The 47,611-nt window shown below is 66.6% G+C and carries 51 protein-coding genes and 1 tRNA gene; 23 read left to right on the plus strand and 29 right to left on the minus strand.

Annotated elements, in window-relative coordinates; translation table 11 throughout:
* Positions 1-782, minus strand: a 782-nt coding sequence (locus QZZ29_RS02310; protein ID WP_291381055.1) for a GDP-mannose 4,6-dehydratase, incomplete at its 3' end; no start/stop codon positions are given.
* Positions 783-824: 42 nt separating this feature from the next.
* Positions 825-1,454, minus strand: coding sequence for a dTDP-4-dehydrorhamnose 3,5-epimerase (gene rfbC / locus QZZ29_RS02315; protein ID WP_291381056.1), 630 nt, complete (start codon positions 1,452-1,454; stop codon positions 825-827).
* 49 nt (positions 1,455-1,503) lie between these two features.
* Between rfbC and rfbD the strand changes: the two genes are divergently transcribed.
* Positions 1,504-2,364 carry a dTDP-4-dehydrorhamnose reductase gene (gene rfbD / locus QZZ29_RS02320; protein ID WP_291381057.1) on the plus strand — a complete coding sequence of 287 codons (861 nt, stop codon included), beginning with the start codon at positions 1,504-1,506 and terminating at the stop codon, positions 2,362-2,364.
* A gap of 19 nt (positions 2,365-2,383) precedes the next feature.
* Here rfbD and rfbA read toward each other — a convergent pair whose 3' ends face one another.
* The 3 genes from rfbA to QZZ29_RS02335 are packed head-to-tail and all read right to left on the minus strand — an operon-like array spanning position 2,384 to position 4,541.
* Positions 2,384-3,253, minus strand: a complete 870-nt coding sequence (gene rfbA / locus QZZ29_RS02325; RefSeq protein ID WP_291381058.1) for a glucose-1-phosphate thymidylyltransferase RfbA — start codon at positions 3,251-3,253, stop codon at positions 2,384-2,386.
* A gap of 4 nt (positions 3,254-3,257) precedes the next feature.
* Positions 3,258-4,127: a glycosyltransferase family 2 protein gene (locus QZZ29_RS02330; protein WP_291381060.1), complete on the minus strand. Its 870-nt coding sequence runs from the start codon at positions 4,125-4,127 to the stop codon at positions 3,258-3,260.
* A 39-nt stretch (positions 4,128-4,166) separates the two neighbouring features.
* Positions 4,167-4,541 (minus strand): RNA-binding S4 domain-containing protein, encoded by a 375-nt coding sequence (locus QZZ29_RS02335; protein ID WP_291381061.1) that lies wholly within the window; start codon positions 4,539-4,541, stop codon positions 4,167-4,169.
* 35 nt (positions 4,542-4,576) lie between these two features.
* Between QZZ29_RS02335 and QZZ29_RS02340 the strand changes: the two genes are divergently transcribed.
* Entirely contained in the window at positions 4,577-5,212 is a 636-nt protein-coding gene (locus QZZ29_RS02340; RefSeq protein WP_291381063.1) for a hypothetical protein, read from the plus strand.
* A 106-nt stretch (positions 5,213-5,318) separates the two neighbouring features.
* On the opposite strand, the gene QZZ29_RS02345 is transcribed toward QZZ29_RS02340, so the two are convergent.
* Together QZZ29_RS02345 and QZZ29_RS02350 are read right to left on the minus strand one after the other, a co-directional pair.
* Positions 5,319-5,404, minus strand: a tRNA-Leu gene (locus tag QZZ29_RS02345).
* A 55-nt stretch (positions 5,405-5,459) separates the two neighbouring features.
* On the minus strand, positions 5,460-6,299 hold the full coding sequence (locus QZZ29_RS02350; RefSeq protein ID WP_291381065.1) for a sigma-70 family RNA polymerase sigma factor: 840 nt from the start codon (positions 6,297-6,299) through the stop codon (positions 5,460-5,462).
* Positions 6,300-6,512: 213 nt separating this feature from the next.
* On the opposite strand from QZZ29_RS02350, the gene QZZ29_RS02355 reads away from it, so the two are divergent.
* The 15 genes from QZZ29_RS02355 to QZZ29_RS02425 all read left to right on the plus strand — a co-directional run bounded on the left by QZZ29_RS02355 (position 6,513) and on the right by QZZ29_RS02425 (position 21,104).
* Entirely contained in the window at positions 6,513-7,019 is a 507-nt protein-coding gene (locus tag QZZ29_RS02355; protein WP_291381067.1) for a flagellar protein FlgN, read from the plus strand.
* A 58-nt stretch (positions 7,020-7,077) separates the two neighbouring features.
* The gene (locus QZZ29_RS02360) at positions 7,078-7,218 is read left to right on the plus strand and encodes a hypothetical protein (RefSeq protein ID WP_291381068.1); all 141 of its coding nucleotides are present in this window, start codon (positions 7,078-7,080) and stop codon (positions 7,216-7,218) included.
* A gap of 224 nt (positions 7,219-7,442) precedes the next feature.
* The gene (locus QZZ29_RS02365) at positions 7,443-8,150 is read left to right on the plus strand and encodes a DUF3662 and FHA domain-containing protein (protein WP_291381070.1); all 708 of its coding nucleotides are present in this window, start codon (positions 7,443-7,445) and stop codon (positions 8,148-8,150) included.
* On the plus strand, positions 8,150-8,671 hold the full coding sequence (locus QZZ29_RS02370; RefSeq protein WP_291381072.1) for an FHA domain-containing protein: 522 nt from the start codon (positions 8,150-8,152) through the stop codon (positions 8,669-8,671). Before QZZ29_RS02365 ends, QZZ29_RS02370 begins: the two co-directional genes overlap by 1 nt.
* A gap of 1 nt (position 8,672) precedes the next feature.
* On the plus strand, positions 8,673-9,866 hold the full coding sequence (locus QZZ29_RS02375) for a protein phosphatase 2C domain-containing protein (protein WP_291381073.1): 1,194 nt from the start codon (positions 8,673-8,675) through the stop codon (positions 9,864-9,866).
* Between the two features lie 53 nt (positions 9,867-9,919).
* Positions 9,920-11,230, plus strand: a complete 1,311-nt coding sequence (locus tag QZZ29_RS02380; protein WP_291381075.1) for an FtsW/RodA/SpoVE family cell cycle protein — start codon at positions 9,920-9,922, stop codon at positions 11,228-11,230.
* The gene (locus QZZ29_RS02385; protein ID WP_291381077.1) at positions 11,227-12,690 is read left to right on the plus strand and encodes a penicillin-binding transpeptidase domain-containing protein; all 1,464 of its coding nucleotides are present in this window, start codon (positions 11,227-11,229) and stop codon (positions 12,688-12,690) included. The genes QZZ29_RS02380 and QZZ29_RS02385 overlap by 4 nt, the downstream gene beginning before the upstream one ends.
* A 3-nt stretch (positions 12,691-12,693) precedes the next feature.
* Positions 12,694-13,662, plus strand: a complete 969-nt coding sequence (locus tag QZZ29_RS02390) for a serine/threonine-protein kinase (protein ID WP_291381079.1) — start codon at positions 12,694-12,696, stop codon at positions 13,660-13,662.
* 58 nt (positions 13,663-13,720) lie between these two features.
* Positions 13,721-15,814, plus strand: coding sequence for a Stk1 family PASTA domain-containing Ser/Thr kinase (gene pknB, locus QZZ29_RS02395; RefSeq protein WP_291381082.1), 2,094 nt, complete (start codon positions 13,721-13,723; stop codon positions 15,812-15,814).
* Positions 15,815-15,994: 180 nt separating this feature from the next.
* Positions 15,995-17,077, plus strand: a complete 1,083-nt coding sequence (locus QZZ29_RS02400) for a polyprenyl synthetase family protein (RefSeq protein ID WP_291381084.1) — start codon at positions 15,995-15,997, stop codon at positions 17,075-17,077.
* The gene (locus QZZ29_RS02405; protein ID WP_291381086.1) at positions 17,074-17,982 is read left to right on the plus strand and encodes a phytoene/squalene synthase family protein; all 909 of its coding nucleotides are present in this window, start codon (positions 17,074-17,076) and stop codon (positions 17,980-17,982) included. The genes QZZ29_RS02400 and QZZ29_RS02405 overlap by 4 nt, the downstream gene beginning before the upstream one ends.
* A complete protein-coding gene (gene crtI / locus QZZ29_RS02410) occupies positions 17,979-19,619 on the plus strand; it encodes a phytoene desaturase family protein (protein ID WP_291381088.1) in 1,641 nt (546 codons plus the stop codon). Before QZZ29_RS02405 ends, crtI begins: the two co-directional genes overlap by 4 nt.
* Positions 19,616-19,927 carry a lycopene cyclase domain-containing protein gene (locus QZZ29_RS02415; protein ID WP_291381090.1) on the plus strand — a complete coding sequence of 104 codons (312 nt, stop codon included), beginning with the start codon at positions 19,616-19,618 and terminating at the stop codon, positions 19,925-19,927. The genes crtI and QZZ29_RS02415 overlap by 4 nt, the downstream gene beginning before the upstream one ends.
* Entirely contained in the window at positions 19,894-20,229 is a 336-nt protein-coding gene (locus tag QZZ29_RS02420; RefSeq protein ID WP_291381091.1) for a lycopene cyclase domain-containing protein, read from the plus strand. The genes QZZ29_RS02415 and QZZ29_RS02420 overlap by 34 nt, the downstream gene beginning before the upstream one ends.
* Positions 20,226-21,104, plus strand: coding sequence for a prenyltransferase (locus QZZ29_RS02425; protein WP_366478892.1), 879 nt, complete (start codon positions 20,226-20,228; stop codon positions 21,102-21,104). Before QZZ29_RS02420 ends, QZZ29_RS02425 begins: the two co-directional genes overlap by 4 nt.
* 38 nt (positions 21,105-21,142) lie before the next feature.
* On the opposite strand, the gene QZZ29_RS02430 is transcribed toward QZZ29_RS02425, so the two are convergent.
* The 3 genes from QZZ29_RS02430 to QZZ29_RS02440 are packed head-to-tail and all read right to left on the minus strand — an operon-like array spanning position 21,143 to position 22,748.
* Complete coding sequence (locus QZZ29_RS02430; RefSeq protein WP_291381092.1) at positions 21,143-21,766, minus strand: aminodeoxychorismate/anthranilate synthase component II; 624 nt, start codon at positions 21,764-21,766, stop codon at positions 21,143-21,145.
* Positions 21,763-21,924 (minus strand): hypothetical protein, encoded by a 162-nt coding sequence (locus QZZ29_RS02435; protein WP_291381093.1) that lies wholly within the window; start codon positions 21,922-21,924, stop codon positions 21,763-21,765. Before QZZ29_RS02435 ends, QZZ29_RS02430 begins: the two co-directional genes overlap by 4 nt.
* Positions 21,924-22,748 (minus strand): class E sortase, encoded by an 825-nt coding sequence (locus QZZ29_RS02440; protein WP_291381094.1) that lies wholly within the window; start codon positions 22,746-22,748, stop codon positions 21,924-21,926. Before QZZ29_RS02440 ends, QZZ29_RS02435 begins: the two co-directional genes overlap by 1 nt.
* A 145-nt stretch (positions 22,749-22,893) precedes the next feature.
* Between QZZ29_RS02440 and QZZ29_RS02445 the strand changes: the two genes are divergently transcribed.
* Entirely contained in the window at positions 22,894-23,142 is a 249-nt protein-coding gene (locus QZZ29_RS02445) for a cell division protein CrgA (RefSeq protein WP_291381096.1), read from the plus strand.
* A gap of 77 nt (positions 23,143-23,219) precedes the next feature.
* Here QZZ29_RS02445 and QZZ29_RS02450 read toward each other — a convergent pair whose 3' ends face one another.
* Together QZZ29_RS02450 and QZZ29_RS02455 are read right to left on the minus strand one after the other, a co-directional pair.
* Positions 23,220-23,876: a rhomboid family intramembrane serine protease gene (locus QZZ29_RS02450; RefSeq protein ID WP_291381097.1), complete on the minus strand. Its 657-nt coding sequence runs from the start codon at positions 23,874-23,876 to the stop codon at positions 23,220-23,222.
* A 139-nt stretch (positions 23,877-24,015) separates the two neighbouring features.
* Complete coding sequence (locus QZZ29_RS02455; protein WP_291381099.1) at positions 24,016-24,555, minus strand: peptidylprolyl isomerase; 540 nt, start codon at positions 24,553-24,555, stop codon at positions 24,016-24,018.
* 141 nt (positions 24,556-24,696) lie between these two features.
* Here QZZ29_RS02455 and QZZ29_RS02460 point away from each other — a divergent pair, with 141 nt between their 5' ends.
* Positions 24,697-25,812 carry a hypothetical protein gene (locus tag QZZ29_RS02460; protein WP_291381100.1) on the plus strand — a complete coding sequence of 372 codons (1,116 nt, stop codon included), beginning with the start codon at positions 24,697-24,699 and terminating at the stop codon, positions 25,810-25,812.
* Positions 25,813-25,877: 65 nt separating this feature from the next.
* Here the strand turns inward: QZZ29_RS02460 and glpK are convergent, their stop codons facing one another.
* Positions 25,878-27,377 (minus strand): glycerol kinase GlpK, encoded by a 1,500-nt coding sequence (gene glpK, locus QZZ29_RS02465; protein WP_291381101.1) that lies wholly within the window; start codon positions 27,375-27,377, stop codon positions 25,878-25,880.
* Between the two features lie 81 nt (positions 27,378-27,458).
* Positions 27,459-28,448: a sugar-binding domain-containing protein gene (locus QZZ29_RS02470; RefSeq protein WP_291381102.1), complete on the minus strand. Its 990-nt coding sequence runs from the start codon at positions 28,446-28,448 to the stop codon at positions 27,459-27,461.
* Between the two features lie 131 nt (positions 28,449-28,579).
* Between QZZ29_RS02470 and QZZ29_RS02475 the strand changes: the two genes are divergently transcribed.
* Positions 28,580-30,271, plus strand: a complete 1,692-nt coding sequence (locus QZZ29_RS02475; RefSeq protein ID WP_291381140.1) for a glycerol-3-phosphate dehydrogenase/oxidase — start codon at positions 28,580-28,582, stop codon at positions 30,269-30,271.
* Here QZZ29_RS02475 and QZZ29_RS02480 read toward each other — a convergent pair.
* A complete protein-coding gene (locus tag QZZ29_RS02480; protein WP_291381104.1) occupies positions 30,256-31,188 on the minus strand; it encodes an aldo/keto reductase in 933 nt (310 codons plus the stop codon). The two genes, QZZ29_RS02475 and QZZ29_RS02480, sit on opposite strands and share 16 nt — an antisense overlap.
* 4 nt (positions 31,189-31,192) lie before the next feature.
* Positions 31,193-32,062 carry an aldo/keto reductase gene (locus tag QZZ29_RS02485; RefSeq protein ID WP_291381106.1) on the minus strand — a complete coding sequence of 290 codons (870 nt, stop codon included), beginning with the start codon at positions 32,060-32,062 and terminating at the stop codon, positions 31,193-31,195.
* 102 nt (positions 32,063-32,164) lie between these two features.
* Between QZZ29_RS02485 and QZZ29_RS02490 the strand changes: the two genes are divergently transcribed.
* A complete protein-coding gene (locus QZZ29_RS02490) occupies positions 32,165-33,100 on the plus strand; it encodes a LysR family transcriptional regulator (RefSeq protein WP_291381108.1) in 936 nt (311 codons plus the stop codon).
* A 13-nt stretch (positions 33,101-33,113) separates the two neighbouring features.
* Here QZZ29_RS02490 and QZZ29_RS02495 read toward each other — a convergent pair whose 3' ends face one another.
* The 9 genes from QZZ29_RS02495 to QZZ29_RS02535 form a co-directional block, all read right to left on the minus strand.
* The gene (locus QZZ29_RS02495) at positions 33,114-34,226 is read right to left on the minus strand and encodes an aminopeptidase (protein ID WP_291381110.1); all 1,113 of its coding nucleotides are present in this window, start codon (positions 34,224-34,226) and stop codon (positions 33,114-33,116) included.
* A 12-nt stretch (positions 34,227-34,238) separates the two neighbouring features.
* Positions 34,239-35,735: an FGGY family carbohydrate kinase gene (locus QZZ29_RS02500; RefSeq protein WP_291381112.1), complete on the minus strand. Its 1,497-nt coding sequence runs from the start codon at positions 35,733-35,735 to the stop codon at positions 34,239-34,241.
* Complete coding sequence (locus tag QZZ29_RS02505) at positions 35,735-36,541, minus strand: BtpA/SgcQ family protein (RefSeq protein ID WP_291381114.1); 807 nt, start codon at positions 36,539-36,541, stop codon at positions 35,735-35,737. The genes QZZ29_RS02500 and QZZ29_RS02505 overlap by 1 nt, the downstream gene beginning before the upstream one ends.
* A 34-nt stretch (positions 36,542-36,575) precedes the next feature.
* Positions 36,576-37,199, minus strand: coding sequence for a dihydroxyacetone kinase subunit L (locus tag QZZ29_RS02510; RefSeq protein WP_291381115.1), 624 nt, complete (start codon positions 37,197-37,199; stop codon positions 36,576-36,578).
* Positions 37,200-37,205: 6 nt separating this feature from the next.
* A complete protein-coding gene (locus QZZ29_RS02515) occupies positions 37,206-38,207 on the minus strand; it encodes a dihydroxyacetone kinase subunit DhaK (protein WP_291381117.1) in 1,002 nt (333 codons plus the stop codon).
* A gap of 12 nt (positions 38,208-38,219) precedes the next feature.
* Positions 38,220-39,317, minus strand: a complete 1,098-nt coding sequence (locus QZZ29_RS02520; RefSeq protein ID WP_291381119.1) for an ABC transporter permease — start codon at positions 39,315-39,317, stop codon at positions 38,220-38,222.
* On the minus strand, positions 39,314-40,333 hold the full coding sequence (locus tag QZZ29_RS02525; RefSeq protein ID WP_291381121.1) for an ABC transporter permease: 1,020 nt from the start codon (positions 40,331-40,333) through the stop codon (positions 39,314-39,316). The genes QZZ29_RS02520 and QZZ29_RS02525 overlap by 4 nt, the downstream gene beginning before the upstream one ends.
* Positions 40,330-41,829 carry a sugar ABC transporter ATP-binding protein gene (locus tag QZZ29_RS02530; protein ID WP_291381123.1) on the minus strand — a complete coding sequence of 500 codons (1,500 nt, stop codon included), beginning with the start codon at positions 41,827-41,829 and terminating at the stop codon, positions 40,330-40,332. The genes QZZ29_RS02525 and QZZ29_RS02530 overlap by 4 nt, the downstream gene beginning before the upstream one ends.
* Positions 41,830-41,925: 96 nt before the next feature.
* Complete coding sequence (locus QZZ29_RS02535) at positions 41,926-42,969, minus strand: substrate-binding domain-containing protein (RefSeq protein ID WP_291381125.1); 1,044 nt, start codon at positions 42,967-42,969, stop codon at positions 41,926-41,928.
* 198 nt (positions 42,970-43,167) lie between these two features.
* On the opposite strand from QZZ29_RS02535, the gene QZZ29_RS02540 reads away from it, so the two are divergent.
* A complete protein-coding gene (locus QZZ29_RS02540; protein ID WP_291381127.1) occupies positions 43,168-43,938 on the plus strand; it encodes a DeoR/GlpR family DNA-binding transcription regulator in 771 nt (256 codons plus the stop codon).
* Here the strand turns inward: QZZ29_RS02540 and QZZ29_RS02545 are convergent.
* The 4 genes from QZZ29_RS02545 to QZZ29_RS02560 form a co-directional block, all read right to left on the minus strand.
* Entirely contained in the window at positions 43,922-44,947 is a 1,026-nt protein-coding gene (locus QZZ29_RS02545; protein WP_291381129.1) for an alcohol dehydrogenase catalytic domain-containing protein, read from the minus strand. The genes QZZ29_RS02540 and QZZ29_RS02545 overlap by 17 nt on opposite strands.
* Positions 44,948-45,032: 85 nt before the next feature.
* A complete protein-coding gene (locus tag QZZ29_RS02550) occupies positions 45,033-45,974 on the minus strand; it encodes a LysR family transcriptional regulator (RefSeq protein WP_291381131.1) in 942 nt (313 codons plus the stop codon).
* Positions 45,975-46,118: 144 nt separating this feature from the next.
* On the minus strand, positions 46,119-46,385 hold the full coding sequence (locus QZZ29_RS02555; protein WP_291381132.1) for a DUF6458 family protein: 267 nt from the start codon (positions 46,383-46,385) through the stop codon (positions 46,119-46,121).
* A 96-nt stretch (positions 46,386-46,481) separates the two neighbouring features.
* Positions 46,482-46,637 carry a hypothetical protein gene (locus QZZ29_RS02560; protein ID WP_291381134.1) on the minus strand — a complete coding sequence of 52 codons (156 nt, stop codon included), beginning with the start codon at positions 46,635-46,637 and terminating at the stop codon, positions 46,482-46,484.
* A 192-nt stretch (positions 46,638-46,829) separates the two neighbouring features.
* Between QZZ29_RS02560 and QZZ29_RS02565 the strand changes: the two genes are divergently transcribed.
* Positions 46,830-47,519: a TetR/AcrR family transcriptional regulator C-terminal domain-containing protein gene (locus QZZ29_RS02565; RefSeq protein WP_291381136.1), complete on the plus strand. Its 690-nt coding sequence runs from the start codon at positions 46,830-46,832 to the stop codon at positions 47,517-47,519.
* The last annotated feature ends 92 nt before the right edge of the window (positions 47,520-47,611 follow it).

A 47,611-nucleotide genomic window follows, 5' to 3' on the forward strand; every position in this document is an offset into this window, starting at 1 on the left:
TCGGCGGGCTGGCCCATCTGCTCGAGGATCATCTCGATCACGGACTTGTTGTCCATTTCGCCGTCGGCGCCAATGAGGTACGTCTCGCCCGCGCGCCCCTTGTCCACGATGGTCCACACGGCGCGGTTGTGGTCGTCCACGTGAATCCAGTCGCGCACGTTCTCGCCCTTGCCGTACAGCTTGGGGCGGATGCCGTCGAGCACGTTGGTGATCTGACGGGGGATGAACTTCTCGACATGCTGGGCCGGACCGTAGTTGTTGGAGCAGTTGGAGATGGTGGCCTCGACCTGGAACGACCGCACCCACGCGCGCACCAGCAGGTCCGATGCCGCCTTGGAGGACGAGTAAGGGGACGACGGGTTGTACGGCGTCTCTGCCGTGAACTTGGCGGGGTCATCGAGTTCGAGGTCGCCGTAGACCTCGTCGGTGGAGATGTGGTGGAGCTTCCTGCCGTGACGGCGGACCGCCTCGAGCAGCTGGTACGTGCCGATGATGTTGGTCTGCACGAACGGCCATGGGTTGTCGAGGGAATTGTCGTTGTGGCTCTCCGCAGCAAAGTGGATGACCAGATCATGGTCCCTCACCAGGTCGTCCACCAGGTCCGGCTCCGCAACATCGCCCTTGACCAGGGTGACCCGATCGTCGTCCGGTAAGGATGCCGCATTGCCCGCGTACGTGAGGGCGTCGAGGACGGTCATCTCCACGTCGGGACGCTCGTCGAGCGTCAGTCTCACAAAGTTGGAGCCGATAAAGCCGGCGCCGCCAGTGACCAGAGCCTTCATGACAACCTTCCTCGACCTCGCGTTCGCGGGGCCCCAAGAATCCTATGCGGTGGTGCCGTCCGCGAGCCCGTCGACGTAGGCGGCCACGGCGTCGGCCGCGGGAAGCAGGCCCGCCGCGCGAGCCTCAGCGAGCGTGGGGGCGGCTCCGTCCTTGGGCGACAGTCGCGGCGTGAGCGGTTCGCCACCGCGCCCCACGCTGGGCCACTCGATCCCGATGGCCCGGTCCAGGGGGTGCACCTCGTGCTCCCGGCCCGGGGCGTAGGGCGTGGAGCACAGGTACATCACGGTCGAGCCGTCTTCGAGCGACATGAACGCGTGCCCCAGACCTTCGGCAATGTAGATGCCGCGGCGGTCCGCGTCGTCGAGGAGTACCGAGTCCCACTGGCCGAACGTAGGGGAGCCGACGCGAATATCGACCACCACGTCGACGACGGCGCCCTTGACGCACGTCACGTACTTGGCCTGGCCCGGCGGGACGTCCGCAAAGTGGATGCCGCGCAGCACGCCGGCGGCCGACACGGAGCAGTTGACCTGCGCGAGCGAGAAGTCGTGACCCACGGCTTGGGCAAACGGAATGCCCTTGAAGACCTCGAGGAAGAGTCCCCGATCGTCGCCAAAGTGCCGCGTCGTGATCTCCCACGCGCCTGAAATCGCCAGTTCTCGGTACTCCACGGGGCCTCCTTTGCCTCACCTAGCCTAGTAGCGCCGTTAGCCTTGCCGGGTGAACCCCTCCCACGCCCGCATTCTGCTCACCGGCGCGCGCGGCATGCTTGCCGCCGACGTCGCTGACGCCCTCCGCGCCGCCGCCGCGACCGACATGGTCCTCACGGATCGCGACGATCTGGACATCCTCGACGCCGACGCCGTGGCGATCGCCGTCGCCGGGCGGGATCTGGTGATCAACTGCGCGGCGTTCACGGCCGTCGATGCCGCCGAGGACGAGGAGGACGTGGCGTACGCGGTCAACGCCATCGGGCCCAGGAATCTCGCGCGTGCCGCGGCGGCGGCGGGTGCTCGCATGGTGCACATCAGCACCGACTACGTCTTCGCGGGAGACGCTACCGAGCCGTACGCGGAAGATGCGCCGATGAACCCCGTCGGCGCGTATGGGCGCACCAAGGCGGCAGGAGAGGCCGCGGTGCGAGAGTCTGGCGCGGACGCCCTGATCCTGCGCACCGCCTACCTCTACGGGCGGGGCGGGCCGTGCTTCCCCAAGACCATCGCCAAGGCAGGCCGTGAACGGGGGGCCCTGAGCGTGGTTGACGACCAGATCGGCCAGCCGACGTGGACTCGCGACGTGGCGGACTTCATGCTGCGGTTGCTGGCGGCCGATGCGCCCGCCGGCACCTATCACGCGACGTCTGCCGGGCAGTGTTCCTGGTACGACTTCGCCAAGGAAGTCGTCGCGTCGGCCGGGTTAAGGGACATCGTCTCGCCCACCGACTCGAGTGGCTCTGCGCGCAAGGCGCCACGACCCGCGTGGTCGGTCCTTGGCCACACCGCGCATGAGGCACTCGGCATCGAGGGAATTGGCGATTGGCGCGAACGCTGGGCGGTCGCGGCCCAGGAAGTGCTTGCCTGAGCCTTGGTGGGCCCGGCGCCTACTTGCCCTCGTCCAAGACCTTCAGCAGGTACTGCCCGTAGCCGGACTTGGTGAGCTTGTCCGCCCGCTCGCGCAGCTCGTCGTCGCTGAGGAAGCCCTGCCGCCACGCGACCTCTTCGGGGGCGCCGATGCTCATCCCCTGGCGGTGGACGACCGTCTGGACAAACTGGCTGGCGTCGAGCAGCGAGTCGAAGGTTCCGGTGTCCAGCCAGGCGGTGCCGCGCGGCAAGACGCCCACCTGGAGTGTGCCCGCCTCGAGGTAGTGGCGGTTGATGTCGGTGATCTCATACTCGCCGCGCGCGCTCGGCTTGAGGTTGCGGGCAATCTCGATCACGTCGTTGTCGTAAAAGTACAGGCCAGGCACCGCGAAGTGTGACTTGGGGTGGGTGGGCTTCTCTTCGAGTGAGATCGCCGTGCCGGACGCATCGAATTCGACCACCCCGTACGCCGTCGGATCCGCCACCCGGTACGCGAACACGGCCGCACCGTCAACGTCGGCGAATTTCTGCAGCTGCGAGCCCAGCCCGTGGCCGTAGAAGATGTTGTCGCCCAGCACGAGCGCGGCCTTCTCGGAGCCGATGTGGTCGGCGCCAATCGTGAAGGCCTGCGCCAGGCCGTTGGGCTCGGGCTGCTGCGCATACGTGATGGCGATGCCGAATTGGGAACCATCGCCGAGGAGCCGCTCGAATTGCTCGGCGTCGTGAGGGGTGGTGATGATGAGCACGTCTCGAATCCCCGCCAAGATGAGCGTCGACAGGGGGTAATAGATCATCGGCTTGTCGTAGACGGGGACGAGCTGCTTGCTCACGCCCACGGTGATCGGGTGCAGTCGGGTGCCGGAACCGCCGGCCAGGATGATGCCACGCATGGGCCTAGTCTGCCGGAGTTGAGAGCCTTCTGCGCGCGGCGGCCACCTCGGCCCTTTCCCGGGCGGTGAGTCCTGCCGCGACAACGGCCCGCACCGGAGCCTGCCACCAGCGCGGGTAGGCGCTCGCGACATACAGCCGGGCAGAATCGTGGTGCGCCTTGAGCATGGGCGCCGGATCCGAGCGATAGCTGTGCCCGCCCAGGTGGGTCACGACCGCGCGCGGCGTCCACACCTGCCGGAACCCCGCCGCACCAAGGCGCCTGCCCAGGTCCACATCCTCGAAGAACATGAAGTACCGCTCGTCGAAGCCGCCGAGTTTCTCCCACGCCGACCGGCGCACCAGGAAGCACGACCCGGACAGCCAACCGGCGTCGACCTCTCCGCCCAGGGGGTGGAGGTTGAGTCGGTAGCGACGCGTCCAGGGATTGCGCGGCCAGGCCCGCCCCAAGAGTGCGTGTCCCGCACCCAGCATCAGCGTCGGCAACGGGCGTGCGGACGGGTAGGTGGTGCCGTCGATTTCTTGGACCCGCGGGCCCACCGCGCCGATCGTCTCGTCCGATTCGGCGACGGCCAACAGCGCTGCGACCGCGCCCGGCTCGAGCACGATGTCCGCGTTGGACACCAGGATCCACGCGGCGGACCCCTGCAGCGCGCCGATGTTGGCGCCGCCGCCATATCCAGCGTTGCGTCCCGTCTGCACAAACGACACGTCGGCCCAAGCGGCGGCTCGCTGGGCGACGTCGTCACTCGAGGCGTTGTCCACCACTGTCACGCTCGCGACTCCTTCCGCGCCCACCGCGGACTGCAAGAAGGAGGTGATCGTGTCACCGGGGTTATAGGTGACAACCACGACGTCGACGGAGGGACCGGGCATGGAAGTGAGCCTAATCCCGTAGGGGTCTGGGGACCGACGTCAGCCGCGGCCGCGCAGGCGGTCAAGCTGGCGGCGCTCCTTCTTGGTGGGTCGGCCGGCACCTCGGTCGCGCACGGCCGGTGGGGCGACAAACTCGGACGGAGGCGGTGGCGCGGGCGTGTGGTCCGCGTAGGCGGCCGCGGCGGGTTCCGCTCCCACGCGCTTGAGGAGCAACTGGCGGACCTCGACGATCCGGTCGAGCCCGCCCGCACGCACCACCACGCGGTCACCGATCTTGACACGAGTGGCGGGCTTGGCTCGCTCGCCGTTGACGCGCACGTGACCCGCGCGACACGCAGCGGTTGCTTGCGTCCGGCTCTTGTACAACCGGACGGCCCACACCCACGCGTCGACGCGCACGGTACCGGTGGTCATCTCACGAGACTAGGCCCGCCGCGTAGGCTGGGCCGGTGAACACACTCTTGGAAGCCATCGGGTGGATCGGCTCGGCCCTCATCGTGATCTCGCTCATGCAGGCGCGGGTGCTCCGATTCCGCTGGATCAACATGATCGGCTCGATCATCGCGACGTTCTACAACGCGGTGCTCGGCATCTGGCCGTTCGTGGCGATGAACGCCGTGATCGCCGTGATCAGCGCGTATTGGTTGCGACGCCTGTACCGCGAGGCGCAGGAGCCCGGCGGGTACCAAGCGCTTCAGGTGCCGCCCGACGACCCGTTCCTGCAGCACCTTCTCGCCGTGCATGCTGAGGACATCGCCTCGCACCAGCCGGACTTCGTCGCGCAGCCCGGCGACCCCGCCCGATCCACGTTGCTGGTGGTGCGCGGGGACGAGGCGGTGGGCGTGGTGGCCTTGCACGATGCTGGCGGCGGCCAGGGCGTGGTGGAACTCGACTGGGTCAAGCCGCGGTTCCGCGACTTCACGGCGGGCCAGTTTGTCTACCGCGACTCAGGCGCGCTGCCCGAGGCTGGCTTCTCTCGCGTCACCGTCACGCCGCACGGGGCGACCGATACCGAGTACCTCCGCAAGACGGGATTCCGCCTTGAGGGCGACCAGTGGGTGCGGGACCTTAACGCCGCTGCATGACCCGTCTGCCGCGTCCGTGCGGTGCCGGACTCGGTGGACGTGGACAGGAGTGATCGCACCGCGACCGTGGAACGAGAAAGGCCCCCGATCTCTCGGGGGCCCTCTGTGGTGCGCGAGGGGGGATTTGAACCCCCACGCCCTTTCGGACACTGGCACCTGAAGCCAGCGCGTCTGCCGTTCCGCCACTCGCGCGCGCCGGGAAAGCGTAACACGCAGCGTGATCGCCCCACGAATGGTGGTGGGGGGCCTAGCCGACGAGGGCCAGCACCTTGACGGAAGGCGCGAGCGCCGCGCCTGCGCGCGCCTGGGCGGTCCGGGCGGCGATGGCCGCGGAGTACGCCTGGCGGCGGCGTTCAACCACGCTTTCCTTGGGGTCGACCGCCGGGACCGCGTCGGCCTCGAGGTTTGCCTCAAGGCCTTCCTTGAGCAGCCCGAGCGCCTCGCTGCGAATTTGGCTGATGCGAGAGCGGGTCAGGCCCATCTCCTCCGCGAGCTCCACAACGGGGCGGTCGTGAAAGAACAGCTGGTCCACGACATATGCGAGCTTGTCGGGCAGGCAGGCAATGCCGGCCCGAAGGTATTCGATGCGCTCCGCGCTCACCATGGCATCGAGCGGCGCCACCGTCGAGTCGACGATCGCGGCGCCCACGGCACCTTCGAACGCGTCCAACGACAGGACGCGAGTCTCGGCGTCTGCTTGGGCGGTGTGGACCTCATGAACGCTGACGCCCATCGCCTGCGCGATCTCGTCCTTGGTGGGCGTGCGACCGAGGCGGCCGGCGAGCGCGTCCGTCGCCGCTGAAGCGGCACGAGCGCGGCGGCGCACACCCCGTGAGAGCCAATCCATCGACCGAAGCTCGTCGACGAGGGCCCCGCGAACACGCACGGACGCGTATCGGGCAAAGGGGACGCCTTTGGTGTCGTCGAAGGATCGTGCTGCCTTCACCAGCGCCATCGCCCCGGCAGACATCAGGTCAGCACGCGACACGTGCGACGGCACGCGAGCGAGAACCTCGTTCACGCTGTATCCCACCAACGCGAGGTGGGATTCCACCAAGGCGTTCGATCGGTTCATCGCTTCGTTCATGGGGCCAATGTGACTGACGTTTCACCAGCGGACCAGGTGAAAAGTCACACGTGACGCTCGTCACCCACACGAGCGGGAAATATCACACGACACGCGCGTGGGCGCTTTGTCCGTTTTGCGACACGCTGGGTGTGAGGTAGTCCATTCCGTACGCACAGTGCCCTCCACGCGGGTGGCAGGGCACAAAAGTGCGTGCAGGGGGAAAGTTTCTCAGTGAGACTTGTCACATTGTGGTTGTGGCGGCCGATGAGAGTGGTGCTACCGGCCACCTTCGGGCGCAGCGGACACATGGGAGTTGCCTTGGGACTCAATGAACTTTCGACCGTGCTGTGGCGAGAGCGAGAGCTTCTCGAGTCGCTGCTGTTCAAGTTGGAAGAAGAGGAGTTCGTGCTCGCCAGCGGGCGTGCGCGCTGGGTGGGGCGCGCCACGCGTGAGGTCGAAGCGGTCCTCGATCAGGTTCGCGGAATCGAATTGGAACGCGCTGTCGAGGCCGACGACGCCGCTCGGGAAGTGGGCCTCACCCCCGGGGCCTCACTGCAGGAGTTGGCCAGGGCCGCGCCGACGCCATGGAACGACCTGCTGCGCAGCCACCACGTGGCGCTGACGGACATCACGTCACAGATTGACGCGCTTGCCCACTCCAACCGGGATGCGCTGGTGCAGTCGATGCGCGCCACGCAGGATGCGCTCTTGGGGTTCCACAGTGACGCCTCGATGTAATCCGCCGCTCGCGCAGAACACTCACCGTTCGCGCGCGAAGGTCGATAGAAACTGCACGATGAACAATTCGGACGGTGTGGACGACATCGGCCTCGCGGAGACCCTCGTGGAACTCAAGACGCAAGAGGTCGCGTACCAAGGCGCGTTGAGCGCCACCGCACGTGTCATCCAGACGACGCTGCGGGAGTTTCTGCGCTAGACGGGTCGGGGCGTCACACGGTCGTGGCGTCACACCCGCATTCGCCCATCTCAGTCAGGGCATACATGGGCCGACGGCCATCATGACCACCCGCGCGCGGCGGGTCTGAAGTGCCCGCGCCCGCCGAAGAGTCGCTTGAGTTCCGACGTCTGTCCGCGATGTCGCCGGGCCCACTCACGCGGGGCGCTCGGGCCGTGCGTACCTCGCAGGTTACGATTCCACGTATGGGAGTGCTCGATCGCTTCGAAAAAGGCGTCGAGAACGTGATGCAGTCCGCGTTCGCCAAGACGTTCCGTTCCGGCGTGAAGCCGGTGGAACTATCGAGCGCGCTCAAACGCGAATGCGACGCCCGTGCGGCCGTCGTGGACCGGCAACGCACGGTGGTCCCCAATGAATACGTGCTCGCGCTCAGCTCCGTAGATATGGAGTCGTTGCGCGAGTGGGGTGACGCGGCGCTGGCACACGAGTTCGAGGACGCGCTTCACGACCACGCCGACCGCCAGCGCTACAGCTTTGTGGGTCAGGTGGCCGTGCGGTTCGAGGAGGATCCGGACCTTGCGACCGGTCGCTACGCCGTGCGTTCGCGCTCCACCCGCGGGCCCGTGGCCCCCGCAGGCAACCGCGCCCCCAACTCCCGCTACCCGCTGCTCGACATCGATGGCAAGCGCTACCACCTGACGGGCGAGTCCACCGTGCTCGGCCGCGGCACCGAGGCGGACATCGTGGTGGATGACACCGGCGTGAGCCGCCAACACATCCGCCTGGAACGCACCGACTACGGCACCATCGTCACGGACTTGGGATCCACCAATGGCACCTTCGTGGAGGACCAACGCATCCGCGAGGCGACCCTGCTGGACGGCAACGCCATCACGATCGGCCGCACCACCATCCTGTATTGGGACGGCCTGCCGACGGACGAGGAAGCCTGATGAGTCAACTGTCCGTCTCCCTGCTTCGGCTGGGTTTCCTGGTCCTGCTGTGGGCGATGGTGTTGGTCGCCATCGGCGTCTTGCGCTCCGACCTGTATGGCACACGCGTGACGTCGCGCGGCAAGGGCAGGAAGCGCCGCGCCCGCACCGACGGCCGGGCAAACAAGCGGGCCGCGCCGTCTCGGGCGAGCACCGGCGTAAGAACCGGCGCGGTCTCGACCCAGGCGCCAGCAGCCGCTCACCTTGCCATCGTCTCTGGCACGCTCAAGGGCACCACCGTGCCACTGGGTGCCTCTCCCATCCTCATCGGTCGCGCGGCCACCTGCACCGTGGTCATTGAGGACGACTTCCTCTCGGCACGGCACTGCCGCATCTTCCCCGAGGATGGGCGTTGGTTGGTCGAGGATCTCGGCTCCACCAATGGCACTTTCCTGGGAAATCAGAAGGTTGAAGACCCGGTTCCGTTCTCGATCGGCGAGCGCGTGCGTATCGGCGCCACCACACTGGAATTGAGGGCCTGACATGTACCTGACGCTGCGCTTTGCGGCGCGCTCCGATGTGGGGTTGGTGCGTGCCGACAACCAAGACTCTGCATTCGCCGGACCTCATCTGCTGGTGGTCGCCGACGGCATGGGCGGCGCAGCGGGAGGCGACATCGCATCGTCCCTGGCGGTGGGCCGACTGGCCGCCCTCGAGGGTGAGGCCCTTGGACCTGACGAGTCGCTCGACCACCTGAAGGGCGCGATCGCCGACGCCCACGCCGACATCGTGGAACGCGCCCACAACGACCCCGAACTGTCCGGCCTCGGCACCACCGTCACCGCAATCCTGCGCTCCGGCACGACGCTGGCCATGGCGCACATCGGCGACTCCCGCTGCTACCTGCTACGCGACGGCGACCTCGACCAGGTCACCTCCGATCACACCTTTGTGCAGCACCTGGTGGACACCGGCCGCCTGTCCATGGCCGACGCGGAAAACCATCCCAAACGCAACCTGGTGCTACGCGTCCTGGGCGACATCGACGCGGACGTCCCCGTGGATATCTCCGTGCGCGAGGCCAGGCTGGGGGACCGGTGGCTGCTGTGCTCCGACGGGCTGTCCGGGGTGGTGTCCCGCGACACCATTCACCAAACCATGCTTGAGGTCGAGGACGCCGCCGACTGCGCCGACGCCCTGGTGTCGCTCGCGCTCGCGGCCGGCGCGCCGGACAACGTCACGTGCGTGATCGGCGACATCGTCGACATCGACTCCGCCAGCAAGGCCAAGCCCGCGCCCAACCAAATCGTCGGCTCCGCCGCCCGCGACCGCAAGCGCCCTTCCCAGGGCTCTGAATCGTCGGCCGGACGCGCCGCCAAGCTCTCATCGGCCGCCGCCGATGACGACGAGGAGGAGGATCAAGCGGGTCGTTGGTCGCGACTGAAGCCATGGCTGCTGCCCCTGGTCGCCCTGGTCGCCGTCATGGCGGCCCTGTGGGGCTCCTACGCGTGGTCGCAGACCCAGTACTACGTGGGCACTGATGGCGACTCGGTCGCCATCTACCGAGGCATCCCCCAGTCACTCGGCCCCATCAGCCTTCACCACGTGATCGAGTCGACCAGCATCTCCGTCGACTCCCTGGCGCCTTTCCAACGCGAGCGCGTCGACGCGTCGATCCGGACGGGCAAGCTCTCCGAGGCCCGCGCCATCGTCACCTCACTCGAGGGCACCGGCTAGTGGCCACCGTCCTCGAGGTCTCTGTACGCGTCGGGAGACGGTCGGAGGCCGTCTTGTTGGCAATCGCCTGCGCGATCGCCATCGCGGCGCGGGCCTTCGTGGACGCGCATGCGGGCCCAGGCGTCGGCGCCTCGCTGGCCGTGTACGCGATGGCCGTGGTCGCCCTCGCCGCCGCTGCGCACGTGGTGATCCGCCTCAAGGCGCCCGATGCGGATCCGGTGCTGCTGCCCGCCGTCTTCGCCTTGAACGGCCTGGGTCTGGCCATGATCCACCGCATCGACTTCGCGTACCTCGCCCGCGGCCGGGAGACTCACTTTGCGCAGACCCAGACGCTGTGGGCGATCTTGGGGATCGTGGGCGCACTCATCGTGGTGGCCGTGCTTCCTGACCACCGCTTGCTGCGCCGCTATACGTACACCGCGGGCGTGATCGGCCTGGTGGGGCTGCTGCTGCCGCTCGCCCCAGGGATCGGCCGCGAAGTCAACGGCGCGCGCATCTGGGTGGGGCTGTTCGGCCGTTCGCTCCAGCCCGGCGAGTTCGCCAAGATCGCCTTCGTGATCTTCTTTGCCGGCTACCTGGTGTCTCACCGCGACACCCTCGCCCTCGCTGGGCCCAAGGTGCTCGGCATTCGGCTGCCGCGTCCCCGCGACCTCGGCCCGATCCTCGTGGTGTGGGCGGCGGCGCTGCTGGTGCAGATCGCCGAACGCGACCTAGGCGCCTCGCTGCTGTTCTTCGGCCTGTTCGTGGCGATGCTCTACGTGGCGACGCAGCGAATCTCGTGGGTCATCGTCGGCATGGGCCTGTTCTCCGTGGGCGCCGTCATGGCGGGCACCCTGTTCTCTCACGTGGGCGCCCGGTACGACGCCTGGCTGCACGCGCTGGACTCGGACGTGTACGACTCGGGCCGGTCCTATCAACTGGTGCAGGGCCTGTTCGGCATGGCCTCCGGAGGGCTGTTCGGCACCGGTCTGGGTGACGGTTCACCCGCGCTCGTGCCGTACGCGGAGTCCGACTTCATCATGGCGTCGCTCGGCGAGGAGCTTGGCCTGACCGGCTTCATGGCGATCCTCGCCCTCTACCTGGTGGTGGTGCAGCGGGCCCTTCGCGCCGCGATCGGCGTGCGGGACGGCTTTGGAAAGCTGATGGCGGCAGGGCTCGGCTTCGCGATGGCGCTCCAACTCTTTGTGGTGGTGGGGGGAGTGACCCGGGTGATCCCGTTGACCGGTCTCACCACCCCCTTCCTCGCATACGGCGGGTCCTCCATGATCGCGAACTGGCTGGCGATCGCGCTGCTGCTGCGGGTGTCCGACGCGGCGCGCGCGGGCGCGGCAGACGGCGCGCGAGCGACACAGGCGACGCGATGAACGAGCCGATCCGCCGCCTGTCCGTGGTGGTACTCCTGCTGTTCCTGACGCTCATGGTGTCGGCCTCGTGGCTGCAGTTCGCCAAGGCGAGCCAACTGGGAGATGATCCGCGCAACGTCCGCACCCTGTACCGCCAGTTCGGCTCGTTCCGCGGCCCGATCATCGTGGATGGTCAGGCCGTCGTCAGGTCTGTGCCCGTGGACGACCCCTTCAACTACCAGCGCACCTACACGGATGGCCCGCTGTACGCACCCGTGACCGGGTACTACTCGATCGGTCCGGGACGCTCCGGCCTCGAAGCCACCGAGAACAGCCTCCTTAACGGCAGCGCGGACGCCCTGTTCTGGACCCGACTGGGCAACCTCTTCGCCGGCCAGGAGCAGGAAGGCGCGTCGGTCGAACTCACCATTGATGCCACGGTGCAGCGCGCCGCCTACGACGCGATGGGAGGAAACCGCGGGTCAGTGGTGGCGATCGACCCGCGCACCGGCGCGATCCTGGCGATGGTGTCCACGCCCAGCTACGACCCCTCGACGTTGGCGGTCCACTCCTCGTCCGAGGCGAACCGCATCTACTCCTCGCTCGTGGCCGACCAGACCGACCCCCTCATCAACCGCGCCATCGGCGGGGACACGTATGCGCCGGGGTCCACGTTCAAGCTGATCGTCGCCGCGGCGGCCCTCGACTCCGGGTACACCCCGGACACCCTCGTCTACGCCCCTCAAGAACTCGCGTTGCCCGGCACCACCGCCACCATCAAGAACTACGGCGGCGAACGGTGCGGGGCCAGCGACAACATCCCGCTCATCGACGCGCTTCGGGTGTCGTGCAACACCGCCTTCGCGGACCTCGCCATGCGTCTGGGGTGGGGCGTCATCGAACGCACCGCCGCCAAGTTCGGCTGGGAACAATCGCTGAACATTCCCCTCAACGTGACCCCTTCGCGCCTTCCCGATGACCCCAACAACCCCCAGATCGCGCAATCCGGCATCGGCCAATTCGATGTGCGCACCACTCCACTGCAGATGGCGATGGTGGCCGCAGCGATCGCCAACGACGGCGTCCTCATGAAGCCGTACCTGGTTGCGACCGTGCGGGATCCGGACCTCCGGGTCATCGAGCACACGTCGCCCGAGGTGTTCTCCTCCTCGCTCGGCCGCGACACTGCGGGCGCGCTCAACGCGATGATGCAGGCGGTGGTGTCGGACGGCACGGGGCGGAACGCGCAGATCGCGGGCATCACCATTGCGGGCAAGACCGGCACGTCAGAGACCGGCACCGACGCCGCCCCCCACGCCTGGTTCGTCGCGTTTGCCCCCGCCAACGATCCGGTGGTGGCGGTGGCCGTTCTCGTTGAGAATGGTGGAGACCTTGGCAGCGAGGCCACGGGCGGCAAGGTCGCCGCTCCGATTGCCAGAGCCGTCATCCAGGCGGCGATCGACAGCGCGGCGGGGGGGTAGCACATGCAGATGCAGTCGGGGACGACGCTGGGAGGCCGCTATGTGCTGCGGTCCCTGCTCGCGGTGGGCGGCATGGGTGAAGTGTGGCGCGGCGTCGACAGCGAACTCGATCGGCCGGTGGCCGTCAAGGTGCTGAAGGAAGAGGCACAGAACAACGAGACGTTTCTGAAGCGCTTCCGCAACGAGGCCAAGAACGCCGCGGGCCTGATGCACCCCAACATCGCCCAGGTGTTCGACTACGGCGACCAGGCTGGCGCCGCCTACCTGGTGATGGAGTTGGTCGACGGCGAGCCGCTGTCCACCGTGCTCGAGCGCGAACTCACGGTGGACGAACATCGGCTGGTCCGCATGATGATCGGCACCTGCCAAGGCCTTCACGTGGCCCACCAGGCCAAGGTCATGCACCGCGACATCAAGCCCGGCAACCTGCTGATCGAGGGTGAAGACCACGTCAAGATCACCGACTTTGGGGTCTCCCGCAGCCACGACCAAACCACGCTGACCGCCACCGGCATGGTGATGGGCACCGCCCAATACCTCGCCCCCGAACTCGCGCTTGGCAAGCCCGCAACCCCGGCATCGGACCTGTACGCGCTGGGGATCATCGCGTACGAAGCCGTGGTGGGAAAGCGGCCGTTCACGGCGGCGTCGCCGGTGGATATCGCGATCGCACAAGTCAACGAACCCGTCCCTCCGCTGCCCTCGGGCGTGTCGCCCGCGCTGGCGGCGCTCATCATGGACCTGTTGGAGAAGAACCCCAAGCGCAGGCCGAACACCGCCCTGGAACTCGAGGCGATTCTCAGGAAGTTGCGGCTGCCGACCGAGGCGGAACGCTCCGCTCGCGAGCGCGACGTCCCTGGCACCATTCCACCCAAGAGAGGCGGCCAGGCGCCCGGGCGCGCCATGCCGCCGTCGATTGCCCCCGCACGATATCGGCCGCGCCCCGACGCGCCGCCGATTCGCCACACGTAGCGGGGATGCCACAATAAGCGCTAGATAACGTGCCCTCGGGCTACAGGCAAGGAAGATGATGAACGACGAACCACAGCTACTAGCTGGCCGGTATGAGGTTGGCGACCTGATCGGTCGCGGCGGGATGGCCGAGGTCCATATCGGCTACGACACGCGCCTTGGCCGCAACGTCGCCATCAAGATCCTGCGCGCCGACCTGGCGCGTGACCCCTCCTTCCAGACTCGATTCCGCCGTGAGGCTCAGGCCGCGGCTGGCCTCAACCACCCGTCCATCGTCGCGGTCTACGACACCGGCGAGGACCACCGTCGCAACGAGAACGGCGCCGTCCAGGCGGTCCCCTTCATCGTCATGGAGTACGTCGAGGGCCACACGGTCCGCGACATCCTCAAGGGCGACGTGGCCGCGCCCATCGAGGAGGCCGTGGAGATCACCCAGGGCGTGCTGGCCGGCCTCGAATACGCTCACCACGCGGGTCTGGTGCACCGCGACATCAAGCCCGCCAACGTCATGCTCACGCCCACGGGTGCCGTCAAGGTCATGGACTTCGGGATCGCCCGCGCCCTGGCCGACATAGGCCAGACGATGACGCAGACGCAGGCCGTGGTCGGCACCGCCCAGTACCTGTCGCCCGAACAGGCGCGCGGCGAGAATGTCGACGCCCGATCCGACCTGTACTCGACCGGTTGTCTGCTGTTCGAACTGCTGACGGGGCGCCCGCCGTTCATGGGTGACTCTCCCGTCTCGGTCGCGTACCAGCACGTGCGTGAAGAGGCGCCGCGACCCTCCCAGTTCGCGTCGGACGTTCCCCCCGAACTCGACGCGATCGTCGGCAAGGCGCTCCAGAAGGATCGCAATGCGCGGTACTCGTCCGCTCAGGAGTTTTCCGCCGACCTGGAGCGCGCCATGGGTGGCACCCCGTTGCCCACCACCGGCGCCACGCCGGTCGGTTCCGCCGCATGGGGCGGTGGCGCTGCGGGAGTCGCTGCGGCTGGCGCGGCCGCCGGGACGGCCGCCGCCCAGAACGAGGCTTCGCCCGAACGGCCGGGAGGTCCGGACACGGCGGCGACCGCCGTCATGCCGGCGTCATCCGGCTGGGGTTCGGTCATGGGCGGCCCCCCCGGGCCGCCTCCCTCCGTGCGCCCGCCCAGCACCGGCACGATCGTCGCCGATGACGACATGGTGGAGGACAACCCGCGCCGTCGGCTCATGATCCAGATGGGGATCGCCGCCGCCGCCCTGATCGGGCTCATCCTCGTCATCTTCGCCCTGTTCTCGATGTTCAACAACAGCGGCGGTACCCCTGAACCGACGGCCACGCTGGTCACGGTGCCCATTCTCGAGGGCGTCGATCAGGCGACCGCGGAAACGCGCCTGACAGCGCTCGAGCTGCAGCCCGACTTCCAGGAAGAAACCTCCGCCGATATCGCCGCGGGCCTCGTGATTCGCACCGACCCCCCGGCGGGCGAACGGGTGGATCCGGTGACGGATCCCGTGGTGACCGTGTACGTCTCGACCGGACCGCTCGAGGTCACCGTGCCTGTGGTGCGCGGCCTCACCCGCGAAGCCGCGATCACGGAGCTCGAGGACGCGGGCCTGGTGATTAGCACCTTCGAGACCGACCACGATCCCGACATCCAGGCGGACCGTGCCACCAAGACGGAGCCCGCTGCGGGTCAAGTGGTCACGCCCGACGCCGCCATCACCTTGTTCATCTCGGACGGCAAGGTTGAGCTGCCCGAACTGCGCAACGGCACCGAGTCTGCCGCCCAACAGACGCTGGTGGCGCTTGGCCTCATCGTGAATCTGCAGGACGTCGAAACCACCGAGGCCAACCCCGGCACCGTGGTGGAACAGGACCCGCTGCCGGGCCTGGTCGATCAGGGCTCCACCGTCACCATCAAGGTGGCCAAGGCTCCCTCCACCGTCGCGGTTCCCGACGTCGTGGGCAAGACTCAGGCGGAGGCGCAGACTTTGTTGTCCAACGCGGGGCTCAACGTCAAGGTCACGGAAGAGCCCTCCGCCGTGCCGTCGGGCCAGGTGATCTCGCAGAACCCGTCGGCCGGGATCAAGGTCGCCATCGGCACCACCGTGACGATCACGGTGTCGTCCGGCCCGCTCCCGGACAAGACGCCGCCGTCGCCAACCCCCTAGGGGCCGCTGGCCTCGTCTCCGCTGGGAACGGCAGGGACGATGCCCGCGTAGCATGGGTAGCGGAGCGAAGGAGCCGCCCATGCCGTGTTGTGAGCGAGCGTCGCCGGAGGGGGCGGGTGCCAGAGACTTGTCGGCCGCCGCGGGAATGACTACGCCTCCGCGAGCGTCTTATGAGGCACCATGACCGGACTGCTGACTACGGACGCCCTGCAGGAGTTTGTCGCCTCACGCCTCAGCGCGGTGCAGGCCACGCTCGATGACCACGTCATCGCGGCCACCGCCGAGTTGCCCCACGCGGGCCCCGACTACCGCAATCTGTGGCAGACGCTTGGCAACCAGTTCGGCGGAGGCAAGAACCTGCGCCCCTCCTTCACGCTCGCCGCCTACGCGGGATTGGGCGGCGAGGACGACGACGCGATCCTGCCCGTGGCCGCGGCCATGGAGATGCTTCACATTGCGATGCTGGTTCACGACGACGTGCTCGACCACGACGAGGTGCGCCGCGGACGGCCGAATGTCGCCGGCACCCGCCGAGCGGAGCTCGTGGGCTCGCGACTGAGTCCCACCCAAGTGGACGACCACGTGATGGCGGCCGCACTGCTGGGCGGCGACCTCGCGTTGGCCTCCGCATACGACCTGATCTCTCGGGCGCCCCTGCCCGCGCACCATCGGCTTGCATGCCTCGATCTCATCACTCGCGCGATCCGCACCACGATCGCGGGCGAACTGCTCGACATGTACGGCGACCTGATCGACCCGGCCAACGCTAACTCGCTGCTGGTGGCGGAACTCAAGACCGCGACCTACTCGTGCGTGGTGCCGTTGCGCGCGGGAGCCCAACTCGCAGGCGCGGACCCCACGATGGTCAGCCACATGGAGCGACTGGGGGCGTCCCTCGGCCTGTCATTCCAGTTAGTGGATGATGACCTGGGCGTCTTCGGTGACCCTGAGGTGACCGGCAAGTCGGTGCTTTCCGACTTGCGCGCCGGCAAGCGCACCGAGTTGATGCGCCTGGGGTTCCACACCACGGACGACGCTGGGCGAGAACTCTTGAACTCGGCGATCGGCAATCCGGATCTCGACGAGGACGGTGCGGCAGCGGTGCGACAGGTGCTCATCGATTCGGGGGCACGCGCCCGCGCGCTCAAGGTCGCGCGTCAGCACGCCCGCACCGCACGACGCATCGCGTCCGAGCGGATCTCCGCACCGCTGTCCGGCTACCTCATCGGCTTGATCGACTCGCTCGAAGAGCGTTCCTCATGAAACGCCCGACCGCAGGTGCCGGAGGCCGCGTCCACCACGACAACCAGACCTCACTGAGCCTCTATGACGAAACTGCTCAAGCGGCGGCGGCGGCGGTGTTGGACAAGTACTCGACCTCTTTCGGAGCGGGGACCCGGCTGCTCGGCCGCCACATGCGCACCCACATTCGCTCGATCTATGCGATGGTGCGGGTCGCGGACGAGATCGTGGACACCTACCGGGGGGAGGATGCCCGCGCCATGCTCGACGGCTTCGAGCACGAGGTTCACGCCGCGCTCGACAGCGCGTTCAGCGCCAACCTGGTGGCCCACGCCTTCGCACTGAGCGCCCGTCAGGTGGGCATCGGCCGGGATCTCACCGAACCGTTCTTCGCCTCGATGCGCAGGGACCTGGACACCACCAAGCACACGCAAGCCAGCTTCGACCGCTACGTGTACGGCTCCGCCGAGGTGATCGGGGAGATGTGCCTCGCCGTGTTCCTCAACACGCAGACCGGGCCCCGCGAGCTGCCCGCACAGGTGCGCGAGGGCGCTCGCCGCCTCGGCGCCGCGTATCAGAAGGTCAATTTTCTGCGTGACCTCGCCATGGATGACGGCGAGCTGGGCCGCTCGTACTTTCCGGGCGTGACCGCCGCAAACCTCGACGACGCGATGCTCGCCACCCTGGTGGACGACTGTCGCGCCGACATCCGGGCGGCCGAGGCGTGCCTGCCCGCACTGCCGCGCCGCGCGCGCATCGGCGTCACCACCACCGTCGACATCTACTCGCGGCTGCTTCGCCGCATCGAGCGAATCCCGGCGCAGAAGCTGTGTAGCACCCGCATCCGCGTGGCCAACCCCATCAAGGCCGCGTATGCCTTCCGCAACGCGTGTCCAGGCATCAGCGCGACCAGGAGGGTCGCATGACCGAGCCCGCGTCTCGCGGCCCGCGCATCGTCATCATTGGCGGCGGCATTGGCGGACTCGCCACGGCAGGACTGCTGGCCCGCGGCGGCGCGCAGGTCACCTTGCTGGAGCGTCATGCGGGCGTGGGCGGTCGCGCGGGACTGTGGGAGCACGACGGCTACACGTGGGACACGGGGCCCTCCTGGTACCTGATGCGGGAGGCGTTCGACCAGTACTTCGCGCTCATGGGCACGTCGACCGACGCGCAGCTCGACCTGATCGACCTGGACCCCCGCTACCGCGTCTTCTACGAGTCGGACGACGTCGACGGCGCGGGCGAGGTGCTCGACGTGGTGGCGGACCCCGAGGCTAACTACGCGCGCTTCAACGAGATGTCACCCGGCGAAGGCGACGCGATGCGTCGCTATGCGAAGGAATCCCGAGGGCTCTACCAGCTCGCGCTCGACAGGTTCCTTTACACCACCTTCGAGCGCGTCGACAAGGTGCCCAACGCATCCGTGATGCGTCAGTTGCCGAGGCTCGCCTCACTGCTCACCCGCTCCCTGGGCGCCAAGGTCGCGAGCCGCGTCCACGACGAACGCCTGCGCAAGATCCTGAGCTTCCATGCGGTGTTCCTTGGCTCCTCGCCGTCGCGCGCGCCGTCGCTGTTCTCGCTGATGAGCCATCTCGACCTGACCGACGGCGTGCGCTACCCGCGCGGCGGCATGTACCAGGTGATTCGCGCGATCGAGTCGCTCGCGGTGGCCGAGGGGGTCGACATCAGGACCCGAGCCGACGTCACGCGCATCCTGGTGGGTGACAACGGGCTCGCCCACGGCGTGGAACTCGCGAGCGGCGAGGTGATCGACGCCGACGCCGTGGTCTCCGGCGCGGACATGCACCACACCGAGACGGCGCTCCTGGAACCCCAGCACCAATGGCAGCCCGAGCGCCGCTGGGCCAAGCGTCAGCCGGGCATCAGCGCGCTGCTCGTGTACGCGGGCGTGCGCGGCGAGCTTCCGGAACTCGCGCACCACAGCCTGTTCTTCTCACGCGACTGGGAGGCCAACTTCGCGGCCATCGTGGGCACCGGCGAGTTGAAACCCCCCTTCCCTGCGTCGGTGTACGTCTCGCGCGTGACGGCCACCCAGCCCGACGCGGCGCCCGCTGGCCACGAGAATCTCTCCATGCTGGTGCCGTTCCCCGCGGACCCAGCGCTGGGCGCAACGCCTGCCAGCCGCGCCCAGCTCGAGCAGTACGCCTGGCGCTACCTCGACCAAGTGGCGGCATGGGCATCGATCCCGGATCTTCGCGAGCGCACCACTTTGTACCGGGTGACGGCGCCAGCCGACTTCGCCACCGAACTGAGCACGTGGCGCGGCTCCGCACTCGGCCTCGAGCACACGGTGCGTCAGTCGGCGGTCTTCCGCCCTGGCAACGTGTCTCGCAAGGTCCCCAACCTCCTGTACGTCGGCTCCTCGACCGTTCCCGGCATCGGCATGCCGATCTGCCTCATCTCGGCCGAGCTGGTCGCCAAGCGGCTGCTTGGCGCCACGACCGTGTCGCCCCTGCCCACCCCCGCGCCGCCCGGGTTCCTGGCGCGTTCGGTGCGCAAGGGCGTGCTGGGAGATATCGCGCGCAAGGCGGGCAAGGCGTGAGCCTTGCGTACCTGGGGGCGCTGCTGGTGAGCATCGCCGGCCTCGGCCTCCTGGACAGGCGTTACCGCGTTGCCGTGTTCGCGCAGCCGCGACGCGCCCTCGCGACCCTCGGCATCGGCGTGGCGGTGTTTCTGGCCTGGGACATCGTGGGAGTGGGTCTTGGGATCTTCTTTCGCGGCGGCGCGGAATACATGACCGGGGTGCAGCTGGCGCCTGAGGTCCCGCTGGAGGAACTGTTCTTCCTGATCCTGCTCACCTACCAGACGCTGCTGCTGTGGCGCGCGGCGAGCGGGCGGCGCGTGCCGTGACCTACCTGGTGCTTTCGCTCACGGTGCTCGCCATCATCGCGGCCGCGACGGTGCCGACGCTGCGCAGGCTTCCGCTGCCTCCGCTGCTGGTGACGGCGCTGGTGCTGCTCGCGCTCACGGCGGTGTTCGACAACGTCATCGTGGGCCTCGACCTGGTGGCGTACGACGACGCGAAGATTCTGGGAATCCGCGTGCCGATCGCGCCGATCGAGGACTTCTCGTACACGCTGGGCGCCGTGATGCTGGTGCCGGCGCTGTGGACGTGGCTTGGCCGCGCCGACACGAAGGGGGGCGGCGAGTGATCGGCAGCATCGTGCGCGCCTCCCGCCCCGTGAGCTGGATCAACACCGCCTACCCCTTTGCCGCCGGATACTTCATGGTGGAGGGTCGCGTCGACGCCCTGCTGATCGTGGGCACCCTGTTCTTCCTGGTCCCCTACAACCTGCTCATGTACGGCGTGAACGATGTCTTCGACTACGAGTCCGACCTGCTCAACCCCCGCAAGGGCGGCATCGAGGGCGATGTGGTACGCAATCGGGAGCGGGCCCGCACGGTGCATCGCGGGATCATCGCGGCGTCCGCGCTGACCGTGGCACCCATGATGGCGTGGCTCATCGTGCAGGGGACGCGCGAGTCGGCGATCACGCTGGCGGTGGTGGTCTTCGCGGTGGTGGCCTACTCGGCGCCGGTGCTGCGCTTCAAGGAGCGCCCGTTCCTTGACTCGTTCACGTCCGCGGTGCACTTTGCGGGGCCGCTCGTGTATGCGCTGGTGTTGACCGGGGCCGGGCTGACGGCGCGCGGGGTGTGGCCCATCTGGGTGGCGTTCCTCGCGTGGGGCATGGCGAGCCATGCCTTTGGGGCCGTGCAAGACGTGCGCGCCGACCGCGAGGGCGGGATCGCTTCGGTGGGCACCGTGATGGGAGCCCGAGTCACCACGTGGTTCGCCTTGCTCATGTACACGGCCGCGAGCGCGGTGTTGCTCGTCTTGCCGTGGCCCGGGGTGCTTGCGACCGTACTGCCGCTCGCGTACGTGGCCTCGGTCGCGCGTTTCGCGCGCATCACGGATGAGACGTGCGAGGACGCGAACCGTGGTTGGCGGACGTTCCTGTGGCTGAATCAGCCGGTGGGGTTCCTGGTCACGATGCTGTTGATCGTCAGCGCCAACGGCTGGCTGTAGCGTCCCGCGCGGCGCGCGAAACTGCCCCCGTCGCCACGCTACTGGCGCACGAGTGGAGACAGTCCCGCAGACCGGCCGACGGGGTCCGGCATTCCGCACACCTCGAGCCAGTTGGCCAACAGTCGATGGCCGCCTTCGGTGAGCACCGACTCGGGGTGGAACTGCACGCCGTGAAGCGGAAGTTCGCGGTGCCGCAGCCCCATGATGATCCCGTTGGCCGTGGTCGCGGTCACCTCAAGCTCCGGCGGAACTGTGGGGTTTTCGACGGCGAGCGAGTGGTAACGCGTCGCGGTGAACGGCGATGGCAGTCCCGCCAGCACGGAGCCGCCCTCGTGCGACACGAGCGAGGTCTTGCCGTGCATGAGCTCGGGCGCATGGGAGACCACGCCGCCGAACACTTCGGCGAGTGCTTGGTGGCCGAGGCACACGCCCAGCATGGGCACGCCCGTCGCCGCGCACGCCCGAATCACATCCATCGACGCGCCCGCGTCGGCTGGAGTTCCGGGCCCCGGCGAGACCAGCACGCCGTCAAAGGATGAGATCACCGCGAAGTCGACGGCGTCGTTGCGCACCACCACGGTCTCGGCACCCATCTGCCGCAAGTACCCCACGATCGTGTACACGAACGAGTCGTAGTTGTCGATGACCAGAATGCGTGTCATCCGTCGGTCACCGTCTGATCTTGGAAGGGCAGCAGGGCGGATACCGCCGGGAACACCCACTCGAACAGCGCCAACACCACAATGGCGAGGGTCAGAACGGCGACGATGGTCCGCGTCCAGACCGGTCCCGGCAGGTGCCTCCAGATCCAGGCGTACATCAGGCTCCCTCCACAATCTCGCTCGGATAGCCCTGCCCCGCGGGCGCCCAATACTCGAGTTCGCCGTGCACGATGTAGCGCTGTGCGGCGGAATACCTCGGGTGGCAGGTCGTCAGGGTGATTGACGCAACCGTTGGCGTCACCCCCGGCTGGTTGGGGGTGGGCGCGATGACGGCCGTATCGGTCGGCCTCACGATCTTTGTGCTCGTCACTGTGTAGACGTACCACGCGGCATCGGTCTGCACCACGAGTGCGTCGCCCACCTGGAGCGTCTGGATGTCCGTGAAGGGCTTTCCGTAGGTGGTCCGATGTCCCGCGATCGCAAAGTTGCCCACCTCTCCCGGCATGGCGGTGTCGGGGTAGTGGCCGATGCCCAAGGGGTCGAGCACTCGGGATCGACTGATGCCTTGCGACACGGGTTTGACATAGTCGTAGCCCCACCGCGGGACGTGTAGCGCACCAAACGTGGTGGCCTCCCTCTGGCTGCCCAGGACAGGTGCGCCGCTCGGCGAGTACACCTTGACCGCCTCGGGGATCAGCGCGACGACGGCGGGTGCATCGGGCTGCGCGGTCGTGACCGTGCCGGTGGACGCCTCGACGCGGGGCATCTCGGGGAACGCCAACTCATCGAGCGCCGCGGCCTGAGTCCGGCCCGACTGGACGTCCGTGTAGAACAGTTGCCACACCACGAACAGGCCGAGAATCACGCCCGCGGTGATGAGGATCTCGCCCGCGACGGCCAGCGCCTGGTCGATGGCGCGACGAGCCGGGCGAACTGTCGGTCTGACGTCGGGGCCGACGTTTGGGGGCGATTGCAGAGTCATAGCGGTTCTAGGGTACGTGACTCCGGCGGGCGTGACGGCTCCCAGGGTGCACCGCGATGGTGAGGCACGCGGCCGAGCCCGGTACGCTGGGGCGGAATCGGTCGCCACGCGCGACCGCGCCACCCCACATCGTCAGGAGGGCACAGTGGCCGTCTCGAAGAAGCGCAATAAGTCCAACGCCGTGAAGGTACCGCGTAGCGCCACCAAGCCGCAGTCCGACAACCCTAAGTGGCTCGTACCCACGTTCTCCACCTTGCTGTTGGTGGGCCTGGTGTGGATTCTCGTGTACTACATTTCCCGCGGCACGTACCCGTTCGCGATCGGCAACGTCAACATCTTCATCGGCTTTGCGATGCTGCTGGCCGCGATGGGATTGCTGACTCGCTGGAAGTAGTGCTCGGGCTGGCCCTGAGTTACACGGCTGTAGTTCTCCCCAGAGATTTCCACAGTCGGTGGAGAACTACACCACTGTCATTTCCTCTGTGAGGTCGAGGCTCGACCGAAGGGGGACTGTCCCGCGAGGCGCAACATCGTCACCATGGTCAGCGTGCCGATCACGAGACCGCCGATGTGCCCCTCCCACGAGATGCTCGGCAAGAAGAAGCCGACCGCCAGCCAGATCCCTGCCGTAGCGGCCATGCTCTGCCACGGCAACTTGAGCTTGTACAACAGCAGTCCATACGCGCCAAACAATCCGAAGACGGCGCCCGATGCGCCGATATGGAGCGAGTTCGGTGCGGCCAACGCCTGGATGGCCGCGGACCCGCCCAGAAGTGACAGCCCGTAGAGCAACCCGAACCTCAAGCGGCCCATGACGCGCTCGAGTTCGCTACCGAATTGGTACAGCACGAACATGTTCAGGCCGATGTGCCACAAGCCGCCGTGCACAAAGCCGGAGGTGACCCACCGCCACGGCTCTTGGTCGGACGCCGCTGGCCACAGGCCCCACGTTGTCTGCCAGCGGTACAAACCCGCGCCGATGCCGTACACGTAGAAGGCCACATTCGCGGCGATGATGCCGAGAGTGACATACGGACGTCCGGGAGCGCGCGGAAAGCCGAGTCCGGTGCGAGAGGTGCGCGCGGCTTGGTTCGCGGCGCGCACACAGTCGACGCACAGCACTCCCACGGGAGCCGGCACCTGGCATTGCGGACAGACGGGACGCTCGCACCGCTGGCACCGCACGTAACTCACGCGGTCGGGGTGCCGAGGGCACACAGGGGGTGCCTGACCGGCCGCGCCCTGCGTCGGCTCGCTCACGTACCGACTACTCCTCGATCGAGACGCCCGTGACCATCACGTCGTCCACAGGGCGGTCGCCTGCGCCCACCGGCGTGGTCGCGATCTTGTCGACCACGGCCCTTGACTCATCGTCCAAGACCTTGCCAAAGATGGTGTGCGCACCCGTCAGGTGCGGGGTGGGGCTCACGGTGATGAAGAACTGTGAACCGTTGGTGCCGCCCGGCTTGCCGGTGATGGGGTTCAGGCGCTTGCCCGCGTTGGCCATGGCGAGCAGGTAGGGCTCGTTGAAGGCGAGTTCCGGGTGGATCTCGTCGTCAAACGTGTAGCCGGGGCCTCCCGTGCCGGTGCCGAGCGGGCAGCCGCCCTGGATCATGAAACCGTCGATGACGCGGTGGAACACGAGCCCGTCGTAAAATGGCTCGTTGCTCGGTGTACCCGTCATCGGGTCCTTCCACTCCTTGGAGCCGGAAGCGAGGCCCGTGAAGTTAGCGACGGTCACGGGGGCGTGGTTCGGGAACAATTCGATGCGAATGTCACCCGCGGTGGTCTGCAGCGTTGCGATCATTCGGCCATTGTGTCACGCGCCTCGGGGCACATTTGGGCTGGTGCGGCCCTGTTCGCTGGTGGCGCAGGGAACATCCGGGCCTCGCGCATCGTCAACCCAAGTGGCAGGATGGAACCAAGCACCACGAGCTGGGAGGCCGCAATGCAAAGACGTTGGGACGACATCGACGTGGACAAGTACCGCAAGCAAGCTCTGGACGCGGCCGAGTCCGCGCGCGAAGCCGCCGAACGTGCGGCCGATGCCGCCGGCAAAGCCGCACGCACCGCCAGGGAATGGGCGGGTCCGCGCGCCGAACGCGCCAGGGAATGGGCGGGTCCGCGCGTGGAGGACGCGAAGGAGTGGGCCACGCCGCGCGCCGAAAAGGCTGCGCGCTCGGCCGCCCGCAAGGCCAGCCCCTACGTGCACAAGGCGAGCGACGCGGCCGGCCACTGGGTCGACGTGGCTCGCGGAGCGCTCGTGGGCGCCGCCATCCCGGCGGTTGTCTCGGCGATCGATCGCGCGGGCGAGGAAGAGTCGGACAAGCGCGGCGGGGGGACGTGGGCCAAGGTGCTCATCCCCATCGTCGTCGCTGGCGCTGCTGGAGCGGCGCTGGTGGCGTGGGCGCGCCGCGACCGTGGCCGCGACGACTGGGCCGGTGACGACGACTGGGAGTTCTCCGCCGAAGACGGCGACTTCCCAGCGAAGCTGCGACGCGACGTGAATCGCGCGGCCGACTCGGCTACCGCCGCTGCCAAGAAGGCCGCCTCCGCGGTCGCCGCCGCGGCTGGCACCGTGGGAGACAAGGCGGGACCTGCGTACGAAAAGGCCAGGTCCGCCGCCGCGGCAGAAGCCAAGAAACTCGCCGACCAGGGCCAGCCCTACGTCGGCAAGGCCAAGGACGCCGCGGCGGCGGCAGCCACCAAGGCTCGAGAGGCCACCGTTCCGATGATCGACAAGGCCATGGAGCAGGCCACGCCGTACGTGACCAAGGCTCGTGAGGCCGCCGCGGCCGAGGCCAAGAGACTCGCCGACCAGGGCCAGCCCTACGTGGACAAAGCCAAGACCACCGCGGCTGCCGAGGCCAAGCGAGTGCGTGACGGCGTGACGACCGCGCGATCGCGTGCGGCCACCGGCATCGCCAACACGCTCGACGACGCCGAGGACGTGTGGGAGGACGACGCCGACGACGCCCCAACCACGAAGGCTCCGGCAAAGAGGCCTGCCGCCAGGAAGTCTCCTGCTAAGAAGGCTCCGGCCAAGAAGACCGACACTCAGTAGCCACGCACAAACGCGGACCGCCACACCCACCGCCGGCGCTCCGCGTTTGTGCTATGCGGCTGGGGTCACTCCACCCAGTCCAAGGAGCGGGTCACCGCCTTGCGCCACTGCGCCATGCGGGCCTCCCGTGCGTTCGCGTCGATGGACGGCTCCCAGCGGGCCTGTTCTTGCCACAGGGTACGCAACTGGTCTCGACTTGACCAGAATCCGACCGTCAGGCCCGCGGCATATGCCGCGCCCAATGCGGTGGTCTCGGCCACGACCGGCCGCACTACTGGCGTGCCGAGGATGTCGGCCTGGATCTGAAGCAGGAGGTCATTGACCACCATGCCGCCGTCCACCTTGAGCTCGGGGATGTCGACGCCTGTATCCGCGGCCGCCGCGTCGATGACCTCGCGCGACTGAAAGGCGACCGACTCAAGCGCCGCGCGCGCGATGTGCGCGCGGTTCGCGAACCGCGTGAGGCCCAGAATGGCGCCGCGAGCGTCGGGCCGCCAGTGGGGCGCGAACAGGCCGGAGAAGGCCGGGACAATGACCACCCCTCCGCTGTCGTCCACGCTCCTCGCGAGGGTCTCGACCTGCGCGGCGGAGTCGATGAGGCCCAGGCTGTCACGCAGCCACTGAACCAGCGACCCCGTCACCGCAATCGAGCCCTCGAGCGCGTACCGCGGCTTCTCTCCCGCTACCTGGTACGCGACCGTGCTGATGAGCCCGTGACTTGAGGTGACCAACTCCTCGCCCGTGTTGACGATCAGGAAGTTGCCGGTCCCATACGTGTTCTTCGACTCACCTCTGTCGAACGCGGCCTGCCCAAACGTCGCGGCCTGCTGATCTCCCAGGATTCCCGCGATCGGGATGTCGTGCAGCAGGTTGGAGGCCTCTATCCTTCCGTAGTCATCGGAGGAGGCCCTGATCTGGGGCATCATCGCCCGCGGAATGTCGAACGCCCTCAGCAGCTCATCGCTCCACTCGAGCTCGCGCAGATCCATGAGCAGGGTGCGGCTCGCGTTGGTCACGTCGGTGGCGTGAACCCCGCCATCCGTGCCCCCCGTGAGGTTCCACAGCAGCCAGGTGTCGATCGTGCCGAACAGGAGTTCCCCGGATTCGGCGCCGGCGCGCGCGCCGTCCACGTGATCCAGCAGCCACGCGACCTTGGTGGCCGAGAAGTAGGTGGCGAGCGGAAGGCCGGTGAGGTCCTTGAAGCGGTTGACGCCACCATCGTCCGCCAAGCGGTCCACCAGGTCTTGGGTGCGGGTGTCCTGCCACACGATCGCGCGGTGGATGGGCTTGCCTGTGCGACGATCCCACACCACCGTGGTCTCGCGTTGGTTCGTGATGCCCACCGCCTCGACATCGTGACGGGTGATGTCCGCCTGGGCGAGTGCCACGCCGATGACTTCACGGGTGTTGCGCCAGATCTCAAGGGGATCATGCTCCACCCATCCCGGCCGGGGGAAGAACTGACGATGTTCGATCTGGCCGGTCGCCACGGGCTTGCCTTGCGCGTCGAACACCATGGCTCTCGTGCTGGTGGTTCCTTGATCGATGGCGAGGACAAAGCTCATGGACAAGCTCCTTTGCTTGGGGACATCGTCAATCTAAGGGGGTCGGCCGCGAAGGTCACCACGGATGCACACATGTGCAGGTCAGTCGGACTCGGCAAGCCGGGACGCGAGCGCCTCGTCAAGCACGAGGTCGGTCATCAGTTCGCCGGCGAGGGCGCCCTTGAGAGTGGTGAGTTTTTGCACGCCGGACACGACGCACACGCGGCGCGGCACGCGGCGGAGGCGACCCAGGTCGGGGCCGCTCGCACGCGCGTTGAGAGCGATCGACTCCGAGCTGCCGTCGGGACGAAAGAACACCGTCGCGAGGTCGCCGACGACACCATCTTCCATGAGGCTTTCGTACTCCGCGGGTTCGAGGTAGCCGCCGATGTAGACGCGGCTGGGGACCTCCGCGAAAGGCGAGCCCAATCCAAATATCGCGACATCCATGCGGGCCTGGACGTCGAGCACGCGGATCACGCTGCGCTCGCGCCACAGCGCCTCCTTGGTCGCGGGGTCATCGAAGAATGCGGGCACGGCGAACTGCTGCACCTGGGCTCCATACGCATCGCCAAAGCGCTGCAGAATCTTGCTGGCGTAGTCGATGCCGGTGGTCTCGGTATTACCAGCGCCGTTCATCTGCACGACGACCGCGTTCTGCACGTCCTTGGTGACGAGGTGTCGGCTGACTGCGCTCATTGTCGAGCCCCACGCCACGCCGACCGTGGCATTCGAGTCGACGAATCCGCCCAGCAGCCGCGCGGCCGTTGTCGCGACCCGCTCCAGGCGATCGATGTCGCTGACCGCGGAAGGAACGGGAACCACGTGCGCGGTCACGTGGAAGCGCTCGGCGATGGTGCGCTCCAGCTGCATGCCGCTGTCGTGGGGTGAGTGGACGCGAATCTCCACCAACCCTGTGTCTCGCGCGTGAGAGAGCAGCCGGGACACCGTTGAGCGAGATGTGGAGAGTTCTCTGGCGATCGATTCCATGGTCTGATCCTGCAGGTAGTACATCTGCGCGGCGCGTAGCGCGACCACCCGACGGCGATCTTCCGCCACATGGTCCATCGTCATCACCCTCTTTCTGCACATGTGTGCACGGTGCTTGTGCGAATGTGTGGCACTGGCGATCATAGGGCACAGAGACATTTCCCCCGCGAAGAAAGGACTGGCTCGTGGCCTCATCGGGCTCCCCTTCACCCGACAACCCGGAACGCGCCACGGTGACGCGGCTGCGAACGCTGCAGCACACCAGCGTCATCGTGATCGGCGGCGGCATCAACGGCATCGCGACCTTTCGCGATCTCGCAATGCAGGGTGTCGATGTGGTGCTCGTGGAGCGCGGGGACTTCGGCTCCGGCGCTACCGCGGCGTCCAGCCACATGATCCACGGCGGGCTGCGCTATCTCGAGAACGGCGAGATGCGACTCGTGCGCGAATCCGTCCACGAACGCAACGGACTGCTGCACACCGCACCTCACTTCGTGAAGCCGCTGCGCACCACCATCCCGATCTACTCGACATTGTCCAGCATGATCGCGTCGCCCATGAAGATCCTGCGGCATCGATCCGGCGAGCGGCACGTTGAACGCGGCGCAGTCATGATCAAGGTCGGACTGTCGCTGTACGACACGTTCTCTCGCGCCAACGGCACCGTGCCCCGTCACCGCTTCATGGGACGCAAGGAGTCACTCGCCGCGCTGCCAGCGCTCGACCCGAACATCAAGTACACCGCCACCTATTACGACGCCTCGGTGCACAGCCCGGAGCGCCTCGCGCTGGACGTGCTGATGGATGGAGTCAGGGAGCACAGCGGCGCGATAGCAGTCAACTATGTCGAGGCCGTCGGCCTGGACGAGTCCTCCGTGCGTCTGCGCGACGTGGAGACGGGCCAAGAGTTCAGCATCGGCGCGGAGGTGATCGTCAACGCATCGGGACCATGGACCGACCTCACGAACGAGGCGCTCGGCACGCACACGTCGTTCATGGGCGGCACCAAGGGCTCACACATCGTCCTGGACCATCCGGAGCTGTTGGAGGCCACGGGCGGGCGAGAGATCTTCTTCGAGCACTCCGATGGCCGGATTGTGCTCATCTACCCGCTGCACGGACGCGTCCTGGTGGGCACCACAGACGTCCGCGCCGACCCGCGGGAACCCGCGGTATGCACCGATGAGGAAGTGGACTACTTCTTCGACCTCATCCGGCACGTCTTTCCCACGATTGAGCTGGACCGCTCCGACATCGTCTTCACGTACTCGGGCATCCGGCCGCTCCCACGCCACGATGACATCAAGCCCGGACTCGTCTCACGCGACTACCGGATCGAGGTTGACCAAGACCGGGCCGGTAGCCCAGTGCTGAGCCTGGTCGGCGGCAAGTGGACCACGTTCAGGGCGCTGGGCGAGACATTGGCCGACCGCGTGCTGGAACTGCTGGACCGACCCCGCATGTGGTCCACCGACGGCGTCGTGATCGGCGGCGGCCGCGGTTACCCGAAGCGTGCGAGCCGGCGCGCGGCCTGGGTCGCGAGCAACCTCCCCGGCGTGGATCCGGATCGTGGGGCGACGCTGCTGGAACGCTATGGGACCCGCGCCACGGAGGTCGCGGCCTTCCTCGCGGAGGGTCCCGATTCGCCCCTGGTGGATGGGGCGCTGTCCACACGCGAGGTTGCCCGGATGGCGAGGTGGGAGAGTGTGGTCCACGTGACCGACGTGGTGCTGCGGCGCACCAACCTCGCCTTCGTCGGCGGGTTGCGTCCAGAACATTTCACGGAGATCGCCGCCGCCCTCGGGCAGGAGTTGGGATGGGGCGAGGACCGCGTGCGTGCTGAAGCCCAGGCGTGTGCCGACACTCTCCACGAGTTCCATTCGATCGCCGCCACCGGGGCCGTGCGCGGTTACGGAACTGCGTAGCCGGCGGCCCTGAACATCTCGTACCACTCGGCGCGCGTGAGCGGGATCTCGGATCCCTGCGCAGCGGCGGCCACGCGTTCGGGCGTGGTGGTGCCGATGACGACCTGCCACTGCGCAGGGTGGCGCGTGATCCATGCGGTGGCGATCGCGAGAGCGGGAACGTCGTACCTGTCCGCCAAGCGACCGACCACGGCGTTGAGCTCGGGGTAGTCGTCATTGCCCAGGAACGGTCCCGTGAAGAAGCCCGCCTGGAACGGAGACCATGCCTGCAGCGTGATGTCGTGCAGTCGGCAGTAGTCGACGATGCCATTGTCACGAGAGATCGACTGATCCAGTCCCGCCATGTTCATGGCCACGCCCTGCGCAATGATCGGCGCGTGGGTGACGGACAACTGCACCTGGTTGGCGACGATCGGCTGCTTGACGTGCTTGCGCAGCAGGTCGATCTGGCCGGGCGTGTGGTTCGAGACGCCGAACGCGCGGACCTTGCCCGCGGCCCCGAGTTCGTCGAACGCCTTGGCGACGTCTTCCGGCTCGACCAGGGCATCGGGCCTGTGCAGCAGCAGCAGGTCGAGGTAGTCGGTGCCGAGCGCCTTCAGCGATGCGTCGACGGACGCGACGATGTGTTCGGATGAGAAGTCGAAGTACGGCCCGTCGGGGACGATGCCCGCCTTGGACTGGATCACCATGGACTCACGCTGGGAGGAGGTGAGCTTCATGGCCTCGGCGAACCGCACCTCGCAGCCGTGCAGGGGTGAGCCGTACACGTCGGCGTGGTCCATGACCGTGATGCCCGCGTCGAGGGCTGTGCCCACCAAGGTGCGCACCTCCTCGTCGGTCTTGTCCTGGATGCGCATCAGGCCGAGCACCACGTTCGATGCCGGGACGTCGATGCCGGGGAGGTTGTAGGTCTTCATGTTGTTAACCCTTCAGTACTGTGCTGAGCTGGGCGACCTCGTCGGCCGTCAGCGTGAGTTCGGGGGCCTGCGCGGAGTCCGTGATAGACGCAGGCTTGGAGGCGCCGGGGATCGGGATGACCACATCGGCCAACGCGAGCTCCCACGCGAGGGTGACGCGCTGCGGGCTGACGCCATGCGCATTGGCGATCTGTTGGAAGGCCGAGTGGTTGTGGCCGACCGCGCCGGCGCGGGCGATGCCGCCGAGCGGGCTCCAGGGCAGGAAGGCGATGCCCATCTCGGCACACAGTTCGAGCTCGGGGTAACTGCTCACAAAGGCTGGGGAGAACTGGTTCTGGACGCTCACGAGGCGGCCGCTCAGCAGGTCGTTCGCCTGGCGGATCTGCTCCGGGTTGGCGTTCGAGATGCCGGCCATCTGGATGACGCCCTCGTCGAGGAGTTCGACCATGGCCCCGATGGAGTCGGCGTACGGAACCTTGGGGTCGGGGCGGTGGAGCTGGTGCAGGCCGATGGCCTCGACGCCGAGACGCTTGGCCGACGCCTTGGCCGCCTGCTTGATGTAGGTCGGGTCGCCATTTCGCGTCCAGGTCCCGTCTCCGGGGCGCAGGTGGCCGGCCTTCGTGGCAACCAAGATGCCGGAGGTGTCGGATCCGTAGCTGCGAAGTGCCTCGGCGATGAGTTCCTCGTTGTGACCCACGTCGGTGGCCGTGAGGTGGTACGCGTCGGCGGTGTCGATGAAGGTGACGCCCGCGTCGAGCGCGGCGTGGATGGTGGCGATGGCCTGCGCCCGGTCGGGGCGGCCCTCGATGGACATGGGCATGCCGCCCAGTCCGATCGCCGAGACGGAACGGTTGCCGATGGTGCGCTCGTGCACAGTGAACTCCAGTGTTGAGAGGGGATTCCCCTTCAGCATAGGAACGGGTAACTTAGAAGTCCAACGACTTCGCGCGATGGTTTTCACAATCTGGAGTGCTTAATGGAATTGCGGCAGATGGAGTACCTCGTGACGCTCGCCGACGAGCGCCACTTCACGCGCGCCGCGCAGCTCATCGGTGTCTCGCAGTCGGGGCTGTCCGCTGGTATTCGTGGGCTTGAACAGGAACTCGGCACCAGCCTGTTCACCCGCACCACCCGGCGCGTCGAACCCACCGAGGCCGCGCTCGCCCTGCTTCCCCACGCCCGCGCCCTGCTCGACGGTGAGCGCGCGGCGCGCGACGCCGTCGTGCACGCCACCCACCAGGTGTCGGGCACCCTGCGCATCGGCACCGAGCAGTGCCTGGGCGTGGTCGACGCGACCGCGCTGATTGACCGCTTCCACCGGCGCCACCCACAGGTCGAGATCCAGTTCCGCCAGGCCGGCTCGCACGACCTCATCGACGCGTTGCGGTCGGACACCTTGGACATCGCGTTCGTGGCCGCCGCCGCGCACCTGGGCACCCTGCCGCACCAGCAGTTGGGGCACGAGGACCTGGTGCTGGTGTGCCCTCCCGGCCACCCACTCGCGGACGCCTCCGTGGCCAGTTGGGAGCAGCTCGCCGTCGAGGATCACGTGGACTTCGACCCCAGCTGGGGAGTGCGGCCGCTGGCCGATGCGGCATTCGAGTCGCGCGGGATGATGCGCCGCGTGCGGTTCCAGGTCAGCGACGTCCACACCCTGCTCGAGTTCGTAGACCGCGGCTTGGGCGTCGCGATCGTGCCGCGCCACGTGTCCAACAAGCCGCAGGCCGCGCGGCTGGTCACGGTCCCCCTGCCGCACGACGCCCCGCGCTGGGAGGTGTCCGTGGTGCAATCCCGCAAGGCCGGGTCCGATTCGGCGGCCCCGCACCTGATGGAACTGCTGGCCGATGCGCCCGCCTGTCGCGGAGCCGTGGTGGTCCGCGCTGACGCAGCGATCCCAGCGTCGGCGGGCTAGGAGCGGGGCCGCGTCAACGAGACGAGCGTGGAACCGCGACCTCGCTCAACACCGGCTGCACCACTCCGTCGCGGATGAGCCACTCGTCGTCGATGCGGAACGAACCCTGAGGGGCGCCGCCGGTACCGCGCAGGTCCTTCACGATGTCCCAATGCAGCGCGGAAGTGTTGACGCCACCGCATTCTGGGTAGGCGCGACCGAGAGCGATGTGGACGGTGCCGAGGATCTTCTCGTCGATCAGCAGGTCTCCCGTCATCTGCTTCAAGGCGGAGTTTGTGCCCACGCCAAGTTCGCCGACGCGACGCGCGCCTTTGTCTCCATCAAGGAGTTTGCGCACAAACGCGAGACCGTCGGCCGCGTTCTCCTTCACAATCAGTCCGCCCTCGAACTCGAACTCGAGATCCTCCACCTTCACGCCGCCAAAGGAGAACACGCCGGGAAAGCGAATGCGCCCGGAGATGTCGTCTTCGACCGGCGCCGTGGCGATCTCGCCATCGGGCCAGTTCGCCTTGCCCGAGAACGGCACCCAGGTCCGCCCCTCCACACCGAGCTCAAGCGTGCCCCACTCGTCCTCGATGACCGCAGTGCGGGCCGAGGCGAACCTGTCACACAGGACCTGCATCCTGCTTGCCGCTTCGGGCCAGTTCGCGTCGAAGGACGCCGACCACTCCGCCATCAACTCACCGGGATCGAGGGACATGGCCTGCGCCCACGCGGGGGTGGGGACGCGCACCAGGGCCCATCTGGTGCCCTTCCACCGCATGGTCGACACGATTCCGCGACCGTGACGCAGGGCGGCGATGCGCTCCGGGTCGGCGTCGACAACCGGGTTCACCATCGCTCGAAACGAGACGTGGACATTGGACCACTCCATCGCCGCCGCCTCGAGCGCTGGCGCCTGCGCAAGGGTGTCGGGCTGGGCCCATCTCAGGGCGCTCGCGTCAAAGCGCTCGTCCGTCGCGATGACCTGCACCACCGCGCCGCGCCGCCACCCCTCTTCGACGAGGGCGGCTGCCGCATCCATGACCGAGACGTCCGTCACGAACACTGACACGCGGTCGCCCGCGGACATCTCAACGCCATCGGCAACGAGTCGGACGATCTCATCCCAGTCAATTCCCTGCATCACAGTCCCGTTTCAGTCATCGCTAAACCGGCCGCGATGGATCGGCGCCAGGGCACGGTACGCCGCGACAAAGTCCTCGTGGTCGGCGCGTAGTTGAGCGGCATCGTCCGGATTTGGACTGATCGTGCGGCGTGAGTGCCGCCAGCCATCAGGAGCAGACGGGTCGGAGATCGTGCCCACGCCCACGGCCGCGAGGAAGGCGTCGCCAAAGGCGGCCCCGGGGGAAACCGTCACGTGCTGGTCGAGCCCCGTCACCGTCGAGACGGTGCTCATCATCACGTCATTCTGGGTCGCGCCACCTATCGCTATCACCCGGTCGATCGAAACCCCGGCCCGCCCATAGGTCAGCAGCGCCTCGGCCACCGAGTGCCCCAGACCCTCGAGCACGGCGCGGGCAATGTCCGCACGCGAGTGCCCAAGCCCAAGGCCGATGAGTGCGCCACGGCTGTGCGGATCCTGGAAGGGCGTCCGCTCGCCGGAGAAGTGCGGCACCGCCAGGACGCCACGGGCTCCCGGAGGCGAGTCGGCGGCCAACGCCAAGAGCCGCCCGAACGTGACGTCGTCCTCCGCGTCCGTGATGTCGAGCACATCCGAGATCCACCGTGTCGCAGTCCCGAGCGTGGCGGTGCCGGCGGCGAGCACGTAGGTGTCCTCGAAAACGAAGGGCGCCGCCCACAGGTCTTGGTGAGTGATGGGCGTGGTGCTGACCCGGATGAAGTACCCGGTAGACCCGTACTGCGCCATGAGCGCGCCGTCAGAGATCACCCCAGCGCCAACCGCCTCAGCGGGTGAGTCTGTGGTGCCGACGATGACGGGAGTTCCCGCGGGCAGACCCGTTGCCGCCGCGGCCCCTGCGTGAATATGACCGGCCACCTCTGTGCTCCAGGCCAGGCGCGGCAGGCGTTCCTCGTCGATGAAGCCCTCGCAGCCGGTCAGGTCCCAGCGCTTCTCTCCAAGGTCGTATAGCGGGTGGAAGTAACCGGCGGTACCGTGATCGATGACCACCTCCCCGGTGAGCCTTGCGACGATCCACGACTGGCTCGTCATGAACCACCGAGCGGCCCGCCAGACCTCGGGCTCCTCATCCTTGAGCCAGGCGATCTTGGGTCCTGCAGACTGGCTGGTGAGCGGATTCCCGCCGCGACGAAACACCTCATCGGCGCCCAGCGTCGCCGTCAGCGCCTCGCCCTGCCGGGTCGCGCGAGTATCGACGCCGTACAGGATCGCTGGTCTCAGCGGCACCAGTCCGGCGTCGGTCGCGACCACGCACGGGCCAATGGCGCTGACCCCTACGGCCCGGACGTGGCGCGCCTCGGGGTGAGCCATCAACTCTCTCGAGATGGCCGCGACTCCTGCCCACCAATCCGATTCCGGATCGTGTTCAACATGGCCGGGTCGGGGAGTGGACAGGCCGTGGCGACGGCGAGCCATCGCCAGCACCTCGCCCTCGGCATCGACCAGCACACCCTTGCTCTCAAAGGTGCCGACGTCGATGCCGATGAAGGACATTATCGAACCGTCCTCACCGCTTCCATGAGCTCGGCGACTCGAGCCGACTCCGCGTCGTTCTCGAACTTGCCGTCACGCTTGAACCAGGTGCCCACGATCGCCCCATCCGCGTACTTGAGGCTCTCCACGACGGTATCCGGCCTCACACCGGTATTGACGAAGACAGGGGTGTCGCCCGCGTTCTCCTTCACCATCTTGAGGGTGGGGGTGTCGGTGGCCGCACCGGCGGTCAACCCCGAGACACACAGGCCGTCGGGAACGCCGTTGAACACCGTTGACCGCGTCATCTGTCCAAGATCCCGGCCGCCGAGGTACGTGGCGGCCTCCGGCACGATGTTGTAGAGCAGTTTGACGTCCTTGGCCGAAACCTTGGCGCGATGCCGCGCCGCCCGCCCGACATCGGTATTCCACAGACCGAAGTCAGATGCGTAGACGCCGGTGAACACCTCCCGCACGAACGAGGCTCCCGTCGCGATCGCGAGATCGATCGAGGCCACCCCGTCCCACAGCACATTGACACCAAACGGGACGGTCAGTTCCGCTCGGAGTTCACCGATGACCCTCGCCATGGAGATCGCAGTGATCGGCTCCGTCTCCGTCAGGTAGGGAAGGCTGAACTCATTCGAAATGAGAATGCCGTCGATGCCGCCGTCCTGAAGTGCTGTGATCTCTTGACGCCCATGGGCGAGAATCCGGGCCATTCCTCCCGCGGCGTCATACCCGGGGTCGCCGGGCAGAGCAGGCAGATGACACATTCCGATGATCGGTTTGCGTACGTCGAAGACGTCGTCGAGCCAGGTTGTCATGAGCGGTATCCCATTCGTCGTTGAAGTGGTGTGTTCAGTCCTTGGTGACGCCGGCCGCCGCCCACGCCTCGACGAACCTCTGGAACGCCGTGGCCCCAGGATCGGCGAGTCCGATGCTTCGTTCCTGCAACCATGACGCACGGCCCCTCCGAGACTGCAATGAGGTGGTGTCCCGCACCGCGCGAGCCGCCGCTGCCTTCGCGGCCTCCGTCGCCTCGCCGGGATCGGTGGCGGATTCCAGTGCGTCCGACGCCGCGGCGATTCCATCGAGGATCGTCTTGTCGCCCACCTGGGTCTTGCCTCGTTGCGCGATGCTGTCGGCGGCGGCCTTGGTGAACTTGGCCGCCTCCGCAACGCCGATGTTGCGCTGGCCCTCCCAGACCCGGGAGCCGGACAAGAGCGCGCCTGCGACCAAGGCCGCCATCGTCGACGGATTGGCGTTGGCGAAGGCCTTGGCGCAGGTACGGGCAATCTCGGTCGGCGTGGTGTCGTCCGGCAACTCCTCGAGCGCCGCGATCACCGCGCGCGAACCCGCCGTGATCGTGATTCCGAGGTCGCCGTCGCCAAGCGCCTGGTCGAGGTCGCGCAGTTCATCGGAAGACTCGATCAGGATGGTGAGACTTCGACAGATGCGGTCCTTGAGTTCCTTGCTTTCCATGGCGGATCAGCCCTCTCGAAAGAACGGCGACTGGGCGGGCGCGTTGAGCAACTCCAGTCGGTCATCATTCAGATCCAAGATGGAGATGGACGCGCCTGCCATTTCGAGGCTGGTCGCATATTCGCCCACATAGTTCTTTGCGACCTCAATTCCGCGTTCAGCCAGGAACGTGTGGGTCTTGCGATAGAGCACGTAAAGCTCCTCGAGAGGCGTTGCCCCCATCCCGTTGACCAGCACCGCGACTCGCGAACCCTCACCCAGTCCCAGGTCATCGACGAGCGCCGAGGTGAGGTGTTCGGCGATCTCGTCGGCCGTCTCGAGGGCGCCACGCCGCGTTCCCGGCTCCCCGTGGATGCCAATCCCGAACTCCATCTCACCCTCGGGAAGCTCGAAGCTTGGCTTTCCCGTGGTCGGAAGGATGGTCGGAGCGAGTCCGATGCCGATGGTTGCCGTGTGCTCGACGGTGTCCTCCGCGATGGCGGCGACCTGCTCGAGGGAGTCGCCTCTCTCGGCGGCTGCCCCAGCGGTCTTGTAGGCAAAGAAGATCCCGGCAACACCGCGCCGATCGAGTTTGCGCTCGTGGGGTTGGCTTGCGACGTCGTCGCGACCCAGCACGGTCTTGGTGTCAATGTCCTCGAGTTCGGCCAGGTCGACCGCAAGGTCGAAGTTGAAGACGTCGCCGCCATAATTTCCGTAGAGGTACAGCACTCCGGCACCGCCATTGACGGCCTTGGTTGCCTGGAAGATCTGGTCGGAGCTTGGCGAGCTGAAGACGTTGCCGATTGCCACCCCAGAACACAGGCCCTTGCCGACGTAGCCCTTGAACAGCGGCAGGTGTCCCGACCCACCGCCGGTGACGATGCCGACCTTGCCGTCCAGCGGAGCGTCGGCCCGGACCAGAACCCGGATGTCGTCCCCTGGCGTCTTCACGAGGTCGGGGTGAGCCAGCAGAATCCCCTCGACAAACTCGTCGACGAAGCTATCCGGGTTGTTGATGATCTTCTTCATGGTCTTATCCGTTCACTTTGTTGTTGCTTCGGCCACGGCGTCCTGCTTTTCACCATCGGTGCTCGGTCGTCGCTTCCTCGTTTTGATTTTCACTTGATCAAGGACCATCACGCCCACCAAGATGAGGCCCTGAGCGATCGCGTACTCATAGGCCGACAACCTCATGGCCGTAAATCCGCTGGAGAGCACTTGGAGTGTGAGCGTTGCGAGCACCACACCGAGCACCGTCGCGAACCCGCCGTTGGGGTTCGTGCCGCCAAGCACCACGATCACTATCACCAACAGCACGTAGCTTGAGCCATAGTCGGCGCTCGCTGACGGGCTCCGGCTGAGGAACACCAGACCTGCCACCGCGGAGAGCAGGCCGCTGGTGATGTAGGTCATCATCAGGGTCGATCGCGCGCTGATGCCCGAGTACTTGCTCGCCACCGGGTTGGCACCCTGCAGGGCGATCTTTCGGCCGATGGCCGTGCGGTTGATGAGGACGGCGATCGCGACGGCGGCCACGATCAGAATCAGCAACAGCACGGGAACGCCGAGTATCGCCGTCGATCCCATCGAGGTCAGCCCGCCCGGAGCGCCCGAAATGGTGACGCCGCCGGTCCACACCAGCGCCAGGCCGTTGTAGAGCTGCATCGTGCCGAGGGTCACGAGGATCGGAGTGATTCCCACCACGCTCACGAGCACTCCATTGATCGCACCCAAGGCAACGCCCACCGCCACCCCGGCGAGCAGAATCAGGGGCGTCATCGAGTCCGCCGCCCCCTGGCCCTGTGAGTTCAGCACGGACGTGTAGAGGGAAGACACGGTAATGGCCGTGGCATTGGCGATCGCCACCACCGACAAGTCGATGCCGCCAGTCAGCATCGCCATCATGACGGCGAGTGAGAGAAGGCCGATCTCCGGCGCGACCAGGCCGATGTTCTGAAGGTTGACCTCGCTGAGGAAGACGCCGGGGTTCAGGGCCGCGAACAGGACGAAGGTCGCGACGAGCAGCAGGGCCATGCGACCCACACCCCGTTGCACGTGGATTCGGGCAATGGCCGCGTTGTACGCTGTCTCGACTCGCTGATTGATCTGACTCAGGGAGCCGCGTGACGGATCGCTCATGCCTCAACCTCCTTCTGCACGATGACCGGGCGTTTTCGCGCGCGAGTACGGCCGAGTGCTTGAGCAGTGACGCCGAGCAGCAGCAACATCCCGACCGCGGCCCTCTGCCATGTGCTGGGGATTCCCACCAGCACGAGGTTGTTGTTGATGAGTTGGACGAGAACGACGCCCAGCACGGTGCCGACCACGGAGCCGCGGCCACCGAAGATCGATGCCCCTCCGAGCACCACGGCCGCGATGATGTCGAGTTCGGTACCGACGATGGCCTGAGGATTTGCATTCTTGCCGAGGATCACGAACACCACCCCGCCGAGGGCCGCGAGGGCGCCCACGAGGGTGTAGAGCCAGACTTGCGTCCTGACCACACGGATGCCGACGCGCCGCGCCGCCTCTGCGTCGCCGCCGATGGCGTAGATGCTGCGGCCGAACATCGTCCACCTCAGCATCCAGGCGATGAACACCGCCACCAGCACCACCGGGATAATCATGAAGTGCAGGTAGCCGCCGCCCGGAACATCCCAGAGGTGAACATCTGAGAGCCTGGTGATCGACTTGGGCAGCTCGCTCGCGGAAATATACAGCGAGCCGATGTAGGTGAGCAGAACGCCCTTGTAGATGGTTTGAGTGCCGAGAGTCACGATCAGGGTCGGCAGCCTGAACCGCGCGATCACCACGCCGTTGAACAGGCCAAGCAACCCACCCACGACCATGGCAATGACAAAGATCAGCACGAGTCCCGGATCAAGGTTGCCATCCTTGGCCCATCTCACCGTGGTGTACGCCGCGAAGATGGCAATGGCGGGGAACGAGACGTCAATGCCACCGGAGATCATGACGAGCAGCACGCCGAGCGCGAAGACGAGCGGCACCATCGAGCTGCGCACCAGCGCAAAAAATGTGCCGGGCGTAAGGAACGCTGGCGACGCGATGGACATCGCCACCGCCACCACGATGATGACCGCGACAAGAAGTCCTTCGTTGTTGGCGCCGCGCAATCGCCCCAGTGCAGTCCTCATGCCGCCATCCTCTTGTGAATCTCGTTCGCATTGATGTCTTCACCGACGAACTCGGACACGATGCGTCCCTCGTGAACGATCAGTACCCGATGACAACTGGAGACGAGTTCCGGAATGTCGTCCGAGATCACGATGATGCCCATCCCGGCGGCGGCCTGTTCGCGCAGGATCGTGAGGATCTCTTCCTTCGATCCGATGTCGACGCCCACCGTTGGTCCGTTGAGGACGAGGATGGTCGGCTTCCGGTCAAGCCACTTGGCGAGCACGACGCGTTGGGCGTTGCCACCCGAGAGGCTATGCACGACGGCGGCGACGTTCGGTGCCTGAATGCGCAGGCGCTTGAACAGGTCTGCGATCGAGTCCCGAATCCGCTTGCGGTTAAGCAGGCCGAACTTTGTGCGATAGGAGTCCAGGGACGATGCGACCATGTTGTCCGCAATGGAGGCGTCAAGAAAGAGACCCTGCGTCAGCCGATCCTCGGGCACGTAGCCGATTCCGGCCCTCACCGCGTCGCGGATCGAGTCGATCTTGTGAGACTGCCCCGCGACGATCACTTCGCCGCTGTGGGCGGGTCGAATGCCGAATATCGCCTCGGCGATCTCTGATCGTCCCGAACCCAGCAGCCCCGTAATGCCCAGAATCTCGCCGACGCGGAGCTGCAGGTCGATGTGGTGGAAGTCGCCGGACCGCGTCAGGTTCTTCACATCAAGCAGGAGTGCGGCGTCCTTGTCGACCGGCGCGACGAGCCTGTCTTCCGACACCTCTCGGCCGGTCATCGCTTTGGCGACGCTGCGCCCGGTGTAATCCGACGCTGGGCCGGTTTCGACAAGTTCACCGTTACGAAGAATGGTGAGGCGCTGAGCGATCTGGAGCACCTCGTCTAACTTGTGGCTGACGAACATCACCGCAACGCCGCGCTCCTGGAGCCTGCGCACGATCGTGAAGAGCCGGTCAACCTCGGTATGGGTCAGGGCCGTGGTGGGTTCATCCATGATGAGCACCTTGGCGTCGCCGACGAGGGCTCGGCAGATTGCCACAAGCTGGCGGTCGGCCACCGACAGGCTCTCGACCTCCGCGCCCAGATCGATCTTCAAGCCCAGTTCTCTGACGATCCGGTCGGCCTCCGCATAGATTCGCTTGCGGGAGGAGAACCTCCGCCGCTCCGCGAGTTCGCTGAGCATGGCAATGTTCTCGGCGGCGGTGAGGTTCGGAAACAAGGAAAAGTCCTGGTAGATCACCTGGACTCCGCTGCGAATCGCCTCATTGGGCGTGAGATGTGATCGCCGACTGCCGCCGATCGAGATGCTCCCGGAGTCTGGTCGCTCGACGCCGCTGATGATCTTGATCAGCGTTGACTTTCCGCTCCCGTTTTCTCCGGCGAGGCAGTGCACTTCACCCGGGAGTAGCGAAATCGACACGCTCTTCAGGGCATGGACTCCGCCGTAAGTCTTCACAATGTTGTGGACCTCGAGGACGGGTTCGGCGACCACTGTCATGGTTTGCTACATCCCTAGTGCTTCCAAGTTCCCGGGTGGGCCGGACCGATGAGGGTCCAACCCACCCGGGAATGGTGTGTGAAGGAGTCGAGCGACTTAGAAGTTGTAGTCGCCGACGTTGCTGAGGTCAACCGCGACACCGGCGTTGCCGGCGAACACGTTGTCGTAGCCCTCAAGCTTCACGAGGGACTCGTAGCCAGGGATTCCCAGGTTCGTGCCTTCTTCAACGGTGCCGCCCTCGGCGAGGATGCGGCCGATCTCCAACTGTGCCTTGCCGGCCATGGCCGGGTCCCAGAAGAAGATCTTGTCGATTGCTCCGCTTTCGAGGTAGCTTCCGGCAACGGAGGGAATCGAGGTGCCCATGACGCACACCGAGTCGGCCTTACCGGCCTCGTCGACCGCACGCGCGATACCGACGACGTCGGTGCCCGCCGAGCCCTCAAATGCCGCGATGTCCGGGTACTTCGCGAGGATCTCCTTGGCCTTGTTGTAGGCCGTTTCCTCGTTCTCCTCCGACTCGATGGGGTCTTCCACGCGAGTCATGTCCGGGAAGTCGGCCTGCTGCTTGTCGTAAGCGCCGCCCACCCAGTCCATGTGAGATCCGTTGGTCAGTCGCCCGACGAACTGGACGTACTTGCCGGTACCACCGGTGCACTGGCCAAGGTTCTCCATGATCTGCGCACCGTAGGCACGGTTCTCGAAGCCTTCAATGTCAATGTCGATGTTCTTCATGCCGGCTGCTTCGTGACCCACCACGATGATTCCCGCGTCGCGTGCCTGCTGAGCCACGGCCGCGAGACCCTCAAGGTCATTGGGAACGATGCCGATGGCGACTGGCTTCTGTGCGATCAGATTCTGAATGATGGCGACCTGACCCTCATTCGTCGCCTCTGCAGGTCCCTCTTCACGTGCGTCAAGGCCGTTTTCTGCGCCCCATTCCTTGACGCCGACTTCCATGCGGTCAAACCAACCGATGCCGGTCGCCTTCACGATGACCACGTACGCGCCGTCTCCGCCGCCAGCGCTCGTGGTGCCGGTGGTGGCTGACGTGGTTGGCGTCTCGGCTGTCGAGCTGCAACCGATGAGGGTCACGGCAAGGGCACTGGCCAACAGTCCGCCGGAAAGTTTCTTGTGCTTCATATTTCACTCCCTTGTGATCGAGCACCCTGCGCCTCTACGCCTTCGTCGAAGCTGCAGTGGCAGTAACAGGACCATATGCCTGGGTTTGCGCCGCTGTCAATCACAACTGCGCACCCAGTGCGCGCTTTCCTTCACTTTACTGCTCGTTTTCGCGCAACCGGGCGGCTAGACTCGTGCATCAGACCAAAGGAGGTCGCCATGTCTCGACAGGCACAGATCGTCGAGTTGCTCCTTGAGCGAGGGTTCACTTCCGTGTCCGACCTGGCGTCTCACTTCGACGTCACCGAGTCGACAATCCGGCGCAGTCTGACCGAGTTGGAGGCGCGCGACCTGGTTCAGCGGACCCACGGCGGCGCGCTTCCAGTGGGCCAGGTAGACGCTCCTTTTGACCTCAAACAGTCACTTCACCGACCCGAGAAGGAAGCCATCGGCAAGGCCATGGCTCATCGGATTCTGGACGGTCAGACCGTGCTGCTTGACAGCGGTTCGACAACCCTCGAGGTGGCGCGCAACCTCAGAGGTCGGCAACTTACGGTCGTGACCAACGACCTCCTCGTGGGCGCCACGATCGCCGAAAAGCAGAACGCGCACCTCGTTTTCATCGGCGGAGAATTGTTACCGAATGTATATACGATGTGGGGTCCGACCTCGATCCAGCAACTCGAAAACTTGCGCGTCGACGTTGCCGTGTTCGGTGCTGACACCGTCACGGAGAACGGCGTCTTCAACACGTCGAGCTACGAACTCGAGATCAAGAGAACGATGCGATCGGTCGCCACGGAAGCGTTCTTCGTTGCCGATAGCTCAAAGTTTGGCAGGGAAGCACTCTTCAAGGTCTTCGATCTGGACTCCTTCAGTGCCGGAATCACCGACGACTACATCGAACCCATGCGGGCGGCGCAGTTCCCCATACCTCTCATCAGGGTCCGCTCGCAGGAGACCTTGGCCGCCGTTACGCCTCGGAGTTGAACAGCACAGCGCGCGATCGCAACTCACCGGCGGCGAGCTTCCCGAGCGCCACGTCGGCCTGCTCCATCGGGAAGCGTTCGACGACGGTGCGGATCTTGCCTGCCGCGGCAAGTTCAAGCACTGCCCGCATCTGAGCGCGGTTGCCGAGTATTGAGCCCTTGATCGTCTGCGCCCGGTTGAAATGGAATTCTTCGACATTGATCGGCACGGCGTTGACCAACGTCCCACCCCACTTGAGCGTGTTCATCGCCTGCGCCGTCACCTCGTCGGAGGCGGCAAAGGTCAGCACCACGTCGGCGGAGTCCGCGATGGCCTCCATCGCTGCGGGGTCCGTGGAATCGACGACGCGCGTGGCGCCCAGTTCCGTGGCGACGTCACGGTGCGCTGCATTGCGTCCGACCGCCACCACCTCGGCGCCCGTGAGGAGCGCCATCTGCAAAGCCATGTGACCCACTCCGCCGAGGCCAAAGAGCGCCACCACGTCGCCCGGTCCCACGTCGACCTTGTCCATGACTCCGTAGGCCGTGATTCCAGGGCAGAAGAGGGGAGCGGCGTCGACCAGGTCGAGGCTCTCAGGAACGTGATACGTGTAGTCGGCCCACGACACCATGTAATCGCCGTAACCGCCGTTCACGTGCTCGCCCGCAACTTTGCGTTCGTGACACAGCTGTTCCCGATCACTGGCGCAGAACTCGCAGGTTCCACACGCCCACCAGATGGGCTGGACGCCCACCGGGTCGCCCACCTTGAAACCGGTGACTCCCTCGCCGATGCCGGCCACCCGGCCCGTGGCCTCGTGCCCGGGGATGATCGGGCTGATGGCGGGCACCCCGCCGTCAACCCAGTCGCCCTCGACGGTGTGAAGGTTCGACCGGCACACCCCACACGCCACGACCTTAATGAGGAGTTGGCCGGCAGCGGGCTCGGGACGGTCGGTCTCCTGCCATGCAAGCGGGTGCTCGGCGAGGGGAGCCGGGGTGAACAGGAGGTTTGCGCGCATCGTTGTCATGCCACCGACTGTACGACTTTTGTTGGTGGCTCCGCCAACAAGGAATTGTTGAGGCGGCGACAACTGATTGTGGTTGCGGACGGCACTATGACGCTCGGGGCACCGCCGAAAGTTCGGTGCGCACCTCGGACACGAGCACGCTCGGAACCAGCATGGCTTCGAAGGCGCGCGCCGTCGAGCCCGCTCGGTCGGATACCGCAACCCTGATCTCCCAGCCCAGATCGTCGTCGACCAACTCGACCTTTGCCAGTCCTGAGGCGGACTCTTTGTGCGCCAGAGACACGGGCAGCGCCGCGACACCGAAGTCGCGCTGCACCATGTCGATGAGCATGTGCACGTCATCCACGGTCACGACGCTCCGGCGGATGAGCCCACGCGCCTCCGTCGCCGCGTCAAGCACTCGTCTGACCACCCACGTCGGCTGGAAGTCCACAAACTTCTGCCCGACCACGTCCCGCCAGGCCAGGGATCGCTCGGTGGCCAGGGGGTGGCCAGGGTGCGTCAGGAGCACAAAGGGTTCGCGGCGCAGTACCACCGAACTGAAGCCCGAACTCCTCTGCCAGGGTTCGCCCACCACCGGACCGGCTATCAACGCAATGTCAAGGTCGTCTTCCGACAGACCCGCGACGAGCGCTCCCGTCGAGGACTGCTCGAAGGACATCTCCGCCTGCGGTTCGTCGATCCGGAATGCCGCCATGAGATCCACGAGGTCGACGAGGTCCCCCACGCATTGTTCGGACCCCACCCTGACCAGTCTGGCCTCCCGCTGGGAGACCTCGAGCAGCTCCCGTTGCGCCGCCCGAGCATCGGCGAGCATTCGCCGCGCCCGCGGAAAGAACACCTCGCCGGTCCTGGTGAGCGTTGCGCCCTGTGGACCGCGGTCAAACAGCCGAACCCCGAGTTCTCGCTCAAGCGCGCGGATCGACGCGGACAAGCCCGACTGCGTGACAAACACGGTCTCGGCCGCTTTCGTGAAGCTACGCTCGTCCACCACCGCGAGGAAGAACTCTAGTTGTCGGACGTCCATGTCCCTCACAATCCCCGTAGCAACCGATGGCCCGAGCTGGCACGCGGCACGCGCGCGGAAGGCCGCTGCTACGCCCACGCGTCAGATCCGCGAACCAGTCTAAGTCCCCGAGCCCCCGGCCGGAACGGTCACCCGACGGCGCCGTCACGGCATCGGCGGCCCGGTGACGTCGTCGGTGGTTACCACTGACGAGGCCGCGTTGGGCGCCGCCGCCCCGGCCTGGTGGGTCTCGGTAACCGTCTGGCGACGTCGCGGCGAAAACACGAACAGGGTGAGAATGAGGCCCACGGCGCCCGCCACCATCAGGATGACGCCGACCGCCTTGATGTCCAACCCGGCCACTGTTGCGTCGACGGCCAGCGTGAGAATTGCTCCGACTGCCATCAAGAAGATGTTGATGCCGATGCCCATGATGTTCCTTTCGTTGGGGGAATGGATCTCCGGTCGACTCGCAGATTCGCTCAAGAATCGCTCAGCCGACGGTGTTGCGAAGCAGTGGCGCCGGGGTCACCAGTAGTGGCGGCGACCGCCCACACCACGACCGATCATGCCGAGGATGGCTAAGACGACTCCCACGACCACGAGAATCACGCCGACCGTCTCGAGGAGGGGGATGCCGGCGATAATCCCCATGAGGAACAGGACAATGCCAAAGATGATCATGTCGACTCCAAGCCGAGGCGGCGTTCGTAGGACTGCACTGAACCGGGGACTCGTTCTGCACAGTAGACCTACGGTGTAGATGTCATTGAACTCCCATTGCCGACATCTGTCAATGTGTAGGGCTACATTGTTGGTATACGGTGTAGCCAAGAACCCGTGCATGAGGCCGCTGTGAAAGTGGAGGATTTCAAGGTGACACCCCGCACTACTCCAAAGAACGTCGCCCTGACCCGGGAGTCCACCCTTCGCGCGGCTCTGGAGATCATCGATGAGGATGGTGTCGAGGGGCTGTCCATGCGCAGGCTCGGTCGCGCCCTTGGGCGCGACCCGATGTCGCTCTACCGCCACGCGACCACCAAGGCTGAGCTTCTCGATGGCGTCGCCGAAACGGTCCTCGCGGAACTGACCGTCGACACCGCCTCCGGCGACTGGGAGGCCCAACTGCGCACCGTGGCCCGCCAGTTCCGAGGCCTCGCGCTCGCCCACCCCAACGTGATTCCGCTCCTGGTCACCCGACCGCTGAGCACTCCACTCGCCATGCGGCCGTTGGGCACCTTGCGACCTCTGGAAGCAATCCTCGAACTGCTCATCCGCGCGGGATTCTCCGAGGTCGACGCTCTGCACGTGTACCGCTCGTTCTTCGGCTTCATCCAGGGCCATGTCCTGAACGAACTCCAGGAAATCGTGGAGAACCCCGAGGAGACCGACGATCTGCTCCGACTGGGTCTGCATCGGCTCCCCCTACGCGAGTTCCCTCGACTTCGCGCCCTCGCATCCGTCCTGGCCGCCTACGACGGAGCAGCGGAACTCGAGCGAGGCATGGACACTTTGTTCACGGGCCTGCACGCCCAACTGCACCCCACCAGCCCGTCGCCAGCGTGAGCCCAGACCGTGACGCGCCGTCGGGCTATGTCGCGGGATGGTGGAGCCTAGGGGAATCGAACCCCTGACCTCCTGCTTGCAAAGCAGGCGCT

The organism is Demequina sp. (assembly GCF_016278765.1).
Lineage (GTDB): Bacteria > Actinomycetota > Actinomycetes > Actinomycetales > Demequinaceae > Demequina.

What these genes read in the sequence shown, in the direction of transcription:
- rfbA (WP_291381058.1), bottom strand. Translation starts at nt 3,253, where the DNA reads ATGCGTGGCATCATCCTGGCCGGCGGTTCCGGCACCCGACTGCACCCG.
- QZZ29_RS02330 (WP_291381060.1), bottom strand. Translation starts at nt 4,127, where the DNA reads ATGCCCGGTCCCTCCGTCGACGTCGTGGTTGTCACCTATAACCCCGGT.
- QZZ29_RS02335 (WP_291381061.1), bottom strand. Translation starts at nt 4,541, where the DNA reads ATGACCACCGGTACCGTGCGCGTCGACGCGTGGGTGTGGGCCGTCCGG.
- QZZ29_RS02350 (WP_291381065.1), bottom strand. Translation starts at nt 6,299, where the DNA reads ATGAACGAAGCGATGAACCGATCGAACGCCTTGGTGGAATCCCACCTC.
- QZZ29_RS02360 (WP_291381068.1), top strand. Translation starts at nt 7,078, where the DNA reads ATGAACAATTCGGACGGTGTGGACGACATCGGCCTCGCGGAGACCCTC.
- QZZ29_RS02365 (WP_291381070.1), top strand. Translation starts at nt 7,443, where the DNA reads ATGGGAGTGCTCGATCGCTTCGAAAAAGGCGTCGAGAACGTGATGCAG.
- QZZ29_RS02370 (WP_291381072.1), top strand. Translation starts at nt 8,150, where the DNA reads ATGAGTCAACTGTCCGTCTCCCTGCTTCGGCTGGGTTTCCTGGTCCTG.
- QZZ29_RS02375 (WP_291381073.1), top strand. Translation starts at nt 8,673, where the DNA reads ATGTACCTGACGCTGCGCTTTGCGGCGCGCTCCGATGTGGGGTTGGTG.
- QZZ29_RS02385 (WP_291381077.1), top strand. Translation starts at nt 11,227, where the DNA reads ATGAACGAGCCGATCCGCCGCCTGTCCGTGGTGGTACTCCTGCTGTTC.
- QZZ29_RS02390 (WP_291381079.1), top strand. Translation starts at nt 12,694, where the DNA reads ATGCAGATGCAGTCGGGGACGACGCTGGGAGGCCGCTATGTGCTGCGG.
- pknB (WP_291381082.1), top strand. Translation starts at nt 13,721, where the DNA reads ATGAACGACGAACCACAGCTACTAGCTGGCCGGTATGAGGTTGGCGAC.
- QZZ29_RS02400 (WP_291381084.1), top strand. Translation starts at nt 15,995, where the DNA reads ATGACCGGACTGCTGACTACGGACGCCCTGCAGGAGTTTGTCGCCTCA.
- QZZ29_RS02405 (WP_291381086.1), top strand. Translation starts at nt 17,074, where the DNA reads ATGAAACGCCCGACCGCAGGTGCCGGAGGCCGCGTCCACCACGACAAC.
- crtI (WP_291381088.1), top strand. Translation starts at nt 17,979, where the DNA reads ATGACCGAGCCCGCGTCTCGCGGCCCGCGCATCGTCATCATTGGCGGC.
- QZZ29_RS02430 (WP_291381092.1), bottom strand. Translation starts at nt 21,766, where the DNA reads ATGACACGCATTCTGGTCATCGACAACTACGACTCGTTCGTGTACACG.
- QZZ29_RS02435 (WP_291381093.1), bottom strand. Translation starts at nt 21,924, where the DNA reads ATGTACGCCTGGATCTGGAGGCACCTGCCGGGACCGGTCTGGACGCGG.
- QZZ29_RS02440 (WP_291381094.1), bottom strand. Translation starts at nt 22,748, where the DNA reads ATGACTCTGCAATCGCCCCCAAACGTCGGCCCCGACGTCAGACCGACA.
- QZZ29_RS02455 (WP_291381099.1), bottom strand. Translation starts at nt 24,555, where the DNA reads ATGATCGCAACGCTGCAGACCACCGCGGGTGACATTCGCATCGAATTG.
- QZZ29_RS02460 (WP_291381100.1), top strand. Translation starts at nt 24,697, where the DNA reads ATGCAAAGACGTTGGGACGACATCGACGTGGACAAGTACCGCAAGCAA.
- glpK (WP_291381101.1), bottom strand. Translation starts at nt 27,377, where the DNA reads ATGAGCTTTGTCCTCGCCATCGATCAAGGAACCACCAGCACGAGAGCC.
- QZZ29_RS02470 (WP_291381102.1), bottom strand. Translation starts at nt 28,448, where the DNA reads ATGTGCAGAAAGAGGGTGATGACGATGGACCATGTGGCGGAAGATCGC.
- QZZ29_RS02480 (WP_291381104.1), bottom strand. Translation starts at nt 31,188, where the DNA reads ATGAAGACCTACAACCTCCCCGGCATCGACGTCCCGGCATCGAACGTG.
- QZZ29_RS02490 (WP_291381108.1), top strand. Translation starts at nt 32,165, where the DNA reads ATGGAATTGCGGCAGATGGAGTACCTCGTGACGCTCGCCGACGAGCGC.
- QZZ29_RS02495 (WP_291381110.1), bottom strand. Translation starts at nt 34,226, where the DNA reads ATGCAGGGAATTGACTGGGATGAGATCGTCCGACTCGTTGCCGATGGC.
- QZZ29_RS02500 (WP_291381112.1), bottom strand. Translation starts at nt 35,735, where the DNA reads ATGTCCTTCATCGGCATCGACGTCGGCACCTTTGAGAGCAAGGGTGTG.
- QZZ29_RS02505 (WP_291381114.1), bottom strand. Translation starts at nt 36,541, where the DNA reads ATGACAACCTGGCTCGACGACGTCTTCGACGTACGCAAACCGATCATC.
- QZZ29_RS02510 (WP_291381115.1), bottom strand. Translation starts at nt 37,199, where the DNA reads ATGGAAAGCAAGGAACTCAAGGACCGCATCTGTCGAAGTCTCACCATC.
- QZZ29_RS02515 (WP_291381117.1), bottom strand. Translation starts at nt 38,207, where the DNA reads ATGAAGAAGATCATCAACAACCCGGATAGCTTCGTCGACGAGTTTGTC.
- QZZ29_RS02520 (WP_291381119.1), bottom strand. Translation starts at nt 39,317, where the DNA reads ATGAGCGATCCGTCACGCGGCTCCCTGAGTCAGATCAATCAGCGAGTC.
- QZZ29_RS02525 (WP_291381121.1), bottom strand. Translation starts at nt 40,333, where the DNA reads ATGAGGACTGCACTGGGGCGATTGCGCGGCGCCAACAACGAAGGACTT.
- QZZ29_RS02530 (WP_291381123.1), bottom strand. Translation starts at nt 41,829, where the DNA reads ATGACAGTGGTCGCCGAACCCGTCCTCGAGGTCCACAACATTGTGAAG.
- QZZ29_RS02535 (WP_291381125.1), bottom strand. Translation starts at nt 42,969, where the DNA reads ATGAAGCACAAGAAACTTTCCGGCGGACTGTTGGCCAGTGCCCTTGCC.
- QZZ29_RS02540 (WP_291381127.1), top strand. Translation starts at nt 43,168, where the DNA reads ATGTCTCGACAGGCACAGATCGTCGAGTTGCTCCTTGAGCGAGGGTTC.
- QZZ29_RS02545 (WP_291381129.1), bottom strand. Translation starts at nt 44,947, where the DNA reads ATGACAACGATGCGCGCAAACCTCCTGTTCACCCCGGCTCCCCTCGCC.
- QZZ29_RS02550 (WP_291381131.1), bottom strand. Translation starts at nt 45,974, where the DNA reads ATGGACGTCCGACAACTAGAGTTCTTCCTCGCGGTGGTGGACGAGCGT.
- QZZ29_RS02555 (WP_291381132.1), bottom strand. Translation starts at nt 46,385, where the DNA reads ATGGGCATCGGCATCAACATCTTCTTGATGGCAGTCGGAGCAATTCTC.
- QZZ29_RS02560 (WP_291381134.1), bottom strand. Translation starts at nt 46,637, where the DNA reads ATGATCATCTTTGGCATTGTCCTGTTCCTCATGGGGATTATCGCCGGC.